This window comes from Thiothrix fructosivorans, assembly GCF_017349355.1.
Classification (GTDB): Bacteria; Pseudomonadota; Gammaproteobacteria; order Thiotrichales; family Thiotrichaceae; genus Thiothrix; species Thiothrix fructosivorans.
In genome coordinates this window covers 346029-403699 of record NZ_JAFMPM010000005.1, presented here as the reverse complement: position 1 = coordinate 403699, position 57671 = coordinate 346029, and the positions used below count along the sequence as shown (strand labels likewise).

44 protein-coding genes (2 of these 44 cut by a window edge) are annotated in these 57671 nt (G+C 52.0%); 29 read left to right on the top strand and 15 right to left on the bottom strand.

From position 1 onward, the window contains the following. Nucleotides 1-308, bottom strand: partial view of a glutamine-hydrolyzing GMP synthase gene (gene guaA / locus J1836_RS03000; protein ID WP_207249396.1) — the start only. Its footprint begins 1270 nt before the window's first position; the window shows 308 of its 1578 coding nt (coding positions 1-308); the start codon lies at nucleotides 306-308; its stop codon lies off the left edge, out of view. 3 nt (nucleotides 309-311) lie between these two features. Then, the gene (gene guaB, locus J1836_RS02995; protein ID WP_207249653.1) at nucleotides 312-1772 is read right to left on the bottom strand and encodes an IMP dehydrogenase; all 1461 of its coding nucleotides are present in this window, start codon (nucleotides 1770-1772) and stop codon (nucleotides 312-314) included. Between the two features lie 145 nt (nucleotides 1773-1917). Here guaB and J1836_RS02990 point away from each other — a divergent pair, with 145 nt between their 5' ends. After that, nucleotides 1918-2340, top strand: coding sequence for a hypothetical protein (locus J1836_RS02990; protein WP_207249395.1), 423 nt, complete (start codon nucleotides 1918-1920; stop codon nucleotides 2338-2340). 64 nt (nucleotides 2341-2404) lie between these two features. On the opposite strand, the gene J1836_RS02985 is transcribed toward J1836_RS02990, so the two are convergent. The 3 genes from J1836_RS02985 to parC all read right to left on the bottom strand — a co-directional run bounded on the left by J1836_RS02985 (nucleotide 2405) and on the right by parC (nucleotide 6674). After that, nucleotides 2405-3421 (bottom strand): quinone-dependent dihydroorotate dehydrogenase, encoded by a 1017-nt coding sequence (locus J1836_RS02985; RefSeq protein WP_207249394.1) that lies wholly within the window; start codon nucleotides 3419-3421, stop codon nucleotides 2405-2407. A gap of 47 nt (nucleotides 3422-3468) precedes the next feature. After that, nucleotides 3469-4356, bottom strand: a complete 888-nt coding sequence (gene htpX, locus J1836_RS02980; protein ID WP_207249393.1) for a protease HtpX — start codon at nucleotides 4354-4356, stop codon at nucleotides 3469-3471. An 80-nt stretch (nucleotides 4357-4436) separates the two neighbouring features. Further along, complete coding sequence (parC, locus tag J1836_RS02975) at nucleotides 4437-6674, bottom strand: DNA topoisomerase IV subunit A (protein WP_207249392.1); 2238 nt, start codon at nucleotides 6672-6674, stop codon at nucleotides 4437-4439. Between parC and J1836_RS02970 the strand changes: the two genes are divergently transcribed. The 7 genes from J1836_RS02970 to dapE are packed head-to-tail and all read left to right on the top strand — an operon-like array spanning nucleotide 6673 to nucleotide 12010. Further along, complete coding sequence (locus J1836_RS02970) at nucleotides 6673-7917, top strand: hypothetical protein (RefSeq protein WP_242632673.1); 1245 nt, start codon at nucleotides 6673-6675, stop codon at nucleotides 7915-7917. The genes parC and J1836_RS02970 overlap by 2 nt on opposite strands. Before the next feature lie 8 nt (nucleotides 7918-7925). Continuing rightward, complete coding sequence (locus J1836_RS02965) at nucleotides 7926-8162, top strand: hypothetical protein (RefSeq protein WP_202717030.1); 237 nt, start codon at nucleotides 7926-7928, stop codon at nucleotides 8160-8162. 7 nt (nucleotides 8163-8169) lie between these two features. Next, the gene (locus tag J1836_RS02960; RefSeq protein WP_207249391.1) at nucleotides 8170-8622 is read left to right on the top strand and encodes a hypothetical protein; all 453 of its coding nucleotides are present in this window, start codon (nucleotides 8170-8172) and stop codon (nucleotides 8620-8622) included. Nucleotides 8623-8645: 23 nt separating this feature from the next. After that, the gene (gene cysG, locus J1836_RS02955; RefSeq protein ID WP_207249390.1) at nucleotides 8646-10085 is read left to right on the top strand and encodes a siroheme synthase CysG; all 1440 of its coding nucleotides are present in this window, start codon (nucleotides 8646-8648) and stop codon (nucleotides 10083-10085) included. A 3-nt stretch (nucleotides 10086-10088) separates the two neighbouring features. After that, complete coding sequence (locus tag J1836_RS02950) at nucleotides 10089-10511, top strand: S24 family peptidase (RefSeq protein WP_207249389.1); 423 nt, start codon at nucleotides 10089-10091, stop codon at nucleotides 10509-10511. Continuing rightward, the gene (locus J1836_RS02945; protein ID WP_207249388.1) at nucleotides 10508-10855 is read left to right on the top strand and encodes an ArsC family reductase; all 348 of its coding nucleotides are present in this window, start codon (nucleotides 10508-10510) and stop codon (nucleotides 10853-10855) included. Before J1836_RS02950 ends, J1836_RS02945 begins: the two co-directional genes overlap by 4 nt. Before the next feature lie 15 nt (nucleotides 10856-10870). Further along, a complete protein-coding gene (gene dapE / locus J1836_RS02940) occupies nucleotides 10871-12010 on the top strand; it encodes a succinyl-diaminopimelate desuccinylase (protein ID WP_207249651.1) in 1140 nt (379 codons plus the stop codon). Between the two features lie 20 nt (nucleotides 12011-12030). Here dapE and J1836_RS02935 read toward each other — a convergent pair whose 3' ends face one another. Then, a complete protein-coding gene (locus J1836_RS02935) occupies nucleotides 12031-12495 on the bottom strand; it encodes a DNA-binding protein (protein ID WP_242632672.1) in 465 nt (154 codons plus the stop codon). 324 nt (nucleotides 12496-12819) lie between these two features. Here J1836_RS02935 and J1836_RS02930 point away from each other — a divergent pair, with 324 nt between their 5' ends. The 3 genes from J1836_RS02930 (at nucleotide 12820) to J1836_RS02920 (ending at nucleotide 16620) form a co-directional block, all read left to right on the top strand. Further along, nucleotides 12820-15000, top strand: coding sequence for an LPS-assembly protein LptD (locus J1836_RS02930; protein WP_207249387.1), 2181 nt, complete (start codon nucleotides 12820-12822; stop codon nucleotides 14998-15000). After that, nucleotides 14993-15994, top strand: coding sequence for a 4-hydroxythreonine-4-phosphate dehydrogenase PdxA (gene pdxA / locus J1836_RS02925; RefSeq protein WP_207249386.1), 1002 nt, complete (start codon nucleotides 14993-14995; stop codon nucleotides 15992-15994). The genes J1836_RS02930 and pdxA overlap by 8 nt, the downstream gene beginning before the upstream one ends. Nucleotides 15995-16209: 215 nt before the next feature. Further along, nucleotides 16210-16620, top strand: coding sequence for a hypothetical protein (locus J1836_RS02920; RefSeq protein ID WP_207249385.1), 411 nt, complete (start codon nucleotides 16210-16212; stop codon nucleotides 16618-16620). A 14-nt stretch (nucleotides 16621-16634) separates the two neighbouring features. Here the strand turns inward: J1836_RS02920 and holA are convergent, their stop codons facing one another. Then, nucleotides 16635-17663 carry a DNA polymerase III subunit delta gene (gene holA, locus J1836_RS02915; protein WP_207249384.1) on the bottom strand — a complete coding sequence of 343 codons (1029 nt, stop codon included), beginning with the start codon at nucleotides 17661-17663 and terminating at the stop codon, nucleotides 16635-16637. Between the two features lie 116 nt (nucleotides 17664-17779). Between holA and J1836_RS02910 the strand changes: the two genes are divergently transcribed. From J1836_RS02910 to J1836_RS02870, 9 genes are all read left to right on the top strand, one after another. Then, the gene (locus tag J1836_RS02910; RefSeq protein ID WP_207249383.1) at nucleotides 17780-18706 is read left to right on the top strand and encodes a peptidoglycan-binding domain-containing protein; all 927 of its coding nucleotides are present in this window, start codon (nucleotides 17780-17782) and stop codon (nucleotides 18704-18706) included. Between the two features lie 64 nt (nucleotides 18707-18770). Then, complete coding sequence (locus tag J1836_RS02905) at nucleotides 18771-20291, top strand: helicase HerA-like domain-containing protein (protein WP_207249382.1); 1521 nt, start codon at nucleotides 18771-18773, stop codon at nucleotides 20289-20291. A gap of 123 nt (nucleotides 20292-20414) precedes the next feature. Next, entirely contained in the window at nucleotides 20415-20888 is a 474-nt protein-coding gene (gene aroQ / locus J1836_RS02900; protein ID WP_207249381.1) for a type II 3-dehydroquinate dehydratase, read from the top strand. Further along, the gene (gene accB, locus J1836_RS02895; protein WP_207249649.1) at nucleotides 20875-21330 is read left to right on the top strand and encodes an acetyl-CoA carboxylase biotin carboxyl carrier protein; all 456 of its coding nucleotides are present in this window, start codon (nucleotides 20875-20877) and stop codon (nucleotides 21328-21330) included. The genes aroQ and accB overlap by 14 nt, the downstream gene beginning before the upstream one ends. A gap of 35 nt (nucleotides 21331-21365) precedes the next feature. Beyond that, nucleotides 21366-22715, top strand: coding sequence for an acetyl-CoA carboxylase biotin carboxylase subunit (gene accC, locus J1836_RS02890; RefSeq protein ID WP_207249380.1), 1350 nt, complete (start codon nucleotides 21366-21368; stop codon nucleotides 22713-22715). Beyond that, nucleotides 22712-23593, top strand: a complete 882-nt coding sequence (gene prmA / locus J1836_RS02885) for a 50S ribosomal protein L11 methyltransferase (protein WP_207249379.1) — start codon at nucleotides 22712-22714, stop codon at nucleotides 23591-23593. The genes accC and prmA overlap by 4 nt, the downstream gene beginning before the upstream one ends. A 127-nt stretch (nucleotides 23594-23720) precedes the next feature. Continuing rightward, nucleotides 23721-24428: a zinc-ribbon and DUF3426 domain-containing protein gene (locus J1836_RS02880; protein ID WP_207249378.1), complete on the top strand. Its 708-nt coding sequence runs from the start codon at nucleotides 23721-23723 to the stop codon at nucleotides 24426-24428. Between the two features lie 182 nt (nucleotides 24429-24610). Then, nucleotides 24611-25066 (top strand): RNA polymerase-binding protein DksA, encoded by a 456-nt coding sequence (gene dksA, locus J1836_RS02875; protein ID WP_207249377.1) that lies wholly within the window; start codon nucleotides 24611-24613, stop codon nucleotides 25064-25066. Nucleotides 25067-25077: 11 nt separating this feature from the next. After that, the gene (locus J1836_RS02870; protein ID WP_207249376.1) at nucleotides 25078-25884 is read left to right on the top strand and encodes a glutamyl-Q tRNA(Asp) synthetase; all 807 of its coding nucleotides are present in this window, start codon (nucleotides 25078-25080) and stop codon (nucleotides 25882-25884) included. On the opposite strand, the gene J1836_RS02865 is transcribed toward J1836_RS02870, so the two are convergent. From J1836_RS02865 to arsC, 5 genes are read right to left on the bottom strand one after another with little or no spacing between them, the layout of a single operon-like run. Continuing rightward, nucleotides 25856-26149 carry a 4a-hydroxytetrahydrobiopterin dehydratase gene (locus tag J1836_RS02865; protein ID WP_207249375.1) on the bottom strand — a complete coding sequence of 98 codons (294 nt, stop codon included), beginning with the start codon at nucleotides 26147-26149 and terminating at the stop codon, nucleotides 25856-25858. The genes J1836_RS02870 and J1836_RS02865 overlap by 29 nt on opposite strands. Then, nucleotides 26142-26621: a 2-C-methyl-D-erythritol 2,4-cyclodiphosphate synthase gene (gene ispF / locus J1836_RS02860; protein WP_278189460.1), complete on the bottom strand. Its 480-nt coding sequence runs from the start codon at nucleotides 26619-26621 to the stop codon at nucleotides 26142-26144. The genes J1836_RS02865 and ispF overlap by 8 nt, the downstream gene beginning before the upstream one ends. After that, on the bottom strand, nucleotides 26621-26968 hold the full coding sequence (locus J1836_RS02855) for a DUF2069 domain-containing protein (RefSeq protein ID WP_207249373.1): 348 nt from the start codon (nucleotides 26966-26968) through the stop codon (nucleotides 26621-26623). Before J1836_RS02855 ends, ispF begins: the two co-directional genes overlap by 1 nt. Continuing rightward, a complete protein-coding gene (gene wrbA / locus J1836_RS02850) occupies nucleotides 26965-27552 on the bottom strand; it encodes an NAD(P)H:quinone oxidoreductase (RefSeq protein ID WP_207249372.1) in 588 nt (195 codons plus the stop codon). Before wrbA ends, J1836_RS02855 begins: the two co-directional genes overlap by 4 nt. Beyond that, complete coding sequence (arsC, locus tag J1836_RS02845; protein ID WP_207249371.1) at nucleotides 27549-27902, bottom strand: arsenate reductase (glutaredoxin); 354 nt, start codon at nucleotides 27900-27902, stop codon at nucleotides 27549-27551. The genes wrbA and arsC overlap by 4 nt, the downstream gene beginning before the upstream one ends. Nucleotides 27903-28054: 152 nt before the next feature. Between arsC and J1836_RS02840 the strand changes: the two genes are divergently transcribed. The 5 genes from J1836_RS02840 to J1836_RS02820 all read left to right on the top strand — a co-directional run bounded on the left by J1836_RS02840 (nucleotide 28055) and on the right by J1836_RS02820 (nucleotide 52433). Further along, nucleotides 28055-35635 carry a GEVED domain-containing protein gene (locus tag J1836_RS02840; protein ID WP_207249370.1) on the top strand — a complete coding sequence of 2527 codons (7581 nt, stop codon included), beginning with the start codon at nucleotides 28055-28057 and terminating at the stop codon, nucleotides 35633-35635. A 147-nt stretch (nucleotides 35636-35782) separates the two neighbouring features. Then, complete coding sequence (locus J1836_RS02835) at nucleotides 35783-48283, top strand: SdrD B-like domain-containing protein (protein ID WP_207249369.1); 12501 nt, start codon at nucleotides 35783-35785, stop codon at nucleotides 48281-48283. A gap of 62 nt (nucleotides 48284-48345) precedes the next feature. After that, nucleotides 48346-49392 (top strand): hypothetical protein, encoded by a 1047-nt coding sequence (locus tag J1836_RS02830; protein ID WP_207249368.1) that lies wholly within the window; start codon nucleotides 48346-48348, stop codon nucleotides 49390-49392. 73 nt (nucleotides 49393-49465) lie between these two features. Then, the gene (gene htpG, locus J1836_RS02825; RefSeq protein WP_207249367.1) at nucleotides 49466-51355 is read left to right on the top strand and encodes a molecular chaperone HtpG; all 1890 of its coding nucleotides are present in this window, start codon (nucleotides 49466-49468) and stop codon (nucleotides 51353-51355) included. Nucleotides 51356-51884: 529 nt separating this feature from the next. Continuing rightward, a complete protein-coding gene (locus tag J1836_RS02820) occupies nucleotides 51885-52433 on the top strand; it encodes a hypothetical protein (RefSeq protein WP_207249366.1) in 549 nt (182 codons plus the stop codon). On the opposite strand, the gene prmB is transcribed toward J1836_RS02820, so the two are convergent. After that, complete coding sequence (gene prmB, locus J1836_RS02815; protein WP_207249365.1) at nucleotides 52430-53332, bottom strand: 50S ribosomal protein L3 N(5)-glutamine methyltransferase; 903 nt, start codon at nucleotides 53330-53332, stop codon at nucleotides 52430-52432. The two genes, J1836_RS02820 and prmB, sit on opposite strands and share 4 nt — an antisense overlap. 116 nt (nucleotides 53333-53448) lie before the next feature. On the opposite strand from prmB, the gene J1836_RS02810 reads away from it, so the two are divergent. After that, nucleotides 53449-53964, top strand: a complete 516-nt coding sequence (locus J1836_RS02810) for a TIGR00645 family protein (RefSeq protein WP_207249364.1) — start codon at nucleotides 53449-53451, stop codon at nucleotides 53962-53964. Here J1836_RS02810 and J1836_RS02805 read toward each other — a convergent pair whose 3' ends face one another. Together J1836_RS02805 and arfB are read right to left on the bottom strand one after the other, a co-directional pair. Next, the gene (locus J1836_RS02805; RefSeq protein ID WP_207249363.1) at nucleotides 53965-54732 is read right to left on the bottom strand and encodes a fumarylacetoacetate hydrolase family protein; all 768 of its coding nucleotides are present in this window, start codon (nucleotides 54730-54732) and stop codon (nucleotides 53965-53967) included. It lies immediately after the preceding gene. Between the two features lie 68 nt (nucleotides 54733-54800). Further along, nucleotides 54801-55214: an alternative ribosome rescue aminoacyl-tRNA hydrolase ArfB gene (gene arfB, locus J1836_RS02800; protein WP_207249648.1), complete on the bottom strand. Its 414-nt coding sequence runs from the start codon at nucleotides 55212-55214 to the stop codon at nucleotides 54801-54803. A gap of 472 nt (nucleotides 55215-55686) precedes the next feature. Between arfB and J1836_RS02795 the strand changes: the two genes are divergently transcribed. The 3 genes from J1836_RS02795 to J1836_RS02785 all read left to right on the top strand — a co-directional run. After that, entirely contained in the window at nucleotides 55687-55998 is a 312-nt protein-coding gene (locus J1836_RS02795) for a helix-turn-helix domain-containing protein (RefSeq protein WP_207249362.1), read from the top strand. Further along, the gene (locus tag J1836_RS02790; protein WP_207249361.1) at nucleotides 55995-57248 is read left to right on the top strand and encodes a type II toxin-antitoxin system HipA family toxin; all 1254 of its coding nucleotides are present in this window, start codon (nucleotides 55995-55997) and stop codon (nucleotides 57246-57248) included. Before J1836_RS02795 ends, J1836_RS02790 begins: the two co-directional genes overlap by 4 nt. 84 nt (nucleotides 57249-57332) lie before the next feature. After that, nucleotides 57333-57671, top strand: the start of a protein-coding gene (locus tag J1836_RS02785) for a protein adenylyltransferase SelO (RefSeq protein WP_207249360.1). 1221 nt of this gene lie beyond the right edge of the window; the window shows 339 of its 1560 coding nt (coding positions 1-339); it begins with the start codon at nucleotides 57333-57335; its stop codon lies off the right edge, out of view.

Here is a 57671-nt window from a genome sequence, read left to right as displayed (position 1 = left end):
GACGATTCCACCGCACCACCGAGTTGCACCGCCATCGTCTGCATTCCGTAGCAAATGCCCAGCACCGGCACACCCAGCGTAAACACATTCTCCGGTGCTTTCGGTGGTTCAGCATCGGTCACGGATTCAGGCCCACCCGACAAAATAATGCCCTTCGCACCAAAATCCGCAACCGCCTGTGCTTCCACATCCCACGGGTAAATTTCGCAGTAAACGCCAACCTCGCGCACACGCCGCGCAATCAACTGGGTATATTGCGAACCAAAATCAAGGATCAGTACACGATCCGCATGAATATTCTGTGTCATCAATTACACCCGGTAGTTTGGCGATTCTTTAGTAATAGTCACGTCATGAACGTGCGATTCACGCATACCCGCGCTGGAAATCCGCACGAATTGCGGCTTGGTACGCATCTCCTCCATGTCCTTGCAGCCGACATACCCCATGCTGGAACGCACCCCGCCCATCATCTGGTGAATAATCGGAGCCAAGGGGCCTTTATAGGGCACACGTCCTTCAATGCCTTCTGGCACAAGCTTATCCGCCGCATTTTCCGAACCGTCCTGGAAATAACGGTCGCTAGAACCCTTCGCCATCGCCCCCAGTGAACCCATACCACGGTAAGACTTGTACGAACGCCCTTGGAACAATTCCACCTCACCCGGTGCTTCTTCCGTACCCGCAAACATACCACCCAACATCACGGTATGCGCCCCCGCAGCCAAGGCCTTGGCAATGTCACCGGAATAACGGATACCACCGTCAGCAATCAACGGTACACCTGTGCCTTCCAAGGCTTTTGACACGTTCATCACCGCAGTAATTTGCGGCACACCGACACCCGCTACGATACGAGTGGTGCAAATTGAACCGGGACCGATACCCACTTTCACCGCATCTGCACCCGCTGCCACCAGCGCCAATGCCGCTTCACCCGTGGCAATATTGCCGCCGATAACTTGGACTTGCGGGAAGTTATCTTTGACCCACTTCACCCGATCCAATACACCTTGGGAATGTCCGTGTGCCGTGTCCACGATAATCACGTCTACACCGGCGTCGACCAGCGCACGCACGCGATCTTCTGTGCCATAACCTACCCCAACCGCTGCACCGACCAACAATTGACCTTGGTCATCTTTGCACGCATTCGGGAAATCGGTGGATTTTTGGATGTCTTTCACCGTAATCAAACCACGCAATTGGAATTGATCGTTGATGACCAGCACTTTTTCGATACGGTGAGTGTGCAGCAATTTGCGGATCTGGCCTTTGCTCGCACCCTCTTCGACCGTTACCAGCCGTTCTTTCGGGGTCATGATCGTGCTAACAGGTTGATCCAGTTGGGTTTCAAAACGCAGGTCACGCCCGGTCACGATCCCGACCAAATCTTCACCTTCTACCACGGGTACGCCGGAAATATTATTAGCACGCGTCAACGCCAATACGTCACGAATAGTAGTATCGGGCGCAACCGTAATCGGATTTTTGATAATGCCGCTTTCGTATTTTTTAACCGTGCGCACTTGATCCGCTTGCGCTTGTATGCTCATGTTTTTATGGATAATACCCATACCACCTTCTTGGGCAAGAGCAATCGCTAAACGCGCTTCTGTGACCGTATCCATCGCCGCCGATAGCAGCGGGATATTCAACATAATGTCGCGGGTCAGCGGGGTTCGTAGATTGGCATCGGCAGGCAAAACCGTGGAATGGGCAGGTACTAAGAGAACGTCGTCAAAGGTCAGAGCTTCCTGAAGGATACGCATGGGGCTTATGTCCATCTGTGAGAAAGAAGCACCTCATTATAGGGTTTGACCTTCAGTCGGTAAACTGCTATCAATACGCCTCAGAGTAATTCAAGCAATTTGATTTATCTCATTGACGTTATCATAAGAGAGGAGGAACTCATTGATGAACTTAAAAGCACTGTTTGCTGCCGTAGCACTGTCCCTAATGGCAACCGTTGCCATTGCCGCTGATGACAAAAAAGCGGATGACGCAAAACCAGCAGAAGCGAAAGCCGAAGCAAAACCTGCTGCTGATGCGAAAAAAGAAGAAAAGGTTGAGTTAAGCGCTGATGCCGATGCTGAAGTCAAAGCGGCCATCGAAGCGGCAGAAGCGGCTAACACTGCTGCTAAAAAAGCCGGTTTTGAATGGTTCTGGAAAGACAAGTCTGCTTCCAAGCATTTGGAAGACGCCATTAAAGCAGCCAACGAAGGTAAAAAAGAAGACGCGATGAAATTGGCTAAAACCATTGAAAACGCTGGCAAACAAGGTCAGGAACAAGCGGAAAAAGCCAAAACCGCCGGTGTTGAAACCAAAGCTGTCAATTAATTCTTTGAATTGCTAAAACCCCGAAATCAACGCACTTGGCTTCGGGGTTTTTTGTGGCTAACGTTTAACCCAGCGTGCGGGTAGCCTCCACGCATTCGCGCACCAGCTCAGGTCCTCGGTAAATAAACCCACTGTACACTTGCACCAAACTCGCCCCCGCCGCCAGTTTCGCCTGCGCATCTGCACCTGACAAAATGCCGCCCACACCAATAATCGGAATCTCGCTAGCCATATCCGCACGGAATTGACGAATCACCTCTGTCGAATGCTGCGTCAACGGCTTACCGCTCAAACCACCCTGCTCATTCGCATAGGGCAAACCTTGAATAGACGCTTTATCCAGTGTGGTATTGGTCGCAATCAAGCCATCAATTTGTACCGACGAAAACACACCTGCCATATCACGAATTTCCGCCTCGGTTAAATCCGGTGCAACTTTGATCGCCACTGGCACGTAACGCCCATGTTCCTGCGCCAGCTTGCTTTGCTCTTCACGCAACGTTACCAATAAACGCTTCAAATCATCGCCGTATTGCAGGGTGCGCAAACCGGGCGTATTCGGCGAAGAAATGTTCACGGTGATATAGTGCGCGTGCAAATAAGCCTTGCGCAACCCAATCAAATAATCATCCGCCGCCTTTTCCACTGGCGTATCAAAATTCTTGCCAATATTAATGCCGAGGATACCTTGGTAACTGACCTTGCTCACCTGATCCAACAAATAATCCATGCCGTGATTATTGAAGCCCATGCGATTGATGATGGCTTGCGCTTCCGGCAAACGGAACAAACGTGGCTTGGGGTTGCCCGGTTGTGGACGCGGCGTGACCGTACCGATTTCGACAAAGCCAAACCCCAACGCGGCGAGTGCATCGACGTATTCCCCGTTCTTATCCAACCCCGCTGCCAGCCCAACGGGATTAGGAAAATCAATGCCCATGACGTTGACTGCCTTGCCAGCCAACGCCACAGGCTTGCCCAGCAAACCCGTTTTGCCAGCCCATTTCAGCGCGTTAAGAGAAAAGTGGTGCGAGGTTTCCGCAGGTAGGAGAAATAGCAAATCGCGTAGGTGTTTATACACAAAAAAATCCCCGATTCAGGATAAATGAAAGCGGGGATTATAAGGCTTTAGCGCATGTTTTCCAGCGCTGCAATCCGATCTTCCAACGGTGGATGCGTGGTGAACAGCTTTTGTATCCCACTGGAAAAACCACCGGAGATACCAAACGCTGCCATACCACCCGGCAAATCTTGCGCGGAATGCCCTTGCTGCAAGCGCCGCAATGCCGCAATCATCTTCTGCCGACCTGCCAAATCCGCCCCCGCTTTGTCGGCATGAAATTCACGCCAGCGCGAAAACCACATCACGATGGCACTGGCAGCAAAGCCCAACACCACTTGCGCCACCATTGAACCAATGTAGTAACCGAAACCCGCCCCACCGCTTTGATCATCCGAACGGCGGAAGAAATTATCAACCGCCATGCCAATCAACCGCGCAAAAATAATCACGAACGTATTCACCACGCCTTGCAGCAAGGTTTGCGTGACCATATCACCGTTAGCAACGTGACCAATTTCATGCCCTAACACCGCCTCGACTTCATCCGCCGTCATATTGTCCAGCAAGCCTTGGCTAACCGCCACCAACGCGCTATTGCGATTCGCCCCCGTTGCAAAGGCGTTAGGATCGGGTGAATAGAAAATGCCAACTTCTGGCATACCGATGCCCGCTTTTTCTGCTTGGCGACGCACCGTTTCGACTAACCAGCGTTCTTGCGTCGTGTTGGGCGTTTCAATCACATTCACGCCCATGCTGCGCTTTGCCATCCACTTGGACATCAATAAGCTCACGAACGAGCCGCCAAAGCCCATGATTAGCGCCATCACCATGAAGCCGCCCATGCTGCCGCTGCTCATATTGAAGCCCAGCAAACCGCCGATGATATTCATCGACACAAACAACACACCCATAACCGCAAAATTGGTCAGGATGAGTAAAAGAATCCGCATCATTTCTTGTTAACCTCTGTGTTAGGGATTGTCTGTCTGCCGTAAATAGTAGGTCAGTCGCCGTAGGATTCAAGTTTTCCCTACTAATGACCACTTATCTCCAGACCAGTGACATTTTGGTAGCCTTTTGGCAGCAATTTACCGCGTTTGGCACGTTCGCTGCGGTATTCGTCGAGTTCACTGCCTTTGATGGTTTTAAACTGCTTTCCAGCACGAATAGTAAAGCCAGCGGTGCGCGGCAAAATGGCAGCAAATAGCAGCGTTTCATCGGCAATACCCAACCCGCCTTTTTTCAAACTAATCAGTTTATTGCCCTTGCCTTTGGAAAGCTGCGGCACATCCGCCAAACCAATAATCAGCACATAGCCCGTGGACGATACCAACACCAGCGAATCGGTTGCCGTATCCGCTACCAACAACGGCGGCAAAATATCCGCACCATCGCCTGCGGTCAGGGTCACTTTGCCTGCTTTGACACGGCTTTGCATATCGCTGAACGCGCACAGAAAACCGTAACCTTCGGTCGAATGCAACAAATACTGATCGCTATCCTTACCCATCAACGCATACTGGAACTTCGCTCCCGCAGGCGGCGCAAGTTTGCCCGTGAGTGGCTCACCCTGTCCGCGTGCCGAGGGCAAGCCATTCGCAGGCAATGAATACGTGCGCCCCGTGCTATCCAGCAATACCACTTGCTGGCTGGAACGTCCACGTACCGAGGTGAGGAATTCGTCACCCTGCTTATAACTCAGCGAGGTCGGGTCAATATCGTGACCTTTAGCGGAACGAATCCAGCCCATTTTCGACACCACTACCGTGACGGGTTCGGAGGGGATCATGGCGGTTTCATCCATCGCCTGTGCTGCGGCACGTACTTTCAGCGGCGAACGGCGTTCATCACCGTAGAGTTTCGCGTCTTCCTTCAGCTCTTTGCGGATCAGGTTCGTCAATTTCGTGTCAGAACTGAGCAATGCCAGCAGCATCTCGCGCTCTTTTTCCAACTCAGCCAATTCGCCGCGAATTTTCATTTCCTCCAAACGCGCCAATTGGCGTAGCTTGGTGTCGAGGATGTAATCGGCTTGAATATCGCTCAAATCGAAGCGCTTCATTAGCACTTTTTTCGGATCGTCTTCGGTACGAATGATATGAATCACTTCGTCCAAATTCAGGAAGGCCACCAGCAAACCTGCCAACAGGTGCAGCCGTTTTTCCACCTTATCCAAACGCCATTCCAACCGACGAATAACGGTTTGGCGGCGGAATGTCAGCCATTCAGTGAGAATGTGCAGCAGGCTTTTGACTTGCGGGCGACCATTCAGACCGATCATGTTCATATTGACGCGGTAGCTGCGTTCCAGATCGGTACTGGCGAACAGGTGCGACATCAACATATCCACGTCGACACGGTTGGAACGTGGCACGATCACCAGACGCACGGGCTGTTCGTGGTCGGATTCGTCGCGCAAGTCTTCCACCAATGGCAGCTTTTTCGCCTGCATTTGCGCGGCAATCTGTTCCAAAATTTTGCTGCCGGACACCTGATACGGCAAAGCGGTAATAATAATGTCGCCGTCTTCGATCTCGTAACGCGCCCGCATTCTGAACGTGCCATTGCCCTTTTCGTAGAGCGCAAGAAAATCCGCCGCTGGGGTGATGATTTCCGCTTCGGTTGGGAAATCCGGCGCGGGAATGTATGCACACAAATCCGTCAGCGTTGCGTGCGGATGATCGAGCAAGTGCAAGCACGCATTCACCACTTCACGCAAATTATGCGGCGGAATATCCGTCGCCATGCCCACCGCAATGCCGCTGCCACCATTCAACAAGATATTGGGCAAACGCGCAGGCAAAATGGTCGGTTCTTCCAGCGTGCCGTCGAAATTGGGTTGCCACGTTGCCGTGCCCTGCCCCAATTCTTGCAGTAATACTTTGGCGTAAGCGGTGAGGCGCGATTCGGTGTAACGCATCGCCGCGAAGGATTTCGGGTCATCTTGCGAACCCCAGTTACCCTGCCCGTCCACCAGTGTGTAACGGTAGGAAAACGGTTGCGCCATCAGCACCATTGCTTCGTAGCAGGCTGAGTCGCCGTGCGGATGAAATTTACCGAGTACGTCACCGACGGTACGTGCCGATTTCTTGTGTTTGGAAGCCGCCGTCAGACCGAGTTCCGACATCGCATAGACAATCCGCCGCTGCACGGGTTTCAAGCCGTCGCCAAGGTGCGGCAGAGCGCGGTCGAGAATAACGTACATGGAATAATCGAGGTACGCCTTTTCGGTGTATTCCTGCAACGGGAGGGTTTCGATGCCTTCGTAGTTCATGGGTATCCTTAATCGCTTTTTTCGTATTGCCCAAGGATACTACCACAACAGGGTTATTGGCATCCCACCCGCCTACGCCGATAATCTTGACCCATTCCCTAGGATAATCGGTACACGCACTTTGCAGCTTTCCAACGAAGACAACCTGCGGCTCAACGTCCTGCTTGCTCAACCGCTGCAAGCCGTGCGCATTAACGAGTCCACCATGACTGTCCACGCCCTCACCGAGCGCGGCGAAGCGAAAGTGCGCCTCAACCCCACAGCGCGGGACGAGCAATACCTGCGCTGGGTACGCGAATTGCTCTCCATGAAAGTCACCGGCTCCCCCGGCGGCTACCCGATCTTCCTGAAACGCTGGACGCGTATGGGTCACGCCCGCAATAACCTCGACCAAATGTTGCTGCTCGGCGAACCCGAAGCCGTCGCCGCCGTGGTCTACACCCCCGGTTTAACCCACGACATCGCCCGCCGCGCATGGTGGGCAAGCCCCAGCGCCACCAACGCCCGTTGCCTCCTAGAAAACCCCGAAGTTGTCGCGGGCGAACTTGGCAAAGAACTCACCGCCTACCTGCTCGAATTCCTGCCCTTCGAGGAAATCCAACTCGACGTAGTAGACACCGTGCGCCTCTGCCTGCAAGGTGAACTCATTCCCCCCAGCGAACGCACCAAACTCTGGGAACGCGCCAAACGCAAAAACCCGTTCTACATCGGCTTCCTGCACGCTGACCCCACGTACATTCCCTTGCCCGACAATCCGCACCGTCACCACGCCGACCTCATTGCGCAACTGGCAAAACTTTTAGAAAATGGCAATCCCTACGCCCAAGCCCTCAGCCAAACCCTCGATAGCGCAGGGCAAAACTGGTTACGCGCCCTACAACTCGCACTCGAAAAACCCGTCGATCAAGAAGTCGTCATCTCCTTATTCATCGCCATCGACAAACGCTTCCCGCTGCCGTTACCGGAATCGCGTGGAGTACGCGACCTGAATGCCGCCCTGCAACGCGCTGAACAATTCTGCCACACGAATGATGATTGCCCAGCCGACGCAAAAGCCGTGCGTGACACCTTGAATCCCGATACATTGCCCCTATTTAAGGCTATGTTAATATTGGCGCAAATGGGGGAAGATTCCCTCATTCCGTATTTTGGCGGCAACGATTCGGTCGGTTCAGTGATGCGCAAACGCCTCGAACCCTTGATCAAACCTTTGCTGGCGCAAACCAACCTTTTACTCAAATAGGTACACCCATGCCCTACTACGTGTTCAAAATCACCCAACCTAACCCGATGATCAAAAATCTGGACATGCAGCAAGCCTGTGAAGTTTACAAAGACGCGCGAGAACTGGCGCGTGACTTACGAGCCAAACAAGAACCGGGTGACAAAGCCATCGTCAAAATCGTCTTCGCCGCCAGCCAACTGGAAGCCGAAGAAAACCTGCACGAAACCCGCGAAAAACCCATCCTGATGGAATGGGAAAAGTAAGCCGCGCATGGATGAAGACCAATACCGCAGTGTTTACCGCGAAGTTAACGCCAACCGCTGCGTATTCGAGAAGGCATTAAATAATCGCCGTTGCGATTGCAGCCGCCACGAGCGTTTCCTGCTGGCAACCCGCGAAGCGGTCGGCTGCCTGTCAGAGGCGAGTCTCGCCAATTGCACGGTTTTTTTAGACACCTTGCGTGAAAAATCCCGCTTTGCCCTGCGTGAAACCCTGATTGATGGCCCGTTACCGCACAATAAGGAACTCAAAGTGCAAGCAGGCGGCACCTTAGCCCTGCAACAGCACCTTTTTCCTGAGCAAATAGCGGCAAAAACCACGCAAGACATCTACGAATTGGTCAACATCGCGCTCTCAAAATACGCTAACATTGCCGATTTCCCGTATGGCGAACTCGTCAAAGGTGTCGTCCACTACGAAAGCCGCCCCAAACGTGGCAAATAAACATACCCAGTTTTAGGTGACCAATGGATCGTTTTCCCGTTTTTCTCGACCTGCATAACCGTCAATGCCTCGTGGTCGGCGGTGGCAAAGTAGCCGAACGTAAAGTCGATAGCCTGCTCAAAGCGGGAGCTGTCGTCACGTTAATTGCCCCCGACATCACCACGGAAATGGGTATTATCACTAGCGGACAAAACGTCCAGCACCATGCGCGTCCGTTTGTTGATGGCGACATTGATGGGCAATTCCTCGTCATTGCTGCCACCAATAACCCCAGCGTCAATGCGCACATTGCCAGCCTTGCCGATGCGCTGAATATGCCAGTGAACGTGGTCGATGATGCCTCGGTTGGCAATTTCATTATTCCCTCAGTCGTCGACCGCTCGCCCGTCACTATTGCCATATCCACTGGCGGCGCGTCCCCCGTGTTAGCTCGGCAATTGCGGATGAAGCTGGAAACCATGATTCCGCCCCAATGCGGCGAACTCGCAGGCATCACCGAAGAATACCGCGACATTGTGAAAAAGCACCTGCCCGAAGCACAGCGCAAAACCTTCTGGGAACAAGCCCTGAAAGGCCCCTTTGCCGAACTGGTGTACGCCGGTCACGTCGAGGATGCGCGGCGTTTGCTGGATGAAATGCTGGCAAGCTACCCCAACGGACAAACGATGGGCGAAGTCTATTTGGTCGGTGCAGGCCCCGGCGACCCCGATTTGCTGACCTTCAAAGCCTTGCGCTTAATGCAGCAAGCCGACGTGATGGTGTACGACCGCCTCGTCTCCAAGTCGATTTTGGACATGGCAAACCAACGTGCCGAACGCATTTACGTCGGCAAAGAAAAAGCCAGCCACGCTGTACCGCAAGACCAAATCAACGACTTGCTGGTGAAACTCGCCAAGCAAGGCAAGCGCGTGTTGCGTCTGAAAGGCGGCGACCCGTTCATCTTTGGGCGCGGCGGCGAAGAAATCGAAACGCTGGCAGAAAACGGCGTACCGTTCCAAGTTGTTCCCGGCATTACCGCCGCTTCCGGCTGTTCCTCTTACGCAGGGATTCCGCTGACACACCGCGATTACGCGCAATCCTGCACCTTTGCCACCGGGCATTTGAAAGACGGCAGCATCGACCTGAACTGGGCGCAATTGTCACAACCGAATCAAACCGTGGTCTTCTACATGGGTTTGACCGGCATCGAAGTGATCAGCCAGCAATTGCAAGCCTTCGGGCGTTCCGGCGATACGCCTGCGGCATTGGTCGAGCAAGGCACAACCCGCAACCAGCGCGTCCACATCGGCACGATTGCCACCTTGCCGCAATTGGTGAAAGACAGCGGTGTCCGCGCCCCCACCCTCACCATCGTCGGTGAAGTGGTGCAGTTGCATAGCAAATTGCATTGGTACGAACCGCAACGCCACGTTATTGCCAGCGAATTCAGCCTCGATCACCCTGTTGCCCCTGTAGAGGTATAAGCCATGTCCGAAACCCGCATCAGTGTTGAAACCTTCAAGCAAAACTTGACTGCCACCGGGCAAGATTTCAAACACAACATGAGTTCCGAGGGCAATTGTTCCGAAAACGAACCCTACGCCATGCAAGTCATCGACGACAGCATGGAACCGGAATTCGCCAAAGGTTGCGTGATCGTGATTGACCCAACCGGCATCGTGCGCGACGGCGCGTATGTATTCGCGATTGACGACAAAGATGAATACATTTTCCGCCAATTGCGCATTGTCGAAGGCAAATACATCCTCGTTGCCCTCAATGACGACTACGAAGCCATCGAAATCAGCGGCATGAAGCGCATCGAAGGCGTGATTACCCAACGTTCGGCAGGCAGTTATCGACCACCCAATGGCAAACGCCGCACCTACCACAAGTGGTACGACAAATGACCATCATGTACGGCATCCCCAATTGCGACACCGTGAAAAAAGCCCGTGCATGGCTGAGCGAACGCGGTATTGAATACACTTTCCACGATTTTCGTAAGGATGGCGTAAATCCGGTCTGGTTACGCGCATGGGTAGCAGAATTTGGCTGGGAAACGCTGGTCAACCGCAAAGGCACGACTTGGCGCAAACTGCCGGAAGAAACCCGCGAGAACATGGATGAAGCGATTGCTTTGGCAGTCATGGAGGAACAGCCATCCATTATCAAACGCCCGTTGCTCGATACGGGAACGCGGCATGTGGTGGGCTTTTCACCGGATTCTTACCGCCAGCTTTTTCAAAACTAAAACAGAGATTCTTTGATGTCCGCTACTCTCGATCTTGCTATCGACCTAATCTCACGCCCCTCCGTCACCCCATTGGATGAAGGTTGCCAGCAATTACTGGCGGATCGCCTTGCGCCGCTGGGCTTTGTTGCTGAACACCTGCGCTTTGGTGACGTGGATAATATCTGGCTACGCCGTGGCACGACCTCTCCCGTGTTTTGCTTTGCAGGGCATACCGATGTTGTCCCAACAGGGCCATTGGATGCGTGGGACAGCCCGCCGTTTCAGCCGGAAATCCGTGACGGGATGTTGTACGGGCGTGGCGCTGCGGATATGAAAGGCAGCATTGCCGCATTCACCATTGCTTGCGAAACCTTCGTGCGCGAAAACCCTGATCACCAAGGCTCGATTGCGTTTCTGATCACCAGCGACGAAGAAGGCCCTTCCATCAATGGCACGGTCAAAGTCGTAGAAGTACTGGAGCAGCGTAACGAAAAGATTGACTGGTGCTTGGTGGGCGAACCATCGAGTACTTGCTGCGTGGGTGACGTGGTGAAAAACGGGCGGCGCGGTTCACTCAATGGCGTACTCACCGTGATCGGGCAGCAAGGGCATGTGGCTTATCCGCATTTGGCGGACAACCCCATCCACCGCGCCGCGCCTGCGTTGGCGGAACTGGTGAGCATTGAATGGGACAAGGGCAATGAATTTTTCCCGCCGACCAGCTTCCAAATTTCCAATATCAAGGGCGGCACGGGTGCGAATAATGTGATTCCGGGCACGCTAACGGTGGAATTCAACTTCCGCTTTTCAACGCAACAGACGGAAATGGGGTTGCGCGAGCAAGTGGAAGCGATATTTAATCGCCACGGGTTTGGCTATGAATTGAAGTGGACACTTTCGGGTAATCCGTTCCTAACGCCACGCGGGGATCTAGTCACGGCGAGTGTCGCCGCGATTCAGGCAGTGCAAGGCGTAGACACAGAACTATCTACCGCTGGCGGTACGTCAGATGGACGTTTCATTGCACCCACAGGCGCACAAGTCATGGAATTAGGTCCAGTCAATAAGACCATCCACAAACTAAACGAATGTGTTGCCGCCGCTGATTTGGAGGCACTCGCCATTATTTACCAGAAAATTCTGGAACATTTACTGCCACCGCCGTCGGGCTAATGCCCGACACACAGTGAGAATTACTTAAACGTTTTGCGTGGGCGACCACGCTTACGTTGCGTAATTTGACCTTCCTCTAATTCGGCAGTTGCCCAATCCGTCAGGCTTTTGTGGATGTGTTCAGCCACGACGTGCAAGCGCTCTTCGAGTGCTGCACGGAAAAAGGCTTCACGTTGTTCACTGGCTCGCAGCGCTTCACGTAACTCACGCACTTCTTCCTTGTAGTTGGCATCTAGCTCATCAAGCTGGCTGCGTAACTGGTTGACCTTATTGGTTAGCTCATCCCGAATTTTACGCTTTTCTTCCGCTGCTTGTGTCCGCACATCTGCCAACGTACTGGACGTGGCGCCTTTGGGGCGACCTCTGCCACGTTTATTAAGAGCATCATCTGTCTGCATGGATGTTTGACCTATTTCGTTGTCTTGACTGTTATTGTGTAAAGCCGTCATGCCGGACATTCCATTCGTATAATCAGCAGTTCTCACTGTTTCTCCCTCACAAGAACAAATAAGTTGTCGCTTGATACTGACCGTAAAATAAGCATTATCTGAATAAATAATCTACACTTCAAGATGATATTTGAAATTTATTCAAAAATAAATAATTTTATTCGTCTAAACCACGCAATAATCACAATGACACGCATTGCTCTTGTGTATTACTGTTTAAGTTACTTATCGCAAGTTCGCCTAGGTTACACTTTTTTTTGTTACCGTTTCAATCAAAAAGCGCTTTTTAACGGATATTTTCCATTGAGTCTATGCGTAGAGTGTGCGATGTTAGGCTGCTTTAAATGCTGCATGACAAGCATGGGAATCAACATACACCCGTATTTCTTACGGGGCGCACTACTGGGTTTAGCCTGTAGTCCTTCCGCCCTCTTCGCCCAAACCGAATGGATGAGCTGCCCCGTACCGGCGGTGGTTTCTGCTGCTGTGCAGCGCCCGCCCAACTTACCTGCGCAAGCAGTGTATATCGAAGCGGACGCGGCGCTGTTTCGGGGGCAAGGCGTTTCCACCATGAATGGCAATGTCCATATCTCGCAAGCAAACAAGCAGTTACAAGCCGATGAAGCCAGCTACGAACAGCCCGCAGGCATCGTCAGTGGCTCAGGCAATGTCAGCTTTAGCAGCGATAATATGCAGGTCAGTAGCCGCACTCTCCATTACAACTTGCTGCAAAACACCGGCGAAATGCAGGATGCAGAATACCGCCTCAACCAAGCCAGCGGACAAGGCTTCAGCAAGCGGGTGGTGCAAGAATCCCCCACCCTCACGCGCTTGGAAACCTCCAGCTATTCCACCTGTCCTGTCGACAAACCGGACTGGAGTTTGAATGCCAGCACCATTGATCTGGATCATCAGCAAGAACGCGGCACGGCTCGCCATGCCACGTTAAAAATTCGCAATGTGCCAGTCTTATACTTACCGTACTTCTCCTTTCCGCTCACCGATGCGCGTAAATCGGGCTTTCTCTGGCCGATACTCAGCACCAACGAACGTTCCGGCGTGCAATTGAGTGCGCCGTACTATTGGAATCTTGCCCCCAACTACGATCTCACCCTCACGCCCACGTTATTGGGACGACGCGGCTTGCAACTAGGCGGCGAATTTCGCTACTTGACCCCCAAAAACCAAGGAGTAGCCGCCTACACACTCCTGCCCAACGACAACGCCAGCGACAAAAACAACCGTTTTTACTTCAATGTGCATAACGATACGCGTATCAATGCCTTATCCAGCCTGCAACTCAAGGCGGAAGGTGTCTCTGATGACCAGTATTTCGTCGACCTTGGCAACTCGCTAGAAGCCACCAGCGTGGTAAATCTAGAACGCCGCTTGGAATACCGAACCGCAGGCAACAACTGGTCGTTCTCAAGCCTATTACAAAACTATCAAGTACTCGACGGCGGCACCGCCCCACACGCCCGCTTACCGCAATTGCTGTTGCGTTACAACCCACCGCAAAAAGGCAATGGGCTTAATGTCAGCGCGGAAACCGAATACACCAACTTCACCGGCAGCAAGACCGAAACCAACGGCACACGTTTGGATGTGATGGCACGAGCCAGTAAAAAGTTTGCCACGCAAGCCGCCTACGTGAAGCCCTCCATCACGGTGCGCCATACCGAGTACGCACTGGATGATGCGCATAGCACCAAGATCAGTCGTTCCGTTCCCAGCGCCAGCGTGGATACGGGCTTGTTTTTCGAGCGTGAGATCAAAGACGGGCGCTATATCCAAACCCTTGAGCCACGCGTGTTTTACACCTACACCCCTTACCGCGAGCAAAGCGCCATTCCGGTCTTTGACTCATCCGCACGCAGCTTGAGTTACAACCAATTGTTTGCAGAAAACCGTTTCACCGGTAAAGACCGGATTGCAGATGCCAATCGCTTGACCGCCTCCGTTTCAACTCGCATCCAATCCCCCAAGGATGGGCGTGAACTGTTCCGCGCCAGTATCGGGCAGATGTATCACTTCGACGACCGCAAAGTGACCTTGCCAGATGAAACACCACTGCAAGGGGATCGTTCCGAACTGATTCTGGAAGCGGCAGGGGAAATCAACCCCCGCACACGTATCAGCACCACGGCGTACTGGGACAGCGAAGAAAAAACGGTGAATGCGGGCGAAGTACGCGTCCACTACAAAGACGACAAAAAGCGCGTCCTAAATGTCGGTTACGCCGAGCGCAAACAGGCATTCAAATCCGCGAATTTGTCGTTCTCAGCTCCCATTAACGAACATTGGAAAGCCGTCGGCTCGTTGGAACGCGACGTACAAAATGACCGCAATCTCGAAACCGTTATCGGCGCAGAATACGAAAGTTGCTGCTGGAAAACCCGTGTCGCCAGCCGCAACTATTTGCTGCCCGACAACACTACGCGAGACAACGCCGTGTTTATCGAGCTAGAACTGAAAGGGCTGGGCAACTTCGGCAGCAGCACACGCGACCTGCTGGAAAATCGAGTCTATGGTTATGAATAAGCTACGCATCGCTATCACCGCTGGTGAACCCGCCGGTATCGGCGCTGACATCATCATTACCCTGCTGCAACAGCAAGCGTGGGCAGCCGATTTAGTCGTGATTGCCGACCCCAACGTGTTGCAAGCCCGCGCTAAACAACTGGGCATCCCCTTAACGTTACGCACGTATACACCGGAGGTGACGCAAGCTCCTTGCGCAGCGGGCGAATGTTTCATCCTGCCGATTGCCTGTGCAGCTCCGGTTGAAACCGGCGTGCTCAATCCCGCCAACGCGGAATACGTGCTGGCAACCCTGCGACGAGCGGCTCTGGGTTGCCTGAGTGGTGAATTCGCGGCGATGGTCACAGCACCGTTGCACAAAGGCGTGATCAATGATGCAGGCGTGCCGTTTACAGGGCATACCGAATTTCTGGCGGAACTCACTCACGCACCGCTACCAGTGATGATGCTGACCGCAGGAACGTTGCGTGTCGCGCTAGCCACCACGCACCTGCCACTCCACAAAGTCAGTGAAAGCATCACTTCTAGCGTGCTGGAAGAAGTGTTAACGATTCTGCATCACGATTTGCAAACGAAATTCGGGATTGCGCAACCGCATATTTTAGTGTGTGGGCTAAATCCGCACGCGGGTGAAGGCGGGCATTTGGGGATGGAAGAAATCGAAGTCATTACCCCAACGTTGCAACGCTTACGCACACAAGGGCTGAATCTCACCGGTCCATTGCCTGCTGACACGCTGTTCACGCCGCGCCACCTAGCTGGAGCAGATGCCGTTCTGGCGATGTATCACGACCAAGGTTTGCCGGTATTGAAATATGCAGGCTTCGGTAAAGCGATTAACATTACCTTGGGTTTGCCGATTATCCGTACCTCAGTAGACCACGGTACGGCATTGGATTTGGCGGGAACGGGTAAAGCTGAAACGGGTAGCTTGCGTGAAGCCATTACGCTTGCGGTGCAATTGGGCGCAAATCGAACACAAAATTCAGAATAAAAGGGGGCATCCCGAAGGATGCCCAACCGCTAGGAGGATAGCGACAACACCTGAGGCACAAGTGCTGCGGCTATCGTCCTTGCTAGGCAACCTGTTGGTCGTGACTGTTGCAAGATAGGTTCATTAGAATATTCATATATATCTATAATTAGAATATAATACAATGCTAATGTGTTATTTAGAACAAAGCAAGTTTCTTGTCAAGAGGTTTTACCGTGTCCAATAAGCTCCAAGCCCTCATCGTCACCGCCCTCTTTCTCAGCCTTGGGCTGCTGTGGTTTCTCAAGCAAGACCCTGCCCTGAACCAATTAAATGCCACTTTGAAAGCAGACCCCACTTTGCAGGCTTATCCCTACGCGTTCCACACACTCAAAATTGAGAACGGTGTGGCAACCTTGACGACACCGCGCTCGCCAGAAGTGTCCGTCTTGCAATTTCTACAAATCGCCCAACCACATCTGGATACCAGCAATCCCGATAGCCCCGAAATGATTGCTGCACAAAAAGCCCTTGCCGCTGTGCAAGAACAAGCTGCAAAACTCGCCAAGGCGCAAGCCGGTATTACTGCTGTCGCCTGGGAAATTGACCGCAGTTGGTATGCCAGCCACGGTTTGATCGTGGAATAACGCCTCAAAACATCTCAAACCGACAGCGAACGCCCCGATAGCAATAATGCCAGTGTCAACATTTCATCCCACAAGCGTTGGGGATGACGCGACACATCAATTCCGACGCCTTTGCTGTGCTGGTCTAGGTGCGCTGCCAGCGTGAAGAGGCGATCCCAATCCGCATTCATCATGCGCCGTAAAGCGTTTTGAAACAGGTTGTGACGCGTTTTCGGCATTCGCATCAGCAAGGCTTGGTTCGAGGCGTTATTGCGCACATTGTCACACCCCGTGTAAAGCTGGCGCAGCAAATCCCCCAGTGCCCAAATCAGTAACGGTGTTGCAGTATCCTCTTCCTGCAACACCTGCATAATGTGGCGCACGCGCCGCGCATCTTGCGACAACATCGCTTCGGCAAGGTCGAACACGCTGAAACGCGAATTATCCGACACCACTGCCATAATATTCGCCGCTGTCATCGGGCGACTGCCGTACAGCAATACCAGCTTGCCGATTTCTTGCACCGCCGCCAGCAAATTGCCTTCCACGCGTTCGGTCAGGTAACGTACCGCCTCCGTATCCGGCTGCAAACCCGCTTGTTTCATACGCCGTGCTATCCACGCCAAGGTTTGCGCGGGGGATAAATCCCACACCTGCACGGACACCCCGACTTGTTCAATTTTTTTCACCCACGCCGCGCTTTTGCAGGCTTTATCCAAGCGCCCGCATTGCATCAAGAGGATTTTGTCCGGTGGCAGGTAGTCGAGGTAATGTTGCAGGGCTTTTGTTCCCGACACTCCCGCTTTGCAGGTGGTCATACGCACGTCTAACAGCTTTTTATCCGCAAACAACGATAACGCACCCGCCGCGTCATACAGTGCCCCCCAATCAAATTGCGCATCGACGGTGAGGACATCGCGCTCGCTGAAACCTTTGCTGGCAGCGGCTTTGCGGATGGCATCGGCGGTTTCCATAACTTGCAGCGGCTCATCCCCGCTAACTAAGTAAACGGAAGCGAGGGTATGGCGAAGGTGTTCTTCAATTTGATCAGCGCGAACTTGCATGAGTATTGCTTGGAATGCCAAAAAAAGAAAAATACTAGCACATCCAGTTTTTTACGCTGTTTTTGTTTAGAATCCGCTCTCAAACACCCCAACGGCTAAGAACTTGCGAATTACCCATGAAAAATCTCTACTTTTTTTGCGTGTTACTGACATTGAGTTCAGCAACCACCCACGCCACAGCGGCTGACTCTGCTCCAACTGATACACTCTGCCCATCGCAGGTGTTATTACCCACGTTGTTCCGCCCCAGCACGGAAAATGTCACAGTTTACGAACCCAGTCTCCGCTACGACGCCACACCCGTGGAAATCGGCTACGGTGAACGCAAAGTCAAAATCGCGGATGGTTATGATGAATACACCGTCATTCCCGCGAAATTCGGCGAAGTCACCGAAACCATCGAAGTGCAACGCGAACGCATCGAGATCACCACCATCCCCGCGACGTACCGCACCGAAACCAAACGCGTCAAAGTCAAAGATGCCACGCAACGTTGGAATCCCGCCTGCGCGGCGGTACAACAGACCGCTAGCGCTGACAGTATTCCTGCCCATTGCTTATTGGCTATGCCAGCAGAATACACCGATGTCACCCGCCAAGTCGTTGCCATGCCTGCGCAGACGGTCAAAACGCTGATTCCCTCACGCACCGAAACCATCACCCGCAAAGTCTTGCTAGAACCTGCCAAAGTGGTTCGCAAAGAAATTCCGGCAGTATACACCAACGTTAAACTGGCACGAATCGAACAAGCTGCCACCGTCACCACCACACCGCAACCCGAACGGATGCAAGCCATCCCGGCACAACAAACCATCCGTACCAACCGCGTTATCACGATGCCCGCGCTGTGTGAAGCCACGGTTAGCCCCGCGAAAATCTTGCAGCTCCAGCAACAACTGCACCAACGTGGCTATTACCAAGGCACACCCGACGGCGAACTCGACCCTAAAACCCGTGCCGCCCTCACGCACTTTCAAGACGATAACCAACTTGCCAGCGGGGCAATCACCGTGGAGAGTTTGCAAAAATTACAGCTTCAATAGAGACTTGCGAACGTTTCCTGTTAAACTCAACGCAACCTAAAAATACGAGAACCAAGGAGTCATCATGTCACAACCGAGCGGAATCCTCATTGGCAAGGGCGAAGAAAACGTTTTCTTGAACCCACGCTTTGCCAACCGTCACGGTCTGATTGCAGGCGCAACCGGCACAGGGAAAACCATTTCCCTGCAAGTTTTGGCGGAAGGATTATCCCGCATTGGTGTGCCCGTGTTCATGGCGGACATCAAAGGCGACCTGACCGGCATTAGCAAACCCGGCAACCCACACCCCAAAGTGGATGAGCGCATCGCCAAAATTGGCATTGACGATTTCCGCTTTGAAGGCTGTCCCACCGTCATTTGGGATTTAGCCGGTGAACGCGGGCATCCGGTACGCGCCACCATTTCGGACATGGGTCCCTTGCTGCTGGCACAGCTCCTCGAATTGAATGACACCCAAGAAGGTGTATTAAACATCGCTTTCAAAGTGGCGGACGAGCAAGGGCTGTTGCTGCTGGATCTGAAAGATTTACGCGCCATGTTGCAATACCTCGGCGAAAACAGCAAAACCCTCAGCAATACTTACGGCAATGTCAGCTCTGCCTCCATCGGCGCGATTCAACGCCAATTGCTGGTGCTGGAACAACAAGGTGCAGACCAATTCTTCGGCGAACCAGCCTTGGATTTATGGGATTTCATGCGCACTGGGGCAAACGGTTACGGCAATATCAATATCCTCGCCGCTGATCGCCTGATTAATACGCCGCGCTTGTATGCCACTTTCTTGCTGTGGTTACTGTCTGAATTGTTTGAAAATCTGCCCGAAGTCGGCGATATGGAAAAACCGCGCCTCGTATTCTTCTTTGACGAAGCGCATTTGCTGTTCAATGGCGCATCCAAATCATTGGTGCAAAAAGTCGAGCAGGTCGTCAAACTGATCCGCTCCAAAGGTGTGGGAATTTACTTCATTACCCAAACGCCACTGGACGTACCCGAATCGGTGCTAGGGCAACTCGGCAATCGGGTGCAACACGCTCTACGCGCATTCACGCCACGTGACCAAAAAGCGGTAAGGACTGCTGCCGAAACCTTCCGCCAGAATCCGAACATCGACACTGCCGAAACCATTATGCAAATGGGCGTTGGCGAAGCCTTGGTATCGGTATTGGATGACAAGGGCATTCCCACCATCGTGCAGCACGCCATTATCCGCCCGCCGCAATCACGGATTGGCCCGCTTACCGAGGCAGAACGTAGCGATATTTTGCGCACTAGCCCGTTTGCGGGGCGTTACGACAATCTGGTGGATCGTGAATCGGCTTACGAACTGTTGCAAAAACGCGCCGTAAACGCTGCCACCGAAGCGGCGGAACAAGAAGCTGAAGCCGCCGCACAAAAGGCCGAACGGCGCACTAACAATGGTGCGCGTCGCGTTGCCGACCGTGAACCCGAAGCCGACAGCTTGCTGGGCAGCATCGGCGAAACTTTCATGAAAAACGCCGTGAAAGCAGCAACGTCAAGTGCTGGACGACGCATCGGCACACAAATCGTGCGCGGTTTGCTCGGCTCATTGTTCAAAGGACGCTAGGCAACACGCTTAACCGTTGGGCGCGATAAATCCAGCATTTTCGCGCCCAATTGCTGCATATCGCCGCCGTTCGGTGTAGAATGTTATGCTTTTACGGTTATTCGAGAGCAAAGGCAGATTTCAATGGCAAGCATTCTTCTGCTCAACGGCCCCAATCTGAACTTGCTAGGCAAGCGCGAGCCGGGGCATTACGGCAATATGACATTGGCTGATATTGAAGCGCGTCTGACAGCATTAGCACATCAGCAACAACAAACGCTGCATTGCTATCAGAACAATTCCGAGGGTGCTTTGGTGGATCGTATTCATCAAGCCCTAACGGAACAAGTCGATTTCATCCTTATCAATCCCGGTGCTTACACGCATACTAGCATTGCTTTGCGGGATGCTTTACTGGGGGTCGCGATACCGTTTATCGAAATACACTTGTCCAATGTACACCGGCGAGAACCTTTCCGTCATCACTCGTATCTATCGGATATAGCCGAAGGCGTGATTTTGGGACTCGGTACAATGGGCTATGAACTCGCACTGTATGCCGCTATACAGAAACTCAACAAACACGACAGAGCATTAACCCATGATGGACGTTCGTAAAATACAAAAATTAATCAGCTTGCTGGAAGGCAGCGATGTCGCCGAAATCGAAATCAAAGAAGGCGAAGACTCGGTACGCATCAGCCGCGTGAACTCCGGCATGACACTCGCTTCAGCACCACAGCAATACTACGCACCACAACACCCACAAGCGATGATGACCGCACCCGTTGCGGCGACTGAACCTGTCGCTCCGGCAGCACCGTCCGGTCACGTCGTGGAATCACCGATGGTGGGAACGTTTTACCGTGCCTCTTCACCTACCGCGAAAGCCTTTGCCGAAGTAGGGCAAAGCGTGAAGGTCGGTGACACCTTATGCATTATCGAAGCCATGAAAATGCTTAACCAAATTCAGTCCGACACATCCGGTGTCATCAAAGCTATTCTGGTTGAGAATGAACAACCTGTCGAATTCGGGCAGCCGCTGTTCATTGTTGAATAATCGTTGCGATTGGCTAACACCTTCGAGGTGACAACATGTTAAATAAAGTACTGATCGCAAACCGGGGCGAAATTGCCCTGCGTATTTTGCGGGGTTGCCGTGAACTCGGCATTAAAACGGTAGCGGTGCATTCCACGGCTGACCGCGACCTGAAGCACGTCCGCTTGGCAGACGAGTCCGTGTGTATCGGCCCACCGCGCTCCATAGATAGCTACCTGAACATTCCCGCGATTATTAGTGCGGCGGAAGTCACGGGTGCGGATGCGATTCACCCAGGCTACGGCTTTTTGTCCGAAAATGCGGACTTTGCCGAGCGCGTCGAGTCCAGCGGCTTCATTTTCATTGGCCCTCGCGCTGACACCATTCGCCTGATGGGTGACAAGATTTCAGCGAAAGATGCCATGATTGCGGCAGGTGTTCCCTGCGTTCCGGGTTCAGAAGGCGGTACGCCCGAAGATCCCGACGAAATCCTCAAAATGGGGACTCGCATTGGCTACCCATTGATCGTTAAAGCGACGGGCGGTGGTGGCGGACGTGGGATGCGCGTGGTGCATTCCGCTGACGAACTGATTGCAGCCGTCACTTTAACCCGTGCTGAAGCCAAAGCTGCCTTTGGTAACGATGTGGTGTTCATGGAAAAATTCCTGCAACGCCCACGTCACATCGAACTGCAAGTACTGGCAGATTCCCACGGCAATGCGATTCACCTGTGCGAACGCGACTGCTCCATGCAACGCCGTAACCAAAAAGTGGTGGAAGAAGCCCCTGCCCCGTTCATTACCGAAGAACAACGCGCCCGCATTGGCAACCGTGTTGCCGAAGCCTGCCGCAAAATCGGCTACCGAGGCGCGGGTACGTTTGAATTTTTGTACGAAGACGGCGAATTCTATTTCATCGAAATGAATACCCGTTTGCAGGTCGAACATCCGGTCACGGAACTGATTACTGGCGTGGATTTGGTGAAGCAGCAATTGCTGATTGCCTCCGGCGAAGTACTGGCATTGCGCCAAGAAGACATCAAGGTCAACGGTCACGCGATTGAATGCCGTATCAATGCTGAAGATCCGCAAACCTTTGCACCGTCACCGGGCAAGATTACCCGTTACCATGTGCCAGGTGGCTTGGGTGTGCGCGTGGATTCGCACATTTACGCCGATTACAGCGTACCGCCGTACTACGATTCCATGATTGGCAAGCTGATTGTCCACGGGCAAGACCGCGAAACCGCGATCAATCGGATGCACGGCGCACTCAGCGAAATGGTCATCGAAGGCATTAAAACCAATATCCCGTTGCAAACCCGCATTATGGAAGATCATGCCTTCCGTGCCGGTGGTGCTGATATTCACTACCTCGAAAAAATGTTGGGAATGCACAAACAATGAGCTGGCAGCAACTGATTTGCCATACCACTTCCAAACATCAGGAAGTGGTCGTGGATACGATGGAAGCCGTGGGAGCGGTTTCCATTACCTGGCAAGATGCGGAAGATGATCCCATCCTCGAACCACGCCCCGGCGAAATGCGCTTGTGGAATAATCTGGTAGTCACGGCATTGTATGAGGAAGACACCGACCTCAACGCCTTACAGTTACTGCTGGAGACGCGCAAAGCCGACTGGCAAATCGAATCCGTGTTATACGAAATTGTCGAAGACCAACCGTGGGAACGTGCTTGGATGGATAGTTTCCAACCCATGTGCTTCGGTAAACGCTTGTGGATTTACCCCAGTTGGTTTGAAATCCCCGACGATGACAGCGTAAAACTGCTGCTTGACCCCGGTCTGGCGTTTGGCACAGGCACGCATCCAACAACGGCGTTATGCCTTGAGTGGCTGGATGGGCAAGACATGACTGGGCTAGATGTGTTGGATTACGGTTGCGGTTCTGGTGTACTTGCCATTGCCGCACTCAAACTGGGCGCAAAACATGCCGAAGGGACAGACATCGACCCACAAGCTTTGCTTGCCACCCAAGACAATGCCGAACGCAATAGCATTGAGCCTGCACTATTGCATACCTGTTACCCCGAACAATTGCCTAAGCAAACGTGGGATGTGGTCATGGCAAACATTTTGGCAGGACCATTGGTGGAACTCGCCCCCGCATTATTAGCAGCACTGCGTCCCAGTGGAAAATTGGTACTATCCGGTATTTTGGCAGAACAAACAGCCGCGATTACGGCTGTTTACCAATCCTCTCTGGATGATTTTTGCATTACGCACAAAGAGGATTGGATCAGAGTAACTGGCATTCGGCGCTAGGCAACGCCACCGTTAATCTGTATTTTTTGTCCAGCACGTCTGACGGTGTTATTTTCTACAGCCTTGAATCGGTATTCTTAGCAAATAAGAACTAGAATAAAGCGGATTACTTAACTGGCGCGGAGTCATGTATACACAGTGTAACCACTGCAACGCGATTTTTCGCGTTACCATGAAGGAATTGACGGCTGCACAAGGTTTATTGCGTTGTGGTGAATGTGACAACGTTTTTGATGCCATGAAAAGCCTGAGCCAAACACTGCCCGAAGAAAGGCGGTTTGCTAAATTAGGGACAGTAGCCGCTGTCGACCTAATCGAGCCGGTATCCATTACGCCGCCAAAACCGGCTAAAACCACTACGCCGTTGCACTGGAATCACCGTTATATCCTCTGGAGCGTTGCGGTAGTATTAACCGTACTCTTGTTAGCCCAACTCTTATACAGCGGGCGGCATTGGCTAGCACAGCAACCGACAACAGCCGCGTTCGTTAAGCAACTGTGTGTAGTCATCGGTTGTGACATCAACACACCCCGTGATATTCGCAAAATCAACTTACTCAGTCGTAATATTTATTCGCATCCTAACACCCCCAACGTACTAACGATTAGCGCCTCCATCCAAAATGATGCGAATTTTAAGCAAACTTACCCGTTAATCGAAATCAGTTTTTTGGATAAAAATAATAAGGTACTGGCGTTACGCCGCTTTCCACCGGAAGAATATAAACAACATTTTACGGGTGAACTCATGTCCATTGGCACACCTGATGAATTATTACTGAACATCACTGACCCCGGCGAAGCCGCCGTCAGCTTCCAATTCCGCTTCATGTAAATCATAAAAATGACAGGTGGCACAAAAAATACGATTTAATACCACGCATACAATAAAAAGTCTGGTCATTCTGGTCAATTCGGCTATAATCCGCACCGCGTAAATTATCGGTCAGTATCAGAATGACAAGCTGTAAATAAGGGAATAACTGACCGCCGCCACTCACTGTGTTGGAGATAAAAATGGCAACCGACGATACAAATTACCTCAGAAGAAAAGCAGCTCTGCCCGTTGAAGGTATTGAGCCGTACATCCCCGAAGCGGGCGAAGAGTACATGAACGAGAAGCAATTGGAGCATTTTCGGAACATTCTCGTTGCTTGGAAAAAATCCTTGATGGAAGAAGTTGACCGCACGGTTGATCACATGAAGGAAGATGCAACCAATTTTTCTGACCCTGCTGACCGTGCGACGCAGGAAGAAGAATTTGCGCTGGAATTACGTGCGCGTGACCGTGAACGCAAATTGATCCGCAAAATCGAAAACACCATTTCACGCGTAGATGATGACGATTACGGTTATTGCGATGCGTGTGGGATCGAAATCGGCTTACAACGCTTAGAAGTACGCCCGACGGCTGAACTCTGCATTGACTGCAAAACCACGCAAGAAATCAAGGAACGGCAAATGGCGGTCTAAGGACGCCAACCTTGCTAACCATTGGTCGCTTTGCGCCTTCACCCACTGGCCCTTTGCATTTAGGGTCGTTGGTGGCTGCCACTGCCAGTTATCTGGCAGCACGGCAGGTGTGCGGCAAATGGCTGCTGCGTATCGAAGACCTCGATAAACCCCGCGAACAACCCGGTGCTAGTGACGCGATTATTCATACCCTTGCTGCTTACGGTTTTGAATGGGATGGCGACATCCTCTACCAAAGTCAACGTCAAGAGGCTTATCATGCAGCCATCGCGACGCTACACGCACACACCTATCCCTGCACCCGCTCCCGCAAAGGCTTACCAACCTTGCCCGCTATACGTTTACGCACCCACGATCATCCCATTGGTTTCAACGATAAGATTCAAGGGGAATATTGTCAGCGTTTAAGCCGTGACGTGGGCGATTTTGTGCTGCTCCGTGCCGATGGCTTGTTTGCTTACCAACTTGCCGTCGTGGTGGATGATGCATTTCAAGGGGTGAATCAAGTGGTACGCGGGGCTGACTTACTGGACAACACCCCGCGACAAATCTGGCTGCAACAATTGCTAGGATTTGCACAACCTACTTACGCACACGTACCGCTGGTACTCAATGAACACGGGCAAAAGCTCAGTAAGCAAACTCTCGCCCCTGCCATCAATACTGACCAACGCTTACACACCTTGGTCAGGGCGCTACGCTTATTGAGGCAACCTTGCCCCGATGCCGCAGACTTTGCAACGTTGGCAGACTGCTGGCATTGGGCAATCACGCACTGGAACATCAACGCTATACGGGATACCCCGCCAAGCGATTAATGGCTTGCGCCAATTCAATATCGCGGTGAGAAATACCACCCGCGTCATGCGTCGTTAAACTAATCGCCAAAGTTTTGTACACATTGCACCATTCGGGATGATGATTCATGCGCTCTGCCACCAACGCCACTTGCGTCATAAACCCAAATGCTTCGACAAAATCAGCAAACGTCAACACACGGTGCAGCTTTGTGTCACGCAATACCCATCCCGGCAAGCCTTCCAACACAACCGCTAGCGCTTCATCGGTTAATTTCTCAATCATGTAACTCTCCTAATACAACAACGGCGTGGGCAGCAATCCCTTCTTTGCGCCCCGCAAATCCTAATTTTTCCGTAGTGGTCGCTTTCACGTTCACCTGATCAAGCGCACAGCTTAAATCCACCGCAAGGTGTTCGCGCATCGCGGTAATATGCGGCATCATCTTGGGTGCTTGTGCAATAATCGTGCTATCCAGATTAATCACCGCATAACCTTTCGCACGCACTAAGCCATACACATGACGCAACAAAATGCGGCTGTCGATGTTCGCATACTCTGCGGCAGTATCAGGGAAGTGTTGCCCAATATCCCCCAACGCCAGCGCCCCCAACAACGCATCGCAAATGGCGTGCAGTAACACATCACCATCCGAATGCGCTTTAAACGCGTGGGTATGCGGAATCTTCACCCCACCCAACACCAGATGATCGCCGTCCGTAAACGCATGGACATCATAACCGTGACCGATACGCATCATGCTTTTTTTCCCAAGACTTTCGCGCTCATAAAACCACCCGCATACAGGCAAATACTGAACGCAATCAGCGCATACCCGTACACCCGTTCGGGTGGGTCAATCGCTATCCAAATGCCTAACATGAGATACAGCAACGACACCAGCACCGCGTAAACGAGCGTTTTCGTATTACCCTGCCAAATACCGCGCACCAACAGCAGCAATGGCGCAAGCAAGAGCGACACCTCCAGCCAACGCGGCACAAGCTGGATGGGGGCTAGCCAAACATTCCAGACAATAATCAAGCTCATCAAGCCCCACAAACCGATCAAGGTTAAGTTACGCCACCATACCAACCTATTCATAGTTTCTGTGCCAGTTGCGCCAAACGTTTACCCAGTGCCACGCACAGGCGCTTTTCCTCATCCGTCAACGGGCGCGAACTGTCGCTGCCGGAAACGTGGGATGCACCATAGGGTGTGCCGCCACTTTGCGTACTGATCAGATCCGCTTCGGTATACGGCAAGCCTGTGATCAACATGCCATGATGCAGCAACGGCAACATCATCGACAACAGCGTACTTTCCTGCCCACCGTGCAAACTGGAGGTTGAGGTGAATACGCCCGCTGGTTTTCCCGTCAACGCCCCCGATAACCACAAACTGCTGGTTTTTTCGAGGAAATACTTCAACGCCGCCGCCATATTACCAAACCGCCCTGGACTGCCTAACGCCAGCGCATCACACTTTTTCAAGTCATCCAACGCCACGTAAGGTGCACCGCTGGCGGGCACGGTATCCGCTACCGCCTCACACACCTCGGAGATTTCTGGCACAGTGCGTAACATGGCTTGCGTACCCGCCACGCTTTCTACGCCACGAGCAAGCTGTTGCGCCATGCTAGCGGTTGCACCGTGACGGCTGTAATAAAGAATCAGGACAGTTTTCATAAAATATCGAGTACCTTTTCGGGTGGGCGACCAATCATCGCCGTGCCATCTTTGACCACAATCGGGCGTTCGATCAAACGCGGGTGAGCCACCATTGCCTGAATTAACTGCTCACGGCTCAAGTCGGGGTTAGCCAAATTTAAGTCAGTGTATTCCGCTTCACCTTGACGCATCAAGTCACGCGGCTCTATGCCTAGCATCGCAAGCAAATTTTGCAATATCGCCGCACTCGGCGGAGTTTCAAGGTATTTCACCACCGTCGGGGTAATACCTTCTTCTTCCAACAGCTCTAACACTTGCCGTGATTTGGAACAGCGCGGATTGTGGTAAAGGGTTACGGTATCGCTCATGAATGCCTCCTGATGATTTGCCCTGCAATCTAACGGGATGACGGCGACGGTGCAAGTGGGGAAACGTTTTGCATTGGATTAAAGGTGGTTGAATTACGTGGTGATAAGGTTATAATATTTATTGATAAATATAAAAATTACCCGGAATAAAAATGACTAACTCCATGCCTGATTCGCGGTTTTCCAGTACTAACGTCACGGTGATATTCGCATTACTGCTCCTTTCTACCGTCAGTGGGCAGGCATTCGCCGCTAATTGTACGGCAGCGTATACCTACACCAATACGGGAGGTAGCACTAATTACACCTTAACCACCGGGCAATCACTCAAAATTGCCAGCGGCACGTACACAGGGGTGTTGGATGGCTTTGCCAGCGGCGCGAGCGTTTGCGTGGAAACCGGCGCCACCTTCACTCCTGCTGGCCTCAATAACGTCGCTGGTACGTTAAGCAACTACGGCACTGCCAACCTGCAAACCTTCGCCTATAACGCTGGGACGGTCATCGACAACTACGGTACACTGAGCTTTACCGGGGGGTTGAACACCAATGGCGCGACCACCTTCCGTAACCGCACAAATGCCAGCATGAATATGGCAAGCAGCTTTCAGTTGGGCAACAGCTCTAGCTTCATCAATGACGGGCTAGTGATAGCGAAGCAAGATTTCAACACCCAGAATGGTACAACCCTAACCAACAACTACCGACTGGAGATGGAAGGCAACTTCAACCCGGATGGCAAGTTCGATAACTACGGGCGGGTTTACGCAAAAAAGTTTATCAATATCAATGCTAACTCGGATGTTAGCAACCATTGTACGCTCGTGTCTTACGATGGTTTTAACAATAATAGCCCGCTGATGGATAATTCCGGCACGATTCTGATTACCACCGCCACGGGGACACCCGGCGGGGCGTGGCAGAATAATCAAGCATTTCATAACGGTTCAACGGCGAAGATTGCCGGTGGGAATTTCATCAATAACAGCGCTTTCAGCGGTGGGGGCAAGATGATTTTCTCCGGCGATACCCGTAATCAAGGGACGTTCACGGGCAATAGCGCCAGCGATAAAATTACTTTCTACGATGAAACCCCAACAGGCACACAGATTTTCGATTTCCCGTTTCCTGAAACAACGCCACCAACGAACACCGAGCGTACCGTATTTACCCGCCCTACAGAATTGGATGCACCCAATACTTGCACCACCGCCTACAAAGCCTTTGCGATGCCTATTACGGATGATTACGGCGACGCACCAGCCACCTATGGCGGTGCCAGCCATGCCATCGTCGCAGGCATTCATCTAGGTGCATTAAAGCCTGACGCGGAAAGTACTAGCCAATTCAGTTTTAACGCCGCCGCCGATGGTGTGGAAGACGATGGTGCGCCACGCCCCATTTTGCCCGATGGCCCCGCGACAGCGCCGCGTTTTCCTGTGTTGAAACTTACGGATAAAAGCTACAGCAGCACCTTCACCGTCACCAACACCACGGGCACAGCCGGAAAATTGCTGGGCTGGATTGACTTTGACAAGAGCGGTACGTTTGAAGCGGATGAAGCCGCCTCCGTCGCCGTTGCAACGGGTGCAAATAACAGCAATGTCATTCTGACGTGGAGCAGCATCCCCGCTGACATTAAGCTAGGCACGACTTTTATCCGCTTGCGTCTGACGACAGATGCTACCGTTACCAACAGCACCTCAACGGGCGTCGCCACTAACGGCGAAGTGGAAGATTACCCCATTGCAATTTACCAACCCATCCCCGCCAACAGTCCCAATTTGAGTATTGTGACAGGTATCACGCCAGCGGCTTGCCAAGCCACTGTGTTTACTGACAATTTCAACGACATCGGGTATATCAGTTGGGGTGCTCAGCGGGCAGGTAGTCAAAACATCCGCAACTGGATACGCGCAGGCGGTGGTACGGATACTTATGCCGATGTCGAAGACAAAGGGGTAGCGCAAGGCAAAGCCATTTATTTCGGTAACGGCACGATCCGTGGTATTTCCCCCAGCATTCCCAACGGCTATACCTTTGACGCGAATGGCAAACTCACCACGCCCATCAACGCCATTGCCTTGCGCGATGTACCGGACGATACGGGTGTATCCCACTGGGGCCCTGAGCCAGTAACGCTAGCGACATCTGTACCGACCGTGCTTGGCAAAGTCTACCGCCTCTATTTCAAAGCCATTCCTGAAACGGACGCTACCGAACCTTTCACACCGGGAATTATGCGGGTGGATATAAAAGGTGCAACCACCGAGTCCATTCACTTCAAAGCCCCCGGCAGTAAAGAGCCGAATCAAGATTACGCGATTGAATTCACGGCAACGGCTGCGACCTCAACCATCACGTTCGTGAACTACGGTCACGCCGATGATCAATGGTGTGACCCGCAAACCACCGACTGGTGTACCGAAGGCGGTTTGAACAACGGTGAAAGTCCGAATGAATTGATTGTCGATGATGTGGTCGTCGCTGCCCGCGAAAGCTGCGAATTCACGGACTATGGCGATGCACCTGCTACCTATGGTACGCCTTTCCACAACATCGTGGCGGGAATGCAGCTTGGAGCACAAGCACCCGACAGCGAAACAGCCGCACAACCCAATGCCACCGCTATGGGTGATGATGCCGTCGGTACTGCTGACGAAGACGGTACTACCTTCCCTGCCCTGATCCAAGGTCAAACCGTAACCCTAACCACCAAAGTTTCCGGTGCAGGTGGCTATCTGCAAGGTTGGATAGATTTTAACGGCGATGGCGATTTTTCTGATGCGGGTGAACAGATTGCCACCGACGTCCAAGATAAGGGCGTGGGCGACAGCGCTCCCGCTACGGGCATCATCGGCATCAATGCCACCCTACCCGAAACAGCGGTGACTACTCCAACCTATGCCCGTTTCCGCTGGTCGACTGTCGCGGCACTGAACAGCACCGCCGCCGCCCCCGATGGTGAAGTCGAAGATTACGCATTGACCATTACGGCCGCTCCGTGCTCACTGATCGTGACCACCACGGCAGACAGCAATAACGTCAATAATAATTCTGGCTCACTGCGCGATGCGATTGAATGCTCCAACGGCAGCACTGGCAAACTAATCACCTTCAACATGCCCACCACCGAAGCAGGCTACAGTGCCGTGACCAAGGCATGGACAATTAAACTACTGACCCCATTGCCCGCCTTGACAGGAAAAAACACCTATCTTGATGCCAGCACCCAAGCCGATGCGATGTGCGGCGATCTGACGTTAGGTACGCGTATTCTCAGAGTACAAGTGGATGGGGCGGGCTTGCCTGCCAACACCAATGGTCTATTGATCGAAGGCGATAATATCGCGGTGCGCGGACTATCACTCACCAAATTTCCTGCCGCCGGTATCAGCCTGAAAAGCGGTGCTGACAATGCCTTACTCGCGTGTAACCACCTCGGTGTTGCCACCAATGGTAGCACCGCAGGCGGTAATACCGTCGGGATAGATATTGCTGGCTCATTCGCATTGATTGGCGGTCTTGCCAGCAGCGAGGGTAATATTATTGCGCATAACAGCAAACAAGGGGTCGCCCTACAAAACACCGCCCAACAAGTCATGCTGACCCGCAACCCAACCTATGCCAATGGCGCATTGGGGATTGATCTCGGCACAAATGGCGTGACCATCAACGATGCCAACGATGCCGATACAGGCGCAAATCAATTGCTGAACATGCCGATCTTGAATCAAGTCATTGTTAATGGCAGTGATCTGATTATCCGAGGTTGTGCAACTGCCGGAGCAACCCTTGAACTATTTGAAGCGGATGTGAGTAGCGGTGGCGCAGCGACAACAGGCGCAAACCAATTCGGGCTGAGCCATGATTACGGCGAAGGGCAACGCTACCTGACCAGTTTTGCGGAAAACAGTGCGGCCGACATCGACAGCGGCACTTGTGACTTACCACCGTTCGATGGACACGATAACACGGGTTTGGAAGCCTTCCAGTTTACCTTGGCACTGCCAACGGGTGTTGTAGCCGGTGATAAACTCACTGCAACCAGTACACTAGCCACAACAGGCACATCGGAATTCTCCCCCAGCATTGCTGCCGAAGGTGCGCCACCCGATGTTGGCGGCGGTAGTTGTGGAGCAACCGGCGGCACGGACATCCTCTTCATTGTCGACAACTCCGGTTCAATCACCACTGACGAATACGCAGACTTTTCCAACACCATTAAAAACGTTGGGGCGGAATTGCTGGCAGATAACCCCGCCAATCGTATTGGGGTTGCCCACTTCGGGGGGCCGTCCACCTCGCTGGTCAGTGGCGGACAATATGTGTACTTTGAACGCGACTTTTCTAGCACCAGCATGAATGCACCCATGCGTAAATTCGGCACCGATGGCACGTACAATGTGAATTGGTGGGCAGACCATTTGGCAGGGGCGGTGCAACAAATTCGCTATGCCATTGATGGCAATACCGACACCACCTCCAGCTATATTGTCAGCCCGCTCAAGGAAATGGCGCGAAATACCACGTCACCGTTGCAAATCGTGTTGATGACGGATGCGGTACGCTATGGTAACCGGGTGCCCAGCGACATTTCGATGTTGATTGACCCTGCTGGTTCGGGGGCAGAGCCGAATGACGGTTCTGACTACACGGTATATAACCAGTTAAAAAACAGTGGTATTACGTTCTCTGTGGTTAGCTTTAACCCTAATCCGGTCGATATTGCAGCATCGGCGGCTATCGCCTCGGTGGGTGGCACATACCTCGGTAGCATCGACACCAATCCGAAAGACCCAGAAGGTTCACAGAAATCACCACGACGTTATATTGCAGTGACTTCTGGCTTCCAGTTAACCGCTGAACAAATTGACACCGTGGTGGAAGGCACAGCCTTGTGCAGCAGTGCAGTCTCTGGTCAGGTCTTTGAAGATATGCATTACGGCGGTGGCGCAGGACGCTCTTCTAGCGAAGCCGGAACAGTGGGTATCGCGGCAGCTACCGTGGAGTTTTACAACAAAACCGGCGGTTATCTTGCCAGCACGACCACGGACACGACAGGGCGTTACAAATTACCCAACTTGCCCGATGATACCTACTACGTGCGGGTCGTCAGTGATTCCGTCAGTTCGACACGAAGCGGTTCTAACGGTACGGAATTACCTGTACCCACCTACCCCAGCCTTGGCGGTACAAAATTGTCCGCACGGGATGCGGGTATCAATGCGGGGACGTCCAGCTTGAACGTGAGCAACTTCACCTTCAGCGGCGGTGCGTTGAATGGGCTACAAGCGCAAGCCGTGCAACAAATCGTACTGACGGGGGATACCCTCAAGCACGTCGACTTTGGTTTCAACTTCAGTACCATCGTCAACGCCAATGACAGTGGACAGGGTTCACTACGTCAGTTTTTGCTGAATGCCAATCTGTTGGGGGATGATGACACCCTGCTCCAGCAAGGGCGTGTACCGGGCAAAGAAAATGCCATCCTGATGCTGCCAATCTCTGACCCGAACTATGATACCGTTGGTAAATATTGGAGCATCAAGCTGCAAAGCACACTACCAAACATCACCGCCCCCCTATTACTGGATAGTGCCACCCAAGAGGGGTTCATTGACAAACCCTTGCTTGAACTCAAGGGTGACGCAGCAGGCGCAAGCAGTCATGGTTTGACGTTGGCAACGGGCAGTAACGGCAGTAGTCTCCGTTACCTCAGCATCAACGGCTTTGGCGGTGATGGTGTCGCCGTCATAGGGAATGCCACGGGCAATAGTATCCTCAGTAACGCTATCTACAACAACGGCGGGCTGGGCATTGACCTAAACAATGATGGCGTGACGGCTAACGATCTGAAAGACATAGATGCAGGCGCAAATGACTTGCTCAACTATCCGACAGTACAACCTGCTTCGTTTGCAACCAATGGCTCTAAAATCATCTCCTACAACTTCGTATTGGATTTGCCCGCGAATACCCACGGTTATCGCCTAGAATTTTTCAAAAATACGGCGAAAGATGCTTCGGGTAATGGTGAAGGTCAAGTATTTCTCGGCGGCAAGGATTTTACTCACCCCGGCACAGGTGCATTGCAATTCAAAGGCAGCTTCAATGCGAATCAAGCGGTGACCACCAGTGACTTCATTGCCATCACCGTAACGGAAAAACTCAGCCCGACAACGTTTGGGAGCACCTCTGAATTTTCGGGAGTTGCCAACAACAATACGGTATTTGTGTGCACCAGCCTGATTGATGATACCAGTGCAGCCTTGCCGGATATGATGATTGATGAAAACCTAACGACACCCATCAGCTACCTGAGCACCAAAGACAGTAGCGGCAACCCCGTTACCTACGTGATTAGCGGCGGTGCGGATGCAGCGATGTTCATGGTGGGGCCGGTGACAAATGGCACGCTGGATTGCGCCCAAATCAGGTTTATTCAAACCGTTTCTACCAAATCAACCAGCGTCGACACGCGTGCTATTGTGCCGGTCATCCCTGACCCCGGTAACTTTGAAGTACCGATGGATAAGGATAAAAACAACGTTTACGACCTCGAAATTACGGCGACAGATAAAACCGGCAAAAAGTACGTGCGTACCTTAAGCGTGCGCGTGATGAACGTGAATGAAGCACCCGTCATTATCTCCGCTGCCACGGCAAGCCTCGAAGAAGACGGTGTTACTCAAGCACTCGACATTAAATCACAAGATCAGGATGGTACTGACACCGAAGGCAACGGCTTGGTTTATAGCTTCAACGGCGGCGCGGATCAGGACAAATTCACCCTGAATACCGCAACAGGTGTACTGAGCTTTAAAGCTGTACCCGATTATGATGCGCCCACTGACAGCAACCGCGATAATGTATACGAGGTTGCTATCACGGTCACGGATAGCGGGGGCTTAACAGCCAGCAAGACTTTCGGCATTACGGTGCTGAATAAAGTGGCGGATGATGGCGTTAAAGTGCAAGCTCGTGTCTTCCTGCAAGGTGCTTACGACAGCAAAACGGGGGGGATGTCGGCTGATTTGAATACCTTAGGCTTATTGCCAGCTAAGCAGCCTTACCAAAATGCGCCGTTCAACTATGCGGGAACAGAAACCCTCGGTGTCTTACCCAAAGAAAGTACGGGTAATAACGCGGTGGTGGATTGGATATTGGTCGAATTACGCAGCAGCCCGACCACCATTATTAACAGCCGTGCCGTCATGCTACAGCGCAATGGCAATCTGGTTGATGCGCAAACGGGTTCAATGACTCTGCACTTTGCTGGCATCAAGGCCGGTAACTATTACGTCAGTGTGCGCCACCGCAATCACCTTGGCGTGATCAGCGCTAGCCCACTTAGCCTCAGCAGCACGGAAAATTTGGTGGATTTCACCCTGAGTGCCACCGGCGTAAAAGGCACGGATGCGCGTTATGTGTCGGGCGCATTGGCATTGCTGTGGGTGGGTGACATCAATAGCAGCGCCACGTTGACCAGTAGCGGCCCCGGTAATGACATTACCAACCTGCTGAGTAGCGTCATTACGCATCAGGATAATCCGCAAGCCTATACCAACTTTACCTTGCGCGGTTATCTGAATACCGACTTAAACATGGATGGTAAAACGCTATTCACCGGCCCCGACAATGATGTCAATGCGTTGATGGGTAACGTGATTATGCACCCGCAGAACAGCAACTTTGCGGCGAACTACATTGTACGTGGTGGGTTGCAGTAAGCGGCAGAGCGGCTTAAAAATACCGCAAATACACCATCATCATTGATTAAAATGATGATGGTGTTACAATAAATACAGATAATAATAAAAATTATGCAATAGAACCCCATAAAGCCGAAAAATCATAATGATAACGGAATGATAAGAATGAAGACTTCAATATGTGAACGTCACAGTACCGATGGATCGGTCGGTTTTGCCCTACAAATTTTGTTTGTATTGTTGCTATTGCTGGTAACAGCAAGTCAACAAGTCTATGCTGCAAGTTATCCTTATGAAATGATTCCGTCACCAGCAACGGCTATCCCAAATCCTTCTGTTAATAATAGTACATGCCCCAGTTACACGAATATTACAATACCCGTTGCTGATAACTTCACGATTACTGATTTGAATGTTGGTTTAAATGTCACGCATCCTAAGCGGCAAGACTTAGATGCAAAGCTGACTTCTCCATCTGGCACGGTAATTAATTTATTTACCGACGTAGGTGGCTCTTATGCCAACCTCGATATTTTATTAGATGATGCTAGTACCAATGATATAGGTACAGCTATTAGTACTACAGTTCACAACGTTGCCTCACTTTATTACGACAAAATATTCAATCCTGAAGGCTCAGTTTTGTTGTCAATTTTTAATGGACAAAATGCCAACGGCAACTGGACATTAAGCATTTGTGATGACGATAAGACGAATAACACCAACGGGACAGTCAACCGCGTCAAGCTGGATTTCACCGGAAACGCCGTTACCACAGCAGCAGACCGTGGCGACGCACCATCATCTTATGGCGACCCGACCCACACCATCGTTGCCGGTCTCAAACTGGGTGCGACTGCCCCAGACGCTGAAGCCACTAGCCAATCCACCCACAACGCCAGTGGTGACGGTGCTGATGAAGATAGCGCCCCCAAATCAGCAACCAATACTAGCGTTACACTCTTTCCCCTGCTGAAACAAACTGATACCAGTTATAGCAGCACCTTCACTGCGACCAATACCACGGGTATCGCAGGCAAATTATACGGCTGGATCGACTTCGACAAAAACGGCACATTTGAGGCGGATGAAGCCACCTCAGTCAATGTTCCCGCTGGCTCAAGTAACAGTGCTATTACGCTAAACTGGAGCAGCATCCCCAGCGGTAGTAAAGCAGGCACAAGCTTTATTCGCTTACGTTTAACCACGGATGCCGCCGTTACGACCAGTACCCCAACAGGCAGTGCTAGTAATGGTGAAGTCGAAGATTTCCCTATCGCTATTGCCTTGACGTTGCCACCGAATAGCCCAAGTGTTAGCGTTACCAAAGGTACAACGCCCACTTCCTGTAGCACTACGGTGTTCAGTGACAATTTCAACGACCTGTCAGCAGGGCAATATTTCGGAGCAAACCGTTTCGGCGCTACGCCTATTCGTAACTGGGTAGCCAGCGGCGGCGGTACAGACACCCGCAACCGTACTGACAATATTGCAGCAACCACCCACGGCACATCCGTGTACATGGACAGCGGCGCAATCCGCCGTATTGTCCCCACGATGGCGGATATACCAGCGGCTAACAGCAATGGGATCATTACCTCGCCACCCACTGCGCTGGAATTGCGTGACGTTGCTGACGATCTCACTCCTAATGTCACGGATTCGCAATCACATTGGGGGCCACAACCGCCGACGCTTGCACGCACGTTCGCCACGGTTGCGGGGCAACGTTACCGCGTTTACTTTGAACTCTTACCTGAAAATAATGGCAATGCATGGCTGAAAGGGATGGTGCGGGTCGATACACCTGATGGCTCGGTACACCTGCAAACGCCTAGTTCTACCGATAGCTTGTACCAATACCAAGTGGACTTCACCGCGAGCGCGGCAACGTCCACGGTCAGTTTTGTTAACTACAGCCGCATTGCACCGGATACTAACTGGTGTATTCCGACGACCGAAGCATGGTGTACGCTTGGAGGCTTTCCGTTCACTAACAAGACCAGTGAGCCGATTATTGATAACGTGGTCGTCGCTTTGGAATCGGCTTGTATAATAACCAGCAGTAACACGGACTACGGCGATGCGCCAGATACTGCCAACGGCACAAGTACAGGCAACTACAAAACCCTAGCGTCGGATGGCGGCGCAAGCCATGTCATCATCCCCAACCTTTCCATCGGTAATAATGTCGATGTTGATAATGGTACGCAGCAAAACGCCAATGCTGATGCGGATGACACCACTGGCAGCCCAGATGATGAAGATGGCTTGCAAAACCCCGCTATCATTCCGACCACGACTGGGCAAACTTACACACTCACGACTTACGTCAAAAATGACTCCGGTTTGGCTGCTTATCTCACCGCTTACATCGACTTTAACCGCGACGGCGATTTCCTTGATGCGGGCGAACAAGCGGATACGCAACACGTTTACTGGAATGGCTACATGCTGTCGACGTTTACCGTTCCCGCTGGCACAACGGCTGGCACAACCTACGCCCGTTTACGCTTAAGCCAAACCAGAGCGGAAGCAGAAGCATCCATTGGTGCTGCGACCAGCGGCGAAGTTGAAGATCATAAACTGACGATTTCCGCTGGCCCTTTCCACGATTTTGGGGATGCGCCCGCCAGCTACGGCAATCCACGCCATACCATTCTCAACAGCTTGTTCTTAGGTGCAAACCGCCCAGACGCTGAAACAGCTAGCCAATACAGCTACAACGCCATCGGTGATGGTGTGGATGAGGACGGCGCTCCCAAACAATATGGCAACGCGGCAATTACGCTATTTCCTATTCTGAAAATGACCGCAACTAGCTACAATGTGGACATAAAAGCGACAAACACTTCCGGCTCACCAGGGATTTTATACGGCTGGATAGACTTTGACCAAAATGGCGTATTTAACCCCGATGAAGCCGCTTCGGTCAGTGTTCCCAACACCACCAATGATAACGTCACGCTGACTTGGAGCACTATTCCAACCGATATTAAGCTCGGCACTACCTTCATCCGCTTGCGCCTCACCACAGATACGACAATAAACACCGGCACACCCGCCAGCGATGCCAGCAATGGTGAGGTGGAAGACTTCCCGATTGCTGTTGCCATTGATGTGCCACCAGATAGCCCCAATGTGACTATCGTGCGTGGTGAAGACCAAGCCTGTAGCAGCACCATTTTCACCGATAATTTCGATGATTTAGCCAGCGAACAATATTTCGGTGCGAATACCTCTGTCACACCGTTTGTGATCCGCAATTGGACGGCAACAGGCGGTGGTAGCGATACCTATGCGCGTACCGTGGAGGTTTCCCCGTTTGCCGTTACCCAAGGGCGTTCGATTTACTTTGGTAACGGCATGATGCGCCGCTATTACCCCGATACCGGTGCGGTATTAGCATTTGATGGTAACGGTAGAATGCTGAATCCACCGGATGCTATAGAACTACGGGATAACGTTGATGATGTTAGCCCCAGCGTATCTGCTAGCGAATCGGATTGGGGACCTGAACCGGTCACGTTATCACGTACTTTTGCCTCGACGGCGGGGCAACGTTACCGTTTGTATTTCTCTGCCATCCCTGAAGGCGGTGATTGGAAGACCGGTATAATGCGGGTCGATATCCCCAGTGGTTCGATACATTTCAAAGCACCGGGACTTAATGATGGTATCCAAAAATACCGTATCGAATTTACTGCCATAGGTGCATCTTCAACCATTCGCTTTGTGAATTATGGGCATATTGGTACAGATAGCGGTTATTGTGACCCCAACTCCATCATTTCTGGAGCATGGTGTACCGTTGGTGGTTTTCCGACAGATAACAAAGGCAATGAGCTAATTATTGATGATGTGGCGGTAGCCATCGCTTCTGCCTGCCCTAATAGCGGCATTTCTGGCACGGTTTATACTGACACTAACGGCAATAATACCCTCGACAACGGCACAGAAAGTGGTATCGCTAATGTCACCGTTATGTTGTACGACAATAATGGCACAACGGCTAATACCAACGATGATAGCCAGATTGCGACGACTAATACTGCCGCGAACGGTACTTACAGTTTCGCCAATATCAGCTCAACACCGCGTTATCGGATTGAAGTAGATACCCGTGATACTGACCTACCTACCAGTGCAGCCATTGGCACGCTTAATCCTTTACCTGATGTGGCAGTTACCGCTGGCAGCACAGTGGCTAACCAGAACTTTGGGTTTGATTTAGCGTGTAATGCGAGTGCGGGTCAATTCGGTGGGATTGCCTTCCGCGATTACAACCAGAACGGCATCCGTGAACCTCAGGAAGAAGGCATTGCCAATATTACAGTTACTGCTTTCAACAGTGCGAATACGGTAGCCGCTACCGCCACCACCGATGCGCGGGGCTGGTATACGCTGAGCGGGCTAACGAATGGCACGCAATACCGACTGGAATACACCAGTTTACCCAGCGGGCTTTACCCCGGTGCAGCCAGTACAGGTACAGACACCACGAGTACAGTACGTTTTGTCACCGCCAGCGGCAGTTGCTCGGCAAATCTGGGGATCAGTGACCCTATCGAATATTGCCAAACCACCCCATCGGTGGCAGCTTTCAACTTCGTCAACGGCAACCCTAGTGTTACCGCCGTTGGTGACTATGCGAGCCTGTTTACGTTCCCTTACGATGCTACCGGTAACGCTGATCACCAAACCCCTGTACCTATCAGCAAGGCAAATACCAGCCAAACGGGCGCATTGTGGGGAATGGCTTATCAGAAAACCACCAAGACCTTGTATGCTTCGGCTGCTATGCGCCGCTTCAGCGGCTTGGGTACATTAGGTACAGGCGGTATTTACAAAGTTGATATGACTGACCCTAATACGGCGTATACGGGTGCTTCAGCTTACGTTGACCTCCGCGCTATTGGCATTGATACTGGCAACGATGTGCGGGTAGCCGCTGACAGTTGTAATAATCTTGCTAGTACCCCTTGGTCGCCTTCGCGTGACGTCGCCGCGTGGGATAAGGTCGGTAAGGTTGGGGTAGGTGACATTGACTACGACGAACCCAATAACCGTTTGTGGCTGGTCAATTTGAATGACCGTAAGCTTTATGGCATTGCTAATGTCACCCCAAGCACCACGCCGACGGCAGCGAATGTGTTAGGTGGCTATGCGATTAACTTGCCCTCCCCTTACACTTGCGCCTCTGGGACATTCCGCCCTTGGGCAGTGAAATACCACCGGGGTTATGTGTATGTAGGCGGTGTGTGTGATGCTGCCAGCGACCCTTACAACTTGAGTAAGGTTCGGGGCTATGTGTTGCGCTTTAACCCAGCGAATACAGCGGCTGGTTTTACTCACGTCAAAGACTTTGCCCTCAACCAACCGCGCAGTGGCTATGGGTATACCAATATTAGTGAATGGTCAGGCTGGTTGCCGCAAGCAGATGCTATCAATGTGCGCCCGCAATTCCATTCCCCCATCTTGAGCAACCTCGAATTTGATACCGATGGCTCGATCATTGTGGGAATTATTGACCGTGCGGGTCTGCAAAAAGGCACGAATTCGTATGACGAACCCGCGTGTGCTGACCCAACAGTTGATTATGTCGATACGATGGGCGATGTGTTGCGCTTGTGCAAAACCGACACGGGCTATTTGAGTGATTCCGAACCCGGTTGTAGCACCGCGATTGCCACCAACAGCAAAACCACGGACGAATATTATTGGGGTGATTTAGGCCCGACGAATAATGCGTGGGAGGGCATGAATGAAATCGCCGCCGGTGGTTTAGCGCTTGCTCCGGGTAAGGAGCATGTATTGGCATCGGCTTATGATGCAAATAGCTGGGGTTCTAATGGCGTGGTGTGGTTAAACAATCGCACGGGCGCTAAAGACAACAGCTACCACGTGTCGTGGTCAACGCTCGGCAAAAGTACCGGCATGGGTGAATTGGAAGTATTGTGTAACCCTGCACCAATTGAAGTGGGCAACCGCGTGTGGCTGGATGCGGATAAAGACGGTATTCAAGATTCAGGCGAAGCAGGCATCAGCAATGTAGCAGTAGCACTTACCTGTGGCACGGATACATCCACCACCACCACCAATGCTATTGGGGAATACTATTTCAGTAATACAGTCGGTGGTAATGCCAACTTCATGGGTAGTGGCGAGAGTTGTAGTCTGAAAATCAACAACGCACAGACCAGCCTGAACGGCTTGTCATTAACCACCCAGAATACCGACAGCAAAACCGACAACAATGCCCAAACCGACATTCGCGATTCGGATGCGGTGAATAATGCAGGCACAGCAGAAATCAGCTTTACAGCTGGTAATGCTGGGCAAAACAACCACGGATTAGATTTTGGTTATCAACCCAGTGCAGCATCCGGCACTCTTGCTGGTAAAGTCTTTGAAGACAAAAACTACGGTGGTGGAGCAGGCCGAACAATCAGCACTACTGGTATCGCAGGTATCCTAGGTGTGCGCGTTGAACTGTATAATTCAACCGGAGCATTTGTCACCAGCACCACCACGACTGACGGTGGCCCGTACAGCTTTAACAATGTCGCCGCAGGTAATTACTACGTGCGGGTGGTCAATGACACCATCCGCTCTGCCCGTGCAGGCTCTACGGCAGCAGAACGCGCCATTCAAACGCACCGCACCGATGGTACAACCGCCGTCAATAATGAAGTCGGTGGACGTAAACCTGCACTGGTTGATGCCGCTGCCAATACCACTAACCAGACACTAAACCCTACCACCTTCGTCCTTTCCGGTGGGGGTCAGGCACAATCCGTACAGCCGATAACGATGGCAAGCAGTGACATTACTGGCGCAAACTTCGGCTTCAACTTCAGTACCGTCGTCAATACCAATGACAGCGGGCAAGGCTCATTGCGCCAAACGATCACCAATATCAACCTGCTGGCAAACACTGGCTTGGCACAAACCGGGCAGGACAACACCTACGGGGTTGATACCAGCGTGATCAAGGAAGTGTTGCTGTTCAATATTCCGGCTGCCAGCGACTCCTTAGGGCGAGCCGACATTTGCGGTGGCGCTACCTGTAAAATCACCATTAGCAGCCAACTACCCGCTGTAGCTAATCAGCCTGCGATTATTGATGCCACGACACAACCGGGTTATGTCGCAGGCACACCGGGCGTTCCCCGTATCCAAATCGTACCAACCGCTGGGTTAGATGCCAGAGGCTTCACGATGAATTACGATGCACCGGACAGCACCTTCCGTGGCTTTGCTATCACTGGCTTCAGGAATCTCAATACCAACCGTGCCCTGACGGTTGATAGCGAACGTACCCTGATTGAATCCAACTACATTGGGGTAAAACCCGACGGGACAGCCGATGGCAATAGCAACGGTATCGAACTGCAATACACACAAACCGCTGTGATCGGCGGAGCGACGGCTGCCAAGCGTAACATCATATCGGGCAATAAGTTTATTGGGATTTTCTTCAACACGGGAGCATCCGGTAGCACCATTCAAAACAACTTCATCGGCACAAACCCTGCTGGTACAGCCGCGATGAGTAACGAAACCATTGGTATTGATACCGAGGGTGGTTCTGGTACGAAAATTCTGGATAACGTTATTTCAGGTAACTGGGGTGATGGTATTCAACTGGGTTTCACCAGCGGCGGCCCTGGTGTTGCCAACGCCATCATTCAGGGCAACCGTATCGGGGTGGGCATCAATGGTGAAGCCATTGGTAACAACGGCCCGGGCATCATGAACTATGGTGCATCCAACGGGCATCAGATTGGTGGCACTGGCGCAGGGCAAGGCAACATTATTGCCCATAACCTGACAGGCGGCATCAAAATGGCAAACAACAGCAGTTCCGGCATCGTCATCAGCGGTAACAGCATTTATGCCAACGGCAATCTGGGGATTGATCTCGGCAACAATGGCGTTACCATCAACGACACCAACGATGCTGACACGGGTGCAAACAACCTACTTAACTTCCCGCTCCTTGCCGACCTCAGTATTGCTAGCGGTAACCTGACCGTGAAAGGCTGTGCTCCCGCTGGTTCAACCGTGGAACTGTTTGAAGCCGATGTCAGTACTGGCGGTAAGGCCACACTGGGCGACAACAAAGTTGGTAAATCCAAGGACTATGGTGAAGGTCAAATTTACCTTGCCAGCTTCGTGGAAGGCAGTGCATCGGATACAGATGCTGCCAACTGCTCACTAGCAACCGATGCGGATGGCAACAACCAAACTGGCATGAAAGCCTTCAGTGTCATCATTCCAGCCCCTGCTGGTTTGATTGAAGCTGATCTCTTAACCACAACAGCAACCGTGGCCAATGTTGGTACATCTGAATTTTCACCTGTTTACACTTACAATACTGCCTGTAAGTTGGTTGTCACCACAACAGGGGACACTGATACCCCAGCCAACAACTCCGGCTCCTTGCGTGATGCGATTGAGTGTGCAAACGCCACACCAGAAGCCGACACCATCACGTTTAACATCCCGAACACGCAACCGGGATACACCAACCCTGACAGTATTGCCAACAATGGTGACGAATATTGGTCAATTCAGCCGACAACGCCACTACCAAGCATCACCAAACCATTGGTGCTGGATGGCTCTACCCAACCCAGCACAACCTGCCCAAAACCAAGGGTTGAAATTGACGGCAGTTTGGCGGGTGCGGATGCAGATGGTATTGGTTTATATGCATCCAACAGCACTATTAAAGGTTTGATTATCAATGATTTCAGCCGCTATGGCGTTAAGTTATCGCGTTTCCCTATTAATTTCCCATCAAGCAATACTCTGCAAACTAACAACATCCTACAGTGCAGCTATGTGGGCGTGAGTGCCAATGGCTTAACAGCAAAGCCCAATCTGCAAGGCGGTATTGCTGCCGAGGGCGATAGCATGAAAATCGGCGGTACAACTATTGAATCGCGCAATGTCATTTCAGGAAACGGTGCATTCGGTATCTACTTCGCAGGCGGTGGATCCACCAACGGTACCGTACAAGGTAACTACATCGGTGTCGGCGCCGACGGCACAACTACCCTCGGCAATAATGGCTTCGGAATTGGGTATTACAACACGGATGGCGGCGGTTTGATTGGTGGTACTGCCGGAGTTACCATCAATGGTGCATGTACCGGCACATGCAATATCATTGCCCATAATACCAACGCAGGTATCGGCTTCTTCTACACAGGCCCTGCCGGACGCAATGTACGCATCAGTGGTAACGCCATCCATTCCAACGGTGGTATTGGGATCGATCTTGAGCGGAGCAGTGACCCTTGGGTTCTGGATGGCGTCAACCCAAATGATACAGGTGATAGTGATTCAGCGTATGCCCCCAATGGCCTGCAAAACTATCCTGTTCTGAACTACGCTAAACTTAGCGGTGTTACCACGGATATTTCCGGCACACTGCACAGCATTGCTAATGCTACCTTTACCTTGGAATTCTTTGCCAACACCAGCGCAGACCCTACCGGTTATGGTGAAGGTGAACGTTATCTGGGTAATACGACTGTTACCACCAATAGCAGCGGCAATGCTACGTTTACGGTTTCCTTACCAGCCGTTGCCGCCGGAACTTACATCACGTCAACAGCCACGGATGCCACTAACAATACCTCTGAATTCTCGTCTGCTATTGTGGCAGCCGTTCTGAGAGATATTGGTGGTAAAATCTACGAAGACGTGAACTACGGCGGGGGCAATGGGCGTGCCTTTGACGCTGCAATAGCTGGCATGACAGGTATCAGTGGTGCAACCGTCGAGCTGCGCGATACTGGCAATACCTTACTCGCCACGGTCACGACAGCGGCTGATGGAAGCTACACCTTCCCTAGCGTCCCCGTCGGTACATACAGCGTACAGGTAGTGAATACCAGCGTGCGTTCTACTCGCCCCGGTGCAAACGGTTCAGAACGTGGGGTTATCACCTACCGTACTGATGGCGTTGGCAATACGGTCAATGCAGCGGACACAACCTTCAGCCAAACCATCACGCTGGATACCACCGCCCTGAGCAATGTCAGTTTCGGCTTCAACTTTGACACCGTAACCAATGCCAACGACAGTGGGGCTGGTTCACTGCGCCAGTTTATCCTCAACGCGAATCTGTTGAGCGGCGACAGCACGCTGGCACAAACAGGGCGCACCGCTGGTAAAGAAAATGCTATTTTGATGTTGTCGACGACTGGCGCGAACTACCATACAACAGATAAATATTGGAGTATTCCATTACAAAGCGCCCTGCCCGCGCTGACCTCACCGCTGGTCTTGGATAGTTCCACCCAACCCGGTTTTGATAAGAACCCGACACTGGAGCTGAAAGGCACGACAGCGGGCGCAGGCGTCAACGGTTTGACCGTGAATGCCAGCGGCGGCGGCAGCACCTTACGCAAACTGGCAATTAATGGCTTTGGTGGCGCAGGCATTTACCTGAATGGCAGTAACGGCAACACTTTGGAAGCTAACCATTTGGGTGCTGATCCTAAGGGGATTGCACGCTCCAATATGGGTGCGGGTCTGCTTATGGATAGCGCCAGTAACAACATGATCGGTGGCACAGCCAACGGCGTGGGTAATGTGCTGGCAAACAACGTGGGAGCGGGCATTGCCATCGTCGGCAATACATCGCTTGACAACAGCTTACTGGGTAACAGCATTTACAATAATGAAGGCATAGGCATTGACCTTGGCAATAATGGTGTCACCGCGAATGACCACCATACCGACCCGAAACTGGCGGGTGATGCCGATGCTGGCCCGAACGATCTGCTCAATTTTCCTGAAGCGAAAGTGAATTCCTTCGGGGCGAATGGCACGAAGATTGTGACCTATGACTTTGATTTGGACGTGGCAGCCGGTGATTACCGTTTGGAATTCTTTGCTAGCACCACGAAAGACCCAGCGGGTAATGGTGAGGGCGAAATCTTCATCGGTGCTAAAGATATTAGCCACCTTGGCAAAGGTAGCGTGAACTTCAAAGGCACGCTCAACGCTAACATGACGCTCTTGCAAGGCACGTTCATCTCCACCACGCTCACCAAGAAAACGGGAGGAAGCAATTTTGGGGCAACCTCCGAGTTCTCCGGTGTGCAGGCAGGCATCCCTACCCAAGTCTGTGACAGCCTGATCGCGACAGGCAGCACAGGCTCAGACATGGTGATTGATGAAACCAATCCAACCACAGTGATCAAGCTGTTGGAAGCGTGGGATTATTCCACGACGCCCAAGACACCAATCACCTACGTCATCAGTGGCGGAGCAGATGGCAATTTGTTTACGGTGGAAAATCCAGCCGCTGGCGCTACCCTACCCTGTGCAAAGATCAAATTCATCACCAGCGATGTGGTTGTTACTAAATCTGCCACCACAGAAACGCGTGGAATCGTGACACCGGGTTATACACCACCAGCGGGTAACTATGAGCTGCCGATGGATGCAGGCAAAGATAACGTCTACAACTTCCAAGTAACGGGAACAACGGCAAGCGGCAAGAAATACGTGCGTGACATCCGTGTGCGTGTGTTAGATACGAACGAATCACCTGTGATTACATCGGCAGCAAGTGTGAGCTTCAATGAAGATACCACCGCGAATGTCGTGGATATTGCAGCGCAAGACCCTGACGTGGGTACAGCAGAAGGCAAAGGCTTGACGTATCGCATCAACGGCGGTGCAGATGCAGCACAGTTCACGGTGGATGCCGCCAGCGGTGTCCTGCGCTTCCGTGCTGCTCCCGACTACGACGCGCCGATGGATACCAACCGCGACAATGTGTATGAAGTCGAAGTAACCGTAACGGATGCGGGTGGTTTAAGTGGCAACAAGCTGTTTACGGTAACGGTGACGAACAATACCGCTGACGACGGGGTAGTGCTCAATGCCCGTGCGATGCTGCAAGGCGTATACGATAGCAGCACCGCACTCATGTCAGCGGATTTGAACACGCTGGGTCTGTTGCCGACAAAACAACCTTATGCGGGCGCACCCTTCAACCATGCAGGCACAGAAACCGTAAGTGCAATGCTGCAAGAAACCACTGGCAATAACGCAATCGTTGACTGGACGTTGGTAGATTTGCGTAGTAGCCCTAGCAGCATCGTCGCTAGCCGTGCGGTGATATTGCAACGTGATGGTGATTTGGTGGATGCGCAAACGGGTTCAGCTAACCTGCATTTTGCTAAGGTCAAAGCAGGCAATTACTACATCAGTGTGCGACATCGCAACCACCTTGGGGTGATCAGTGCTAGCCCGGTTAGTTTGAATAACACCGCGAAATTGGTTAACTTTGCTGACAGCACCGCCACGGTAAAAGGCGAAGCATCACGCTTGGTAGCAGGCAAACTGGCGATGCTCTGGGCAGGTGACATCAATGGCAGCAACACGTTGACGGCTAATGGCCCCGGCAATGACGTGACCAGCTTGTTGAGCGGGGTTATTAGCAATGCGGATAATGTGCAGGGTAATACTAACCATATTCTGTCGGGTTATCTCACGACCGACTTGAATATGGATGGTAAGACGCTGTTCACCGGCCCCGGCAATGACACGAGTTTGTTGGTGGGAAATATCCTGTTACACCCGCTGAATACGGGGTTTGCGGCTAACTACATCGTTAAGGGTGGCTTGCAGTAAGCGTGAAGGGGCGGTTTGTTTTTGGCAAATCGCCCTCAAATGGTGCGGGATAGCTCTAAAAAATGATAGAGTTTCGTGCAGCATCAAATCAGGACACCATTCCCATGTTCATCGCCCCCACCCTCCGTGCCTTCAAAACCCAATTCGCCGCAAACCTGCAAACCATGCTCGAAACGGATAGCTTGGGCGCATTCATCCTCGTACTCGCCAACAGTATGCAAGACCAGCCCTTATTTGACTTACTGCACCACGATTTAAACCGCGCTTTCGAGGCATTAAAAGCCTGCCCACCACATGAGCCACCCGACGACCTCAGCGTATTCAACGCCCTCACCAACACAGGCATTCAGCACTTTTCCGGCTGGCAACACCATCCGCTCGACCCATGGGAGCTGGTCATCAACCCGCTACGTTCGCTACGCCCTGCACGATTTTCCGGCGAAATATTCCAAGAACTTCATCAACCCTTTGATGCGGGAAAATTCCATTTCAACAAACCCTTCCTACGCCCAGAAATCCTCTGGGAAGACTCATGGCAAGGCACCCCCCTGCGCGTGTTGTACAACAAATTCCCGTTTGCCCCGTGGCACTTGCTGGTTGTGCCAGACCCAGCACAAAACCTACCGCAATACTTAACCGCGCAACACCATGCCCTGATCATGGCACTCGTCACGGCACAAGCGGCGGTATTGCCCGGTCTTGGCATGGCATTCAACAGCATCGGTGCTTACGCCTCCGTCAATCAGCTACACTTTCAAGGCTTTGTGCGCGAAGCTCCCTTTCCTATTGAATCAGCAGGTTGGCAACACAACGGCGGTCAGGAAGCCTACCCCATCGAATGCTGGCGTACTGATTCCGCACACGAATCATGGCAACTTATTGCGCAACTGCATCAAGCCAACCAACCCTACAACCTGCTGTACCGCGCCAACGGCTGCTACATCCTGCCTCGCAAAGGACAAGGCACGGTGGAACTCCCCACATGGGCGCAAGGCATTGGCTGGCATGAATTGTGCGGGGTATTGACGCTATCGGATCGACAATTAGTGGGTACGACGGGTGGCGAAATTTCGCAAGAATTAGCCAAACTCCATCACCAACACGGCTGATGCCCTTGAAATCTTTCGAGTGCACCCCATCTTGCGCACATCGAAATGTACAAGATGTGAGGACGCATACCCCATGACGGCAACGACCAACAAAGAAAACCTGCAATTTCAAACCGAAGTGAATCAACTGTTACACCTGATGATTCACTCGCTGTATTCCAACAAGGAAATTTTCCTGCGCGAACTCATTTCCAATGGTTCGGATGCGTGCGACAAGCTGCGTTTTGAAGCCATTGGCAACGACAGCCTCTACGAAACTGACAGCGAATTGCGCGTAGAAGTCGAATTCGACGCGGCAGCAGGCACAATCACTGTGCGCGACAACGGTATCGGCATGAGCCGCGATGAAGTTGTGACCAATATCGGCACGATCGCCAAATCCGGCACCAAAGAATTCTTGAGCAAACTGACGGGCGATGAGAAAAAAGATTCGCACATGATCGGGCAGTTCGGGGTTGGTTTCTACGCCTCTTTCATCGTCGCCGACAAAGTAACCCTGACCACGCGCCGCGCTGGGGATGCTGCTTCTGAAGGCGTGCGCTGGGAATCCGACGCACAATCCGGCTACTCGCTGGAACAGGTCGAGAAAGCCACCCGTGGTACAGAAATCGTCTTACACCTCAAAGAAGACGAAAAGCTGCTGGCAGATGGCTGGCGTTTGCGCAATATCATCCGCCAATATTCCGACCACATCCCGCTGCCGGTGAACATGCGCAAGACCGAAGCCGGTGAAATCAAGGATGAATGGGAAACCGTCAACAAAGCCAACGCGCTGTGGACACGTTCTAAATCCGAAGTGAAGGATGAAGAATACCAAGAATTCTACAAGCACGTTTCGCACGACTGGGAAGATGCGCTGGCATGGTCACACAACCGCGTTGAAGGCAAATACGAATACACATCCCTGCTGTACCTGCCATCCAAAGCCCCGTTCGACATGTTTGACCGTGACAACACCCACGGCTTGAAGCTGTACGTGCAGCGCGTTTTCATCATGGAAGACAAAGAATTTAAGCTGATGCCACGCTATTTGCGTTTCGTGCGCGGCGTGCTGGATTCCAACGACCTGCCGTTGAACGTGTCGCGTGAAATCCTGCAAGGCAATAAAATCATCGAGAACATGAAAAATGCCTCGGTGAAAAAAGTCATTGGTTTGCTAGAAAACATGATTGCCAACGAACCCGAAAAATACCAAAAATTCTGGAAAGAATTCGGCAAAGTCCTCAAAGAAGGCCCCGGCGAAGACTTCAGCAACCGTGAGCAAATCGCCAAATTACTGCGCTTCTCCTCCACACTGGATGACAGTGCTGAACAAACCGTCTCCTTGCCAGACTACATGGCTCGTATGAAGGAAGGTCAGGACAAAATCTACTACATCACCGCCGACAGCCACACCGCTGCGAAGAACAGCCCGCATTTGGAAGTGTTCCGCAAGAAAGGCATCGAAGTGCTGTTACTGTCTGACCGCGTAGACGAATGGTTGGTACAGCATTTGATGGAGTTTGAAGGCAAATCGCTGCAATCCGTCGCCAAAGGTCAACTCGACCTGTCCGCTCTCGAAACCGAGGAAGACAAACAGGCACAGGAAAAAGTCGAAGCTGAAGCCAAGAACATGGTCGAGCACATCAAAACGGCACTGGGCGAAAAAGTTGGCGACGTGCGCGTATCGCACCGCTTGACCACTTCACCATCCTGCATCGTACTGAACGACCACGACATGGCACTGTACATGCAGCAATTAATGAAACAAGCCGGTCACGAAATGCCTGACACCAAGCCTGCGCTGGAAATCAACCCAACGCACCCGTTGCTCAAGCGCATGGAAGCCGAAACGGATGACGAGCGTTTTGGTGAATGGTCAAGCATTTTGCTGGATCAGGCGATTCTGGCAGAAGGTGGGCAATTGGAAGACCCTGCGGGCTTTGTTAACCGCTTGAACAAACTGATGCTCGCCATCGGTTAAACACAACCCCGCTCTCAGCAAGAAAGCCCCGTCACTGGGGCTTTTTTGTGTCCTGACACTTTTGATAAAAATTTCTGATGAATACACGCTGAAACTGTTTCATTCATCACACAACTTTGCTCTAATAGCACAATCGTCATTCTCATATAAAAATCTAATAAATGATGTATGGCTACCCCGCATCTCCTTTGTCGAGTCAGCAATATGGCTATTTACCGATTGCTCATCTGCGCCCCCCCTGTTGACCAACTACCCCGTGCAATTGTTTGCCAACCAAAAAGTGACCCTTGCCGAGAAAATGGCGGACGGCAAAGAACAAAAGCCCAACTCTACAAAGAGCGTTATCTAGCGCATTCAATCGATTTTCGCGACATTTTCGGGGAAATCGCCAGCAAGCACCTCCACAACACCAACCTTGCCAGCTTATTGCCGGGGCATAGCCACACGGCGCTCAATTTTATCTGACTGGAACTGAAACACGTCAATACCAGTCCAATCACAGTAAGAAAGATCATTTCAGGAGTTCCTTATGTCTGCCATTCGTTCTAGCAGTGTTGCCCTGCTTGCCAGCGTGTTATTGAGTGCTTGCGCCGCTGCGCCCAATGGAGGAGTTTACGTCAACCCGTGGAGTCCGTGGGGTATCGCTATGCCAACAGTGCCGACTTATCCACCCGCCACGCCAACACCCGTGACGTATGTGGATGTGTACAAATACCAAGGGTCACGCCAATGTGAAAACGGCGGTATACCGCTGGCGGAAATGCAGCGTCAACTGCAAGCCAGCGGTGCGATTGTCACCGCCAGTAGTTGCGGCATGGATGGGCGTATGTACCCCGCGTTCTGTGGCGGTGCTGACGGCAAGATCAATATCTTTACCGTCACCAGCAATTCCTTGAACGCGGCAATGTCTCAAGGCTTTACACCGATGTCGAGCTTGCCCGAAGCACAAAAAACCAATTGCTATGGCAATAACACTTCTAATAACAATAATATGGGCAACACGGGCGACACCACCACTTACCCGTATGCAGGCACGAGCGGCGATACGTCCTACTATTCGTATCGCCTAAAACCTTAGCCTGCCAGCTCGCGGACTTGATCGGCGGTGAGCAGGAAGACACCATCACCGCCGCGCTCAAACTCCAACCAGTGGAACAGTACATCTGGGTATGCCGCTTGTAGCGCGTACTGGCTATTGCCGACTTCCACCACCAGAATGCCGTGATCGCTCAAATGCTTAGCAGCTTCGCGTAAAATACGCCGCGTATGATCCAAACCATCCTGACCAGAAGCCAACGCCAAATCCGCTGGTTCATGCAGGAATTCGGGGGCTAACGCTGCCATATCCTCTGCATCCACATACGGCGGATTGCTCACAATAATGTCGTACTGCCGCTCTTCCAAATTTGCAAACAGATCGGATTCAATCGCCTCAACTTGCCCTGCAAGGTTGTGGCGTTCGATATTGATGTTAGCCACTTCCAACGCCCACGGAGAAATATCGCTCAAATCCACCCGTGCATGAGGAAACGCATAGGCGCACGCAATCCCAATGCACCCGCTACCCGTACACAAATCCAACACGCGGCGCACATCCGGCGCTTCGATCCACGGGGCAAACTGCTTTTCGATGTATTCGGCAATCGGCGAACGTGGAATCAGCACGTTTTCATCGACGTAAAACGGTAAGCCCAAAAACCAGCCTTCATTGGTCAAGTACGCGGCGGGTTTGCGGGTTTCCACACGCTGCTGAATAATGTCGGCAACGGCTGCCCGTTCGCTACGCGTCAAACGGCTGTCAAAATACACATCAGGTGTATCCACAGGCAAGTGCAAAGTATGCAGCACCAAATACGCCGCTTCATCAAATGGTGAGGACATGCCGTGTGAAAAGCTCAATTCGGCTTCGGCAAAGCGGCTTGCGCCCCAGCGGATGTAGTCTTTGAGGGTTAATAATTCAGAGTGATCAAAATCCATAAGCATTGCGTCTTAAGTCAGTGTTTACTAAAGGGGCGTATCATCCCGCATTTTACCTAACGCGGCTATCGGTTTATGATTGCGCCCTTCCTTCAACCTAGTACAACACATTACTCATGAAAAAAATCGAACATTTGTTTGAACATTTTTTGTTCACTAGCCGCTGGTTACTTGCCCCTGTGTACCTCTCCTTGGTAGTTGCCCTTGGCGTGTTACTGTTTAAAGCCGTCAAAGTCTTGGGGGGATTGGTCTTCGGACTAATGACCGCGACGGAAGATGACATTATTATTGGCGTTCTGTCGCTCGTGGATATTTCGCTAATCATGAATTTGTTGGTCATTATCATTTTTAGCGGTTACGAAAACTTCGTCTCAAAAATGGACGACCTGCACGGACACGCCGACCGCCCCGACTGGATGGGGCATATCGGCTTCACCGACCTGAAATTAAAACTGATCGGCTCTATCGTTGCCATTTCGGGGATTGATTTACTCAAAGCCTTTATGGCACTGGGTACACCTAACGCAAACAACACCGAAGAAATGGCGTGGATGGTGGGCATTCATTTCACCTTCGTCGTTTCCGGCGTGCTATACGCGCTAACAGATCGACTGGGTACTGGTCATAAATAACTAGCCAAAACGGTTGGTCAGCTCGCCAATACCCGCGATGCTGACCACCACGGTATCGCCGTCATTCATCCCACACACGCCGACGGACGTACCACACGCAATCACATCACCCGCTTCCAGCGTCACGTCGTGCGAAATACGACTGACGATTTCATACGGTGAAAAGAACATATCCTCCACGGGGTAATTCTGCTTTTCCACGCCATTCAATTCCACCCGCACGCGCAATTCTGCCGGATTCAACCCTGTCGCAATACAAGGACCAAACACACCGAATTGGTCAAAACTTTTCGCACGCGTCCAATGCACAAACGCGGGATCAAGTTTCAGCAATTCCCGCGCGGTAACATCGTTGACACAGGTGTAACCGAAGATATGCTCTGGTGCTTGTTCCAGCGTAATACCTTTGCAGCGCTTGCCGATCACAATCCCCAATTCACCTTCAAACACCACCATGCCATCGTAACCCGCCGGGCGAGGAATCAAGTCGCCATCTGCCGCAAAACTATTCGCGGATTTGAGGAAATACAGCGGGTGTTCGGGTTTATGCAGGTTTTCCAGCACAGCGCGTTCGTGGAAATTATTCCACAAACCAATCAGTTTGGAGGGTTCACACGGGCGCAACATCTGCACGGCTGCCAGTGCAAATTCACGCCCACTCAAGGCATGTGCTGCAAACATATCGCCGCTGTATTCGGTAATAATACCGTGTGCCAATGTACCAAAACGGGTTTCACCCTCAGTAGTAAAACGTACCCACTGTGCCATCTCGCGCTCCTGTCAAAAGAATTGTTTGAGCTTACGGTTGCAACACACAAAAATCCAGTCAGGCGCAATCAATACTCGACTTTGCCGCGTAGCGATTTGGTTTTGCCTTTGATTGCTTTGCCTTCCAGCCGCCGCTCTTGTGAACCTTTGGTGGGTTTAGTGGCCCGGCGAGTTTTTTGCACTTGCGTCACGCTTTTAATCAATTCGTGTAAACGCGCCAAGGCGGCTTCACGATTCTTTTCTTGAGTGCGATATTCCTGCGCTTTGATGATCACCACGCCGTCTTTGGTCACACGCTGATCATTGGCTGCCAGCAACCGTTCTTTGTAGAACGCAGGGAGCGATGAGGCGCGAATGTCGAAACGCAAATGCACCGCTGACGCTACTTTGTTGACGTTCTGCCCGCCAGAACCTTGTGCACGAATGGCGTTTAACTCGATTTCCGCTTCCGGGATAGTGACGTTGTGGGAGATGTAAAGCATCACAATTAATATCCTAGGGCTAACGCCGCAATCACGCCACCCAAAGCACTTAACACTACCGTGCCGAGCAAAAACCCGATGCTAAGGAGAAGCGCAACAAACCCCCGTTTAAAACCCCGTGACCGAAACAGGTAGTACGGAAACCCGATGATTGAAAACGCCACAATCGCTATGTTGAGGAAAACAGACCGGGGGTATCCCCGTTCGTTTGAGTCAAAGCGATACCACAAAAATGTGAAAAAAGTTGTGATTACTATGCTTGCACCCTCCACAATGCCAGCTAATTGGGTTGGCAGAGCGATGGTGAGTACGCCCAACACAAAACTAACGGCGCAAAATAGCAAGAGGACAACAGTTTTTGGGGACATGAGGAAATATACTCCAGCAACAAACATAATGATAGAAAACAACTTATAGAGTGTATTCTTTATAAAAAAACAGCTAATATACGGTGGAAATGGAGAGATATGTCATGAACATTCACAACCAAATCCGCTCCCGCCGCCGTGCCTTAGGCTTTACCCAAGCCGCGATGAAAACGCGCATCGGCATGGGGCAACAACAATACCAGCGCATCGAAGCGGGTGGTAACGCCAACCTCGACACTATCCAACTTATTGCCGACGGACTCAATGCCGACTTGATGCTAATCCCCCGCAACCGCGTCCAAGCCGTGCTGGATTTGCTCAATGGCGTAGAACCGACACCTGCACCAACGACTTCAGCCGACCTTGAAGACCCGTGGAAAGAGTTGCTGGCTGATTTGTACGAGGAGGAAGCATGACGACTAAAACACAAGCCAGCGTCTTGGCGCTTCACCTGCACGGTTGCCACCTTGCCTATCTGACAGGATTTGCAGGTGGGCGTAATATCATTACTTTCACGCCTGACTACCTGAATGCCACCCAACGCCCGACATTCACCCTGCCCCAACTCGGCAACCCCAAACTGTTCAGCAAACCGTGGACAACACAATTACGGCTCCACCCGGTACTTTCCAACCTATTACCGGAAGGTGCATTGCGGGAATGGGTAGCCCGTAACCTGAAAATCCACCCCGACAATGAGTTTCCATTGTTGGCATGGCTGGGCAACGACCTGCCCGGCGCACTCATCGCCACCCCAGTTGACCCGCTGCAAGTACCCGATTGGGTATTGGCAGGACATTCGCAGGCTGCACCACTGCTGGTTCCCATCAACCATGACGGGCAACGTTTTTCCCTCGCCGGGGTGCAAATGAAATTTTCCGGCAGGCACAAGGACGGTCGTTATCACATCAGCCAAGCGGGCGAACTCGGCAACTGGATCATCAAGACTCCTTCCACCCTTTACCCCGGCGTACCTACCAACGAATACACCTGCATGACACTGGCGCAACTCGCTGGGGTGGAAATCCCTGACATCCGCCTGCTGTCACTGGCTGACCTTGAGGGCTTGCCTAATATCCAGCTACCGGCAGAAACCCACGCCTATGCAATCCGCCGCTTCGACCGTGAGGCGGGTAACGGGCGCATCCACACCGAAGATTTCGCGCAAATCCTGCAAAAATACCCGCACGAAAAATACCACAGCAGTAACTACGAAGTGCTAGGGCGCATCCTCCAGCAATTCAGTGCCGATGGCACGGCTGACCTGCAACAACTGGCACGCCGCCTGCTGGTCAATATTCTGCTCGGCAATGGCGATGCCCACTTGAAGAACTGGACGGTTATCTACCCAGACCAAATAAATCCGCAACTTGCCCCCGCCTATGACATTCTCTATACCCAAGCCTACATCACGGGTGAAACTCAAGCTGCTTTGAATATGGGTGATAGCAAAGACTGGTACAAACTGGAATGGCAACACTTCCAGCGTTGGGCAAAAAAAGTCGGGATTTCATGGGCATTGATTGAAACCAGCCTACATGACACCTTGGAACGCGCCCGTACTTTATGGCCTGCTGCCCTACTGAAACTACCAATGCTCGATGCACACAAAACAGCCTTGCACGCCCATTGGCAACGTCTCAATCCGGTTTGGCAAATTCACTAGGCAATCTGCCCCACGCATTGCGGCTTCTCGACATCCACCCCACCATCTGGTTTGCTAGGCAGCATTACAGCAACAGGATTTCCCATGCGCTCCTTAAACTTCGACAACCGTTTCGTGCGCGAACTCCCCGGTGATACTGATCGGATCAACATGCCACGCCAAGTCTATGATGCACTGTGGTCAACGGTACGCCCCACTCCCGTTGCTAACCCGCACTTGCTGATCCATTCCCCGGAAGTTGCCACCTTGCTCGGTTTAAGCGATGCCGACATTGCGCATCCCAATTTTGCGCAAATCTTCGGTGGCAACCAACTGATGGAGGGAATGCAGCCTTACGCTGCCTGCTACGGCGGACATCAGTTCGGCGGCTGGGCAGGTCAATTAGGCGACGGGCGTGCCATGAGCCTCGGCGAAACGATCAAT

Coding starts and splice junctions, on each gene's coding strand:
- guaB (WP_207249653.1), bottom strand. CDS start 1,772: ATGCGTATCCTTCAGGAAGCTCTGACCTTTGACGACGTTCTCTTAGTA.
- J1836_RS02990 (WP_207249395.1), top strand. CDS start 1,918: ATGAACTTAAAAGCACTGTTTGCTGCCGTAGCACTGTCCCTAATGGCA.
- htpX (WP_207249393.1), bottom strand. CDS start 4,356: ATGATGCGGATTCTTTTACTCATCCTGACCAATTTTGCGGTTATGGGT.
- J1836_RS02970 (WP_242632673.1), top strand. CDS start 6,673: ATGGGTATCCTTAATCGCTTTTTTCGTATTGCCCAAGGATACTACCAC.
- parC (WP_207249392.1), bottom strand. CDS start 6,674: ATGAACTACGAAGGCATCGAAACCCTCCCGTTGCAGGAATACACCGAA.
- J1836_RS02965 (WP_202717030.1), top strand. CDS start 7,926: ATGCCCTACTACGTGTTCAAAATCACCCAACCTAACCCGATGATCAAA.
- J1836_RS02960 (WP_207249391.1), top strand. CDS start 8,170: ATGGATGAAGACCAATACCGCAGTGTTTACCGCGAAGTTAACGCCAAC.
- cysG (WP_207249390.1), top strand. CDS start 8,646: ATGGATCGTTTTCCCGTTTTTCTCGACCTGCATAACCGTCAATGCCTC.
- J1836_RS02950 (WP_207249389.1), top strand. CDS start 10,089: ATGTCCGAAACCCGCATCAGTGTTGAAACCTTCAAGCAAAACTTGACT.
- J1836_RS02945 (WP_207249388.1), top strand. CDS start 10,508: ATGACCATCATGTACGGCATCCCCAATTGCGACACCGTGAAAAAAGCC.
- dapE (WP_207249651.1), top strand. CDS start 10,871: ATGTCCGCTACTCTCGATCTTGCTATCGACCTAATCTCACGCCCCTCC.
- J1836_RS02930 (WP_207249387.1), top strand. CDS start 12,820: ATGGGAATCAACATACACCCGTATTTCTTACGGGGCGCACTACTGGGT.
- pdxA (WP_207249386.1), top strand. CDS start 14,993: ATGAATAAGCTACGCATCGCTATCACCGCTGGTGAACCCGCCGGTATC.
- holA (WP_207249384.1), bottom strand. CDS start 17,663: ATGCAAGTTCGCGCTGATCAAATTGAAGAACACCTTCGCCATACCCTC.
- J1836_RS02910 (WP_207249383.1), top strand. CDS start 17,780: ATGAAAAATCTCTACTTTTTTTGCGTGTTACTGACATTGAGTTCAGCA.
- J1836_RS02905 (WP_207249382.1), top strand. CDS start 18,771: ATGTCACAACCGAGCGGAATCCTCATTGGCAAGGGCGAAGAAAACGTT.
- aroQ (WP_207249381.1), top strand. CDS start 20,415: ATGGCAAGCATTCTTCTGCTCAACGGCCCCAATCTGAACTTGCTAGGC.
- accB (WP_207249649.1), top strand. CDS start 20,875: ATGGACGTTCGTAAAATACAAAAATTAATCAGCTTGCTGGAAGGCAGC.
- accC (WP_207249380.1), top strand. CDS start 21,366: ATGTTAAATAAAGTACTGATCGCAAACCGGGGCGAAATTGCCCTGCGT.
- prmA (WP_207249379.1), top strand. CDS start 22,712: ATGAGCTGGCAGCAACTGATTTGCCATACCACTTCCAAACATCAGGAA.
- J1836_RS02880 (WP_207249378.1), top strand. CDS start 23,721: ATGTATACACAGTGTAACCACTGCAACGCGATTTTTCGCGTTACCATG.
- dksA (WP_207249377.1), top strand. CDS start 24,611: ATGGCAACCGACGATACAAATTACCTCAGAAGAAAAGCAGCTCTGCCC.
- J1836_RS02865 (WP_207249375.1), bottom strand. CDS start 26,149: ATGATTGAGAAATTAACCGATGAAGCGCTAGCGGTTGTGTTGGAAGGC.
- ispF (WP_278189460.1), bottom strand. CDS start 26,621: ATGCGTATCGGTCACGGTTATGATGTCCATGCGTTTACGGACGGCGAT.
- J1836_RS02855 (WP_207249373.1), bottom strand. CDS start 26,968: ATGAATAGGTTGGTATGGTGGCGTAACTTAACCTTGATCGGTTTGTGG.
- wrbA (WP_207249372.1), bottom strand. CDS start 27,552: ATGAAAACTGTCCTGATTCTTTATTACAGCCGTCACGGTGCAACCGCT.
- arsC (WP_207249371.1), bottom strand. CDS start 27,902: ATGAGCGATACCGTAACCCTTTACCACAATCCGCGCTGTTCCAAATCA.
- J1836_RS02840 (WP_207249370.1), top strand. CDS start 28,055: ATGACTAACTCCATGCCTGATTCGCGGTTTTCCAGTACTAACGTCACG.
- J1836_RS02835 (WP_207249369.1), top strand. CDS start 35,783: ATGAAGACTTCAATATGTGAACGTCACAGTACCGATGGATCGGTCGGT.
- J1836_RS02830 (WP_207249368.1), top strand. CDS start 48,346: ATGATAGAGTTTCGTGCAGCATCAAATCAGGACACCATTCCCATGTTC.
- htpG (WP_207249367.1), top strand. CDS start 49,466: ATGACGGCAACGACCAACAAAGAAAACCTGCAATTTCAAACCGAAGTG.
- J1836_RS02820 (WP_207249366.1), top strand. CDS start 51,885: ATGTCTGCCATTCGTTCTAGCAGTGTTGCCCTGCTTGCCAGCGTGTTA.
- prmB (WP_207249365.1), bottom strand. CDS start 53,332: ATGGATTTTGATCACTCTGAATTATTAACCCTCAAAGACTACATCCGC.
- J1836_RS02810 (WP_207249364.1), top strand. CDS start 53,449: ATGAAAAAAATCGAACATTTGTTTGAACATTTTTTGTTCACTAGCCGC.
- J1836_RS02805 (WP_207249363.1), bottom strand. CDS start 54,732: ATGGCACAGTGGGTACGTTTTACTACTGAGGGTGAAACCCGTTTTGGT.
- arfB (WP_207249648.1), bottom strand. CDS start 55,214: ATGCTTTACATCTCCCACAACGTCACTATCCCGGAAGCGGAAATCGAG.
- J1836_RS02795 (WP_207249362.1), top strand. CDS start 55,687: ATGAACATTCACAACCAAATCCGCTCCCGCCGCCGTGCCTTAGGCTTT.
- J1836_RS02790 (WP_207249361.1), top strand. CDS start 55,995: ATGACGACTAAAACACAAGCCAGCGTCTTGGCGCTTCACCTGCACGGT.